Here is a 57,671-nt window from a genome sequence, read left to right as displayed (position 1 = left end):
GCCCAGGACGGAGACCCCGCCGAGCGGGCCAACTACCAGGTGCACTGCGGGCCCGCGGCCGGCGCCTTCAACCGCTGTGTCACCGGCACCGCCCTCGAGTCCTGGCGGGAACGGCACGTCGAACGCATCGCCGAGCTGCTGATGACCGGGGCGGCGCGGGTCCTCGACGAGCGCCTGGCCGCCTACGCCCAGCCCGGGCCACGTCCACCGACCCACCCATGACCCATACGAGGAGAGCAACATGACCCTGGACAGCGGCACGCCCGGTGTTCCGCCCGCCCGGCACCAGACCGCGCAGCCCGCGGACCGGATCCTGCACTCGGCGAACGCCGGCGTCGTCGTGGAGCGGGTCGCGCAGATCGCCGCCGGACAGGGCGACAGCGCGCGCCGGCTGGCCCGTGAGGCCGCGGAGTTCGTCAACACCAAGCACCCGGGCCTCGCGACCGTGTTCGTCTACGAGGAGACCTTCGGCGTCAAGGACCGTCTGCACTGGCTGATCCACTTCCGGTCCCTGGAGGACTACGAGGGGCTGCTGCACATGGGCGGCGCCCGCGACTTCCGGGACGGTGTGCTCGGCGGCCATGTCTCCCAGCACCAGGCGGACGAGTGGCAGGCCGCGTTCGTGCCCGGCAGTGTGCGGGAGACCATGATGCTCCCGCACCGTTGGGGGATGTTCGGCACCGCCACCCAGACCATGGCCCAGGACCCGTCGATGAGCCCGCTGGCCGCCGACCGGGAGGAGCCGTGGTTCGAGGTGCAGCCGGCGCACCACCAGACCGCCGTCCCCGCCGACCAGCTCCTCAACACGGCCACCGCCGGCGTGATCATGCACCGGGTGGTCGACTTCAGCTACAAGTACCGGGCCGAGGCACGCCTCTTCGCCCGCACGGTCGCCGAGAACACCAACCTCAACGCCGACGGGGACGCCACTGCGCTGGTCTTCGAGGAGCTGTTCGGGACCATGGAGCGGATGCACTTCCTCATCCACATGAAGTCGCTGGGCACGATGTACAAGCTGATGGGCATCGACGCCCGCACCGACCCCGCGGCGCCGCGTGCCACGTACATGCAGGACTGGGTGTCCAAGGAGCAGGGTGGTGGCCGCTGGGACAGCCTGATGCTGGAGGGCAGCGGGAACGACGGCTGCCTGACGCCGCAGTACTGGGCGGACTGAGGCCGACGCGAGGAGGCCGCGGCACTCGGGTGAGTGCCGCGGCCTCCTCGCGTCGTGTCCGGCGGGGCCGGTGTCAGGCCATGGTGGTCACGCAGAACGGGTGACCGGCCGGGTCGATCAGCACGACCCACTTCTCGCCGCCCGGCTGGTGGTCCGGCCTGGTGGCTCCCAGCGAGGTCAGCCGCTCCACCGACTCGTCCAGGTCGCTGACGCTGAAGTCGAGGTGCATCTGCTTGTCGTCACCGGGCCACGAGGGCTGCTTCAGGCCCGGGACCCGCTGGAAACCGATGCGGCTGGACCCGTCCTCGGTGCCGATGTAGGCGAAGTCCTCGCTCGCGAAGAGCGTCTGCCAGCCGGTGACGGCGCTGTAGAACTCGGCCAGGGCCTTCGGGTCCGGCGCGTCAAGGGTGACCGCTGCCAGCTGCCCAATCGGGGACATGAAAGGTTTCCTTCCTCAGGACGATGGTCGTCTCGGCGTGCAACCTCCGCGTGCACCTCCGGCGTTCGCGAGCCTAGGCCCTCACCGGGGCGGGCGCACGCGGATCGCCGGGACTACTCGAAGGAGTGGTCCAACGCGATCGACGCGTGACCGTCCGGGCCCGGGTTGTCGCAGAAGTAGGTGCCGGTGCCGCGCAAACCGGTCAACCCGCCCGTTCCTGAACCGTCCAGTACCTCCAGGGTGGCCTTGGCCGTGCCGCCTCCGGTGGTGCCGGTGACCTGGAGGACGAAGCTGCCGCTGCGGTCGCCGATCCGGCCCGTCACCCGTTCCAGCGCCGTGAACACACTCGCCCCGTCGGGGGACAGGGCGATGAGGACCTGCTGGACGCCCTCGCCCTCGATGTTCCCCCGGTAGTGGTTGGCCACCTCGCCGTGCAGCAGCAGCGGAGCGCCCTCCGTCTGCTCATAGGGCGCCGGCTGCCAGGGATCCCAGGTCATGGTGCTGGTCGACTGCATGTGCTGTCCTCTCGCTCGCGGTATTTCGGCGAACCGGTGGCCGGACTGCCGACGGGGATCAGCCGGATTCTCATGCCTCGGCGCCGCAGGCTCTGCTCACTTTTGAGCGAAGCAGACAAAAGCATTTCCGGGGTACCGGGACCGGAAAGCGCGCTGTTATCTTCGGGGCCATGACCGATGAATTCCAGGAAATGCCAGAGGACTGGACCCGCGCCCTCGCCGTGGTGGCGCACCCCGACGACATGGAATTCGGCGCCGCGGGCGCCGTGGCCCGCTGGACCGCGGCCGGGAAGTCGGTCACCTACCTGGTGGCCAGCCGGGGCGAGGCCGGCATCGACTCGATGGCGCCGGAGAAGGCCGCCGAGGTCCGCGAGGCGGAGCAGCGGGCCAGCGCGGCCGTGGTGGGAGCGGCCGGAGTGGAGTTCCTCGACCATCCCGACGGCCGCATCGAGTACTCCGCCGAGCTGCGCCGCGAGTTCGCCGCCGCGATCCGCCGCCACCGCCCCGAACTGGTCCTCGGCTTCTGCCACCACGACCACACGTCGACGGGACGCTGGAACTCGCCGGACCACCGCAACACCGGCCGCGCCCTGCTCGACGCGGTCGGCGACGCGGCCAACCGCTGGATCTTCCCCGAGGACGGCCCCGGCCCCTGGCAGGGCGTTCGCCACGTGGCGGTCTCCAACTCGCCCAGGCCGACCCACGCCGTGGACGTCACCGACCACATCGACCAGGCGGTGGCCTCGCTGGAGGCCCACGCCAGCTATCTGGCGGCCATGCAGCCGCCCGTCACCGACGTCCGCGGCCCGCTGCTTGGCCTGGCCCGGGCGATGGGCGCGCGCTTCGGCGGCCGTCCGGCGATCGCCTTCGAACTCATACCGCGCTGACCGCCGCCGCGGCCGGCACCACGGGCCGGGGACGACGGGCGGCCCGCCCCGTCGTCCCCGGCCCGCGTGCGAGGGAGGCGCCGGCTCAGCTCCTGACGTACACGCTGCGGTGCACGCGCCACTGCTGCATCCGGGGGCGGTCCGGGTCGGGCAGGGCGCGCAGGGAGGCCAGCGCCGGCTCGACGACCCGGGCCCAGGTCTCGTCGTCCACCTCCCACAGATACGGCGGCAGCCGGCGCTCCAGGCTCTCCAGGAGCTGCCGGGGCGTCGTGGCCCGCTCGTAGTCAGGGGCGAACTCGTGCCGCAGCCGCTCCAGCCCCGCCGCCCGCGCCGCCGCGTCGAGGCCCTCGGGGGTGTCGGGGCGTGGCGGCTGCAGCACGGCCAGCCGGTCCAGTACGGCGACCAGCTCGTCCGGATCGGCGGCGGGATCCCCGTGCACCGCGAGCAGCCGCCCCCCGGGGCGCAGCACCCGCGCCGTCTCGCGCAACGCCTGGGCCATGTCCCCGACGAGATGCAGGACGTGTGTGAACACCACGTTGTCGAAGCTGCCGTCGGTGAACGGCAGCGCCCGGGCGTCCCCGACGGAGACCCGCCCCGGGAGCCGTTCGGCGGCCCGCGCCAGCATCGGCAGCGACACGTCGACGCCGTGCACCTCGTGGCCCAGCTCGGCCAGCCCCGCCGCCACGACGCCCGTGCCGACGCCCACCTCCAGCACCGGGCCCGGAGTCAGGTCCCCGGCCAGCTGTGCCGCGGCCTGTCTGCCGCGTTCCATTCCGCCCCGCATCCGGTCGTAGTCGTCCGCGACCCGGTCGAAGGCCTTGGCCTCGGTCACCGCGCAGTTCCTTCCGTGTCGATGTGCCAGGTGATCTCCGCGTACCGCACGAGGTCGGCGACCTCCTGCGGCGCGCGGACGAACTCCGTGATCAGCTCCGCCACCAGGGCGGGACGGTCGTGCGGCGCGTAGTGACCGGCGACGGCCAGTTCCGCGTACCGCGCGTGCGGGAAGCACCGGGCGGCCTCGCGGGCCCGGGCGGGGGAGGAGATGCCGTCGAACTCCGAGCAGACGAACAGCGCCGGCACGGCCACCCGGGATGCCTGCGCCGCCGAGTCCAGCCGCCAGAGGTCCACGAGCTGACGGGCGTACCGCACGAGTACCTCGGCGTCCCGGAAGGGCCTGCGCACCTCGTCGACGAGCGCCCTGCTCAGCACCCCGAGCACGCCCGCGTCCCGGGCACCGGGGCTGCCCCTGCCGCCCGCCGCGCCCGGGGCCAGCAGGTCGAGCATCCGTGCGGCCTTCTCGGGCCTGCGGTCCAGCGCGCGGCACACCGCCGCGAGGTCGGACTCGTACTTGGTGTCCATGCCGTCCCAGCGGTCGTTCTGCCGGAACGTGGCGTTCAGGAACACCAGGGAGGCGACGGCCTCTGGGCGGTGCTGCTGGAAGGCCGTGGCGATCTTGGCACCGGTGCACCAGCCGAGCAGATGGGCGCGCTCGGCGCCGACGGCCCCCAGCACCGCGTCGACGTCGTCGAGCTGGTGCCGGTTTCCCCAGGCCGGATCCTCCCGCTCGGTGCCGCGTACCTGCCAGGTGACGACGCGGTGGTGCGGGGTCAGGTGCGCGCACAGCCGGGACAGGAACCCGGGGCCCTGCCCGAGCGCGTTCAGCACCAGGAGGGGCGGCCCGTCGCCGGTCCCGCCCTCGAACAGCACGAGCGGCCGCCCCGCCACCTCCACGACCTGTTGCCGCAGACCCGTGCCCCGCGCCGCGTCCGGCGACACCCGACGCGCCCGGACGGCGCCGAACAACTCCCACTGCCCGGCGGGGGAGAGGGGCGGGGCGTCCGCCGAGGGGGCGGGGGAGGCCCCGCCTGCGGGAGGCGGCGGGGGCGCTGCGGGCACCGGGGGGCCGGCGCGCGGGGCCGGTTCCGGGGGCACGGGAGGTTCCGGGGAAAGCGGCGGCACGGCGCTGGACGCCGCGAGGGCTTCAGGAGCCGCGCTCCCGGCCGCACCCGTACCGTCCGGCTCTGATCGTGCCGTGTCGTGCGCCGGTGCGCCGGACCGGGCCGGCCCGCGCCTCGCGGCGCCGGACGGTCCCGCGTCCGTGTCCGCCGTGTCGAGCGCCGTCCCGCTCGGCCGACGCTCGTCCCAAGCCGCCGGTGCCGTCTCGCGCAGCCGTACCGCCTGGTGGCGTACGTCGGTCAGGCGGAGGTCCAGGAGCCGGTCGGCGGCGTTGAAGGCCGCGCGGTCCGGTACCGGAAGGATGTCGATGCCGTGCACCGCGCCGGCCCGGGCGAGTACGTCGGCCAGCGGGACCGGGGCGGGCCGGGGCACCGAGGCGAAGCCGTCGGGCAGCTCCCCCGGCGCGCCGGCCCCCCAGAGTTCCCCGGCGGCCCGGTCCGCGGTCAGCAGGGTCAGGCCCAGGCCCGCCACGCCGGACACCCGCAGCGGGTGCCGCTCGAACCAGTCGGGCACCCGGTCCTCGACCTCCGTGCGCACCGAGTGCAGCGCCCACAGCAACCGGTGCGCGCCCGGCGGGCACTCGCCCAGCACCGGCGCCCGGGCATCCACCACCGGCGCCGTGCGCAGCACCCGCCAGGACACCCCGGCGTCCAGGCACGACTCCACGGCCAGCCGTTCCAGGTCCCGGTACGACCGGTGCGCCCGGCCGTCGTCCGGCCTCGTGTCCGGGCCCACGTGCACATGGCCGCGGGCCCCGAGGCCGGGCAGCGCGGAGAGCAGCGAGCCGGCCAGCGCGGCGTCCGCGCGTGCTCCGCGGGCGGGCGACCGGTCCCAGCCCGGCACCACGCACCACACCTGCTCCGCCGTCCAGGTCTTCAGCTCGGCCTCCACGGCGTCCGGCTCGACACACACCACGGTCAGCCGCCCCGCGTCGAGGGCGTGCCGCTCCCCGGCCCCGCCCGCGCACCGCGTCACGAACCCGGCCAGCTCCTCCCGGCCAGGCGCCGGCGCCCCGGGACGGGACCGGACGGCGGACAGCAGGACCACCTCGGGGTCGGCGGCGGAATCAGTGGCCGCCAGACAGCGGGCGGCGAGCCGGCCCGCGAGGAGTGGTGACGTACCGGCGATCAGCACACGCTGCGGCATGCGTAACGTCCTCCTGTGCCGACGGGTGCCGCCGAGCGCCTGATTCCCGGGGCCTGAAAACAAAATGAAGAACCCAGATGGTCCCCTCTTTACGGGCCGGAATTCTGCTCAATAGTGCGCACGCCGAAAAAGTACCCGGGCGCCCTTGCGGCGGCGTGAATTCCGTCGTTAGCATCCCCGCGCCGGATTTCTCTCGACCAAGCTCGCACGCCCTTTCCGCGACGTTCCCGGAACCGACCGCACGCGTGCACACCGATACCGCTCACCCGGCACACCGGCACCACCCCGGCGACGACGAGAAGGACGAGGCGCACCGTGGCGACGAACTGGGACGAGACCTTCGAGAAGCTGGTCAGGGCCGCACTCACCGACTACCCTCCGGCCGCTGCGCTGGGCGCCGACGTCCCCCTGCCCGCGCACGGCCTGGACTCCCTCGGCATGGTCGGCCTCTCCGCCCGGCTGGAGGACGCCTACGGCATCGAGTTCCCCGACGGAGCCCTCGTCCCGGCCAGCTTCGCCACCCCCGCCGACCTGTGGCGCGTGGTCAGCGGCTGTCTGGCGGACCGGTGACGCCCGGCAGGCCGGGCACCCGGCCGGGCGCCGCCAGAATGCTGCACGACTGGTTCGCCGACGGCCTCGCCCGCAATCCCGCAGGCCCCGCCCTGCGCATCCTCGACCGCCAGTGGACCTACACCGAGGTCGACGCGCTCGCCCGCACCTGGGCCGCCGCCGTCACCACGGCCGGTGGGGCCGGCGCACCCGTGGCCGTGCTCGCCTCCAAGACGCCCGAGGCGTACATCGGCCTGCTCGCCGCCCTCCACGCCGGCGCCCCCGCCGTGCCGCTGAACCCGGAGAACCCGGTGGCCCGCAACGCCGCCGTACTGCGGGCCGCAGGCTGCGGTGCCGTGATCGCCGCCCCGGACACGGCGGGACAGGTGGCCCGGCTCCTGGAGTCCGCGCCCGTCCATGTCGCCCTGGCCCCGGGCACCGACCGCGCCGCCCTGCCCGCGAAGCTGCCCAGTGCCGTCGGCGGCGCCCGCGTCCTGACGGCGGACGAACTGTCCGGGCCCGGTGCCTGGCGCGGGTGGCGGCCACCCGTGGGGACACCCGACGACATCGCCTACATCCTCTTCACCTCCGGCTCGACCGGCACCCCCAAGGGGGTGCCCGTCAGCCACGGCAACGTCTCGGCGTTCCTCGCCGCCTCGCTCTCCCGGTACGGGGTGCGCCCCGAGGACCGGTTCAGCCAGGTCCACGAGACCACCTTCGACCTGGCGATGTGCGACATGTTCCCGGCCTGGGCCGGCGGCGCGTGTGTGTGCGTCCTGTCCCGGCTGCAAGCCCTGGACCCGGCACGCTGGGTGCGCCGCTACGGCCTGACCGTCTGGCACAGCACCCCCAGCCTCGCGCGCGGCCTGCAACGCGCCGACCGGCTCGCCCCAGGGAGCCTCGCCGGCCTGCGCCAGTCCGTGTTCGCCGGCGAGCCCCTTCTCGTGGACACCGCGCGCTACTGGCAGCGCGCCGCCCCCGACGGCGTCCTCGACAACATCTACGGCCCCACCGAACTGACCATCGCCTGCACCGCGTACCGCTGGCACCCGGACCAGGACCTGTCCGTCCCGGAGTACGGCGCCACCGTGCCCATCGGCGACGCGAACACCGGGATGGAGTCGATGCTCCTCGCCCCGGACGGCTCGCCCGCCGACGGCACCGGCGAACTCGTCATGACCGGCCCCCAGATGTTCCGCGGCTACCTCGAACCGGCGCAGGACGCGGGCCGGTTCCTGGAGAGCGGCGGCCGGCGCTGGTACCGCACCGGGGACCAGGTGCGCGCCACCCCGCACGGCTTCGTCCACCTCGGCCGCAGGGACACCCAGGTGAAGGTCAACGGATACCGGGTGGAGGTCGGCGAGGTGGAGGCGGCCCTGCGCGACACGTCCGGTGCCGACGCCGTCGCCTTCGCGCTCGACGCGCCCGGCGGCACCCGGCTCGTCGCCTACCTGCTCGGCGACGCCGAACCCGACACCACGCACCTGGCCGAACGGCTCGCCGACCGTCTGCCGCCCTACATGCTGCCCCGCCACCTGTGGTGGCTGCCCGACGCACCACTGAACGCCCATGGGAAGACGGACCGGACCCGGCTGCGCGAGGACGCCGTCCGCCGGCTCGGACACGAGGGGGAAGCCACGCCGTGAACGACCCGATCGAGTGTCACCTCTCACTGCCGCACGACGACTTCATCATGCAGAACCACCGCATCCACCAGGTGTCGGTGATGCCGGGCGCGACCTTCCTCGACATCGTGTACCGGATCCTGCGCGCGCAGGGCCTGGACGCCGAGCGCGCGATGCTGCGGGACGTGCTCTTCGCCGAGCCCATCGCCACCGCTCCGGGACGCGACCTCGCGGTACGCGTCACCATCGGTGCCCCGGACGCCACCGGCGCCCGCCCCGTGGAGGCGGCAGGCGCGGTCATGGCACCGGGCACGGACCAGGCGGCAGCGTCCGACGACGCACCGTGGCGGCCGCACTTCTCGGCCCGCCTGGAGTTCACCGACGAACCTCCGCCCCCTCCGATCGATCCGCGCGCCCTGCTCACCCGCGCCGAGTGGAGCCGGGACATGGCCGAGCTGTACCGGCAGGCCCGGGCCGAGGGCATCGAGCACGGGCCGCCCATGACGGGCTTCGGCGAACTCCACCTCCTCGACACGGGCGGTCTGCTGGCCCACCTCGACCTGGACCCCGCCTCCCGTGACCAGGAGAGCGCCTTCCACCTGCACCCGGCGAAGCTCGACGCCGCCACCCTCGTCACCTTCGGCCACCGCCCGCCGCCCGGACCCGACCCGTTCATCCCGGTCCACATCGCGCGGTTCCGCGCTCCGCGCGCGGTGACCGGACCCTGCTGGGTCCACGTGCCGACGGCCGAGACCGTCGCCCCGTCCGGTGACGTGATGTACAACGACTGCCTCGTCTACGACGAACAGGGCCGCTTCGTCGCGGAGTTCACCAAGCTGAGCTGCAAGCGGGTACGGCACGCCGGACTCATCACCCGGCTGCTGGACGTCCCGGCCGCACCGCGGGAGCAGCCGTCCCGGCCCGCCGCCTCCGCCGCCGTGACCGGCGGCGATCCCGAGCAGCAGCTCGTCACCCATGTGCGCACGCTGATCGGCGGCCTGCTGGGCCGAGCCCCGGACGCCGTGGACCCTCACCGGGGCTTCTACGAACTCGGCCTGGACTCGGTGGCGTTGCTCGCGCTGAGTACCGAGTTGGAGAAGGCCGTGGACGGCCGCCTCTACCCGACCCTGCTCTTCGAACACCCGGACGTCGCCTCCGTCGCCCGCCACCTTGCCCAGCGGTACACCGTCACGCTGCCGGCCGAGGACCGGATCACCGTGGCACCCGGCGTGTCGGCTGACCCGGCCCCCGTGGAGCCGCCGCTGCCCTCGGCGCCGCCGTCGGCCTCCGCCCCCAGCCCCGGCCTCCACCGGCCCCGCTGGGTTCCCCTCGCCGCCACCCGCGCCCCGCGGCCCCCCGGCGATCTGCTCGTCGTCACCTCCGACCCCGCGCTGCCCGACGCGCTGCGCCACCGCGCCGCTCCCGGTCGGCGCACGGTGCACGTACTGCCCGCCCTCGCCTACGAGCGCACCGGGCGCGACACCTGGCGCATGCCCACCGGCAGCCGCGCCGACTTCGGCCGGCTGCTGGACGAACTCGCCGCCGAGGGTGCCACGCCGACCGTACTGGCGGTCTGCCCCGCCCCGGCCCCCGGTGCCGACGCCGACACCACCGACGCCTACGACGCCGTCTGGGCGCTCGCCGGCGCGCTGGCCGCCCGCCCCGCCGACGCCACCCGCGAACTCCGCTTCCTCTACAGCGCCGACCACGAGGACGCGGCCCCGCAGCACAGCGCCGTCGGTGCCCTGGCCCGGGGCATCACCGCGGAGAACCCGGCCCTGCGCTGCCGGAGCACGCTCGTCGTCGGCGCACGGGACGCGGCGGACCTCGCGGACATCCTGCTGGTGGAGGCGGCCGACGGCGGCGAGGACAGCGAGAGCCTGCACCGGCACGGCGAGCGCCACGTGCGACGTCTCACCCCGCACCTCCTCGAAGGACCGGACACGCCCGCCCTGCCCCGGGGGGCGGTCTGCCTGGTCACCGGTGGAGCGGGTGGTGTCGGCTCACTCCTCGCCGAACACCTGGCCGACACCCACGGGGCCCGCCTGGTGCTGTGCGGGACCCGGCCGCCCGACGCCACGATCACCGCCCTGCTCGACCGATGCGCCGCACGGGGCGGCGAGGCGCACTACGTACGGGCGGACGTCTCCCGACCCGAGGACGCCGAGACCGTCGCCGCCCGGTGCCAAGAGCTCTACGGCCGGATCGACGCGGTCCTGCACTGCGCCGGCCGCACCGACGACGCCCTGCACTTCCGCCGGGACCCGGCCGAGACCCGCGCCGTGCTCGCCCCCAAGCTGGCCGGCACCCTGCACCTCGACCGGGCCACCGCCGACAGCGACCCGGCCCTGTTCGTACTGTTCTCCTCGCTGTCCGCGGTCCTGCCCAACACCGGCCAGTGCGCCTACGGCTACGCCAACGCCTTCCTCGACGCCTTCGCCGGCCACCGGGCGGCCGACCCCGCCCGCACCGGACGCACCCTGTCCCTCGCCTGGCCCTACTGGGCCGAGGGCGGCATGCGCGTCGACGCCGCCGCACTCGCGCGCTCCGCCGAGTCCGGGATGCGGCCCCTGCCCACCGAGACCGCGCTCGACCTGCTGGACCGCTGCCTGGCCCGGCGGGACACCCCGGCCCGGCTGGTGGCCGTACATACCGACGCGCACGCGGCCGGACCGCTCACGACCGGACTGTTCGCCCCCGTGCCGGACCGGGCGGGCACGGGGCCCTCGGTCGCCGTGGCCGAGCACGCGCCCGCGGACGCCCCCGCCCGCGGGCGGAGCGCCCGTACGGTACCCGGACCCGTCGCGATCGTCGGTGTCGCCGGGCGCTACCCCCAGGCCGCCGACCTGGACGCCTTCTGGGCCAACCTGGCCGCCGGCCGGGACTGCGTCACCGAGGTACCGCCCGACCGCTGGGACCACGACGCCCTCTTCGACCCCGAGCCCGGCCGGCCCGGCCGCACCTACGGCCGCTGGGGCGGCTTCCTGACCGGCATGGACCGCTTCGACCCGCTGTTCTTCGGGATCTCCCGCCGCGAGGCCGAGCGCATGGACCCCCAGGAACGGCTGTTCCTGACCATCGCGTGGCAGACACTGGAGGACGCCGGCTACCCGCCGGAAGCCCTCACCGCAGAGCGGGTCGGCGTCTTCGCCGGCGTGATGTGGAACCACTTCCAGTTCGTGCCGGACCCCGACGACGACACGGCACCCGTCGCCCTCCACTCCTCCGTCGCCAACCGCGTCTCCTACGCCTTCGACTTCCGCGGCCCCAGCATCGCCGTCGACACCGCCTGCTCCTCGTCACTGACGGCGGTACAGCTCGCGGTGGAGAGCCTCCGCCGGGGCGAGAGCACCTTCGCGCTCGCCGGCGGTGTCAACCTCATGCCGCATCCGCAGAAGTACCTCCAACTCGCACGCGGACGCTGGCTGTCCCGGGACGGCCGGTGCCGCGCCTTCGGCGAGGGCGGCACCGGCTACGTGCCGGGGGAGGGGGTCGGCGCGGTACTGCTCAAGCCCCTGGACCGGGCCCTCGCCGACGGCGACCACGTCCACGCCGTCATCCGCTCCGTCCGCGTCAACCACAGCGGTCGCACCAGCGGGTTCACCGTGCCCAGCCCAGCCGCGCAAGCGGCGCTCGTGGCCGACGCCGTCCGCGAGTCCGGCGCCGACGTGCGCGCGCTCGGCTACGTCGAGGCCCACGGCACCGGCACCTCGCTCGGCGACCCGATCGAACTGGAAGGCCTGCGCACGGCGCTGGACACCTTCTCACCCGGGCCGGAGCACGTGGCCATCGGATCGGTGAAGACCAACATCGGCCATCTGGAGAGCGCGGCCGGGATCGCCGGACTCACCAAGGTGCTGCTCCAGTTCCGGCACGGCGCCCTGGCCCCCTCGCTGCACGCCGACACGCTCAACCCCCACCTCGACTTCGGGGACGGCCGGCTGGCGGTACAGCGCGCTGCCGCACCCTGGCCGCGCCCGTCCGGCGGCCGCAGGCTCGCCGGGATCAGCGCCTTCGGTGCCGGCGGCTCCAACGCCCACCTCGTGCTGGAGGAGGCGCCGGAGCTCCCGGCCCGGCCCGCACCGCGCGGCCCCCGGCTGTTCGTGCTGTCCGCCAAGGACGAGGAGGCCCTGAGGGAGCGGGCGTCCGCCCTGCTCGGCCTCCTCACCCCGGACCCGGAACGGACCGAGGGCGCCGCCACGGCGGAACCCGCGCCGGTACGGTCCCTCGTCGCCCGGCGCCTCGCGGTGCCCGAGGAGTCCCTCGGCGGTGGCGAGACCTTCGAGGACCTCGGCCTCGACCCCGCCGGCCGCCTGGCCCTGGCCCATGACCTGGCCGCGCACACCGGGAGCGAACAAGGGTCCCCGGCGGCAGAGTTCGCGGCGGCGGTGCACTCCGGGACCACGCTGGACGAGGCCGCCGGGGTCTGGGCCGACCTGGCCGCGGCGGCCCGCACGGGCGAGCACGGCCGGCCGAGGCTCGACGACCTCGCCCACACGCTCCGGGTGGGCCGCACCGCGATGCCGGTCCGGTTCGCGGTCGTCGCCGACGGCCTCCCGGACCTGTGCGCGGCCCTGGAGCGCCTGGTCAAGGGCGCCGAACCCGGTCCCCGCACCTACCGCGGGGCCGCGGCGGCCGACGTCCGCCCACCCGCACGCGTGGCGGCGGACACCGGACACACCCTGGAAGACCGTGCGCGCCGCTGGGTCACGGGCGACACCGACGACGCCGCCGGGTCCGATGCGGGTACGCGTTCCCGCCGGGTACCCCTGCCCGGCTACCCGTTCCGCGAGGAGAGCTGCTGGCCCGGCGGATGGACGGGACGGACGGCCACGGACCGGGAAGCCGCACCCGCCGTGGCGCCCGGCCCGGCGGAGGCGGAGTCCGCCCCCGCCTTTGGGGAACGCATCCCGGCCCCGGCGGAGTACACCCCGGCTTCGGCGGAGCGCAGCCCGGCCCTGGCGGAGTACACCCCGGCCCCGGCGGAGCGCACCCCGGCCCCGGCGGAGCGCACCCCGGCCGCCCCTCCTGCCCCCACCGCCTCCTCCCGCGACGACGGTGCCGAACTCGTCGTCCTGGACGGCGGGATCGGCCTGATCCGCATGAACTCACCGATGTTCACCGACCGGTTGCTGCGCGACCTGCGCGCGGCCCTCGACGCGGTCGCCGTACGCCCGGACGTCAAAGCCGTCGTCATCACCGGCTCCGACGGGGTGTTCAGCATGGGCGGCACCGCCGAGGCCCTGGAAACACTGGCCGACGGCGAGGGACGATTCACCGACCAGGCTTTCGTGTACGAGGGGTTGCTGCGCTGCGACCGGCCCGTGGTCGCCGCGATCGACGGGCACGCCTCCGGCGGCGGCCTGGCCTTCGGGCTGTACGCCGACGTGGTGCTGCTGGCCGAAGAGGGCGTCTACAGCGCCAACTTCGTCGCGTACGGTTTCACCCCCGGCATGGGGGCGACCTATGTCCTGGAACGCCGGTTCGGCTCGGCCCTCGCGGACGAGATGATGCTCACGGGCAGGTCGGTGACCGGCGCCGAACTGCACCGCCACGGTGCCATGGTGACGGTCCTGCCACGTGGTGAGGTGCTGCCGGCCGCGCTGGACCGCGCCCGCGTGCTCGCCGCCCGGCCACAGGGTGCGGTGCGCCGCCTCAAGCAGGAACTGGCCGGCCGGGTGCTGGCCCGGCTGGACGAGGTGGTCGGGCGCGAGGTCCGGATGCACGAGGAGGTGCTCGGCGCAGGGGCCCGCGACCGGGTCAGGGGCCACTTCGCCCGCGTAGAGGCGTTCCGGAGGACGCGGACCACCACGGCGAAGACGCCCGACCCCGCCCTCGCGTCCGGTGCGGTGGTGGCGCCGGTTGCGGAGTCTGCGGCCGCGTCCGGTGCGGTGGTGGCGCCGGTTGGGGATTCCGCGCCTGGGTCCGGTGCGGTGGTGGCGCCGGTTGGTGAGTCTGCCCCCGGGGCCGGTGCGGCACCGTTTCCGGAGCGTGTGTTTCCGCCCGAGCCGCCGCCGGTACCGGAGGCCGTCGCCGGGCCCACCGAGACGGAGGTGCGCGCGGACGTCGTCGCCTCCCTCGTCCAGGCCCTCTACCTGCGGCCGGAGGAGATCGACGACGAGCGGACCTTCGCCGAGATGGGGCTCGACTCGGTCGGCGCCGTCGAGGTGGTCCGCTACCTCAACGAACGGCACGGCGCCGGCCTGGAGGCCGTCGCGGTCTACGACCACCCGACCGTGCCGGCGATGACGGCGGCTCTCCTGAAAGCCTGCCACCGGACGGCGGCCCTGCACCGCGCGGCCCTCGAACCGACCGCACCGGCCGAGGCCGGCAGCCGCACCGCTGGCGTCCCGGTCGCCGCCTCCGGTGCCACAGGCGTTTCGGTCGTCGCCCCCGGTCTCACCGGCGCTCCGCACGCCGCCCCCGCTCCCACCCTCATGCCGGAACCCGCCCCGTCACCCGCTCCGGTGCCCAGGCCGGCACCCCTGTCCCCCGGTGCATCCGGACCCGCCACGTCCACCACCCCGGCCGGCATGGTCGCCCTGCGACCGGTGCCCCGCCGTGCCCCGGCCGCGACGAAGGCCGTACCCGGTGAGGAGGAGCAGAGTCCCGACCCCGACCCCGAACCGGCCGGTTCGCCGGACGGAGCGGGCATCGCCGCCGACGACATCGCGGTGATCGGCATGTCCGGCCGCTTCCCAGGCGCCGACGACCTCGACACCTTCTGGGAGAACCTGGAGGCCGGGCGCAGCGAGATCGCCGAAGTGCCCCCGGAGCGCTGGGGCGTGGACCGCTGGTACGACCCGGACCGGTCCGTCACCGACCGCACCGACAGCAAGTGGGCCGCGCTGGTCGGCGGAGCGGACGAGTTCGACCCCGGGTTCTTCCGGCTCTCGCCGCTGGAGGCGGAGGCCATGGACCCGCAGCAGCGTCTCTTCCTCCAGGAGGCCTGGAGGGCGTTGGAGGACGCCGGTCACGGCGCCGGCGGCACCGACCGGCCGACCGAACGCGGCAGCCGAGACTGCGGGGTGTTCGTGGGCTGCGGCGCCGGGGACTACGCGGACCTCCTCACGGCGGCCGGACAGGCCGACACCGGGCACGCCTTCCTCGGCTCCTCGCCGTCCGTGCTCGCCTCCCGCATCTCCTACTTCCTCGACCTGACCGGCCCCACTCTGGCCGTCGACACCGCCTGCTCCTCCTCCCTCACCGCCGTCCACCTGGCCTGCGAGAGCCTGCGCCGCGGCGAGTGCCGTACCGCCCTCGCGGGCGGCGTCGCCCTGATGTTCACCCCGCGTCTGCACATCCGCTGCAGCAATGCCGGGATGCTGTCCCCGACCGGCACCAGCGCCCCCTTCGACGCGCGGGCCGACGGCATCGTGCTGGGCGAGGGCGTCGGCGTGGTCGTACTGAAGCCGCTGGCGCAGGCGATGGCGGACGGCGACCACATCCACGGCGTCATCAAGGCCACCGGCGTGAACGGCGACGGCCGGACCAACGGCATGACCGCGCCCAGCGCCGCCGCCCAGACCGAGCTTCTGCGCCGCGTCCACCGCGCGGCCGGCGTCACCGGTGCGGACATCGGGTACGTCGAGGCCCACGGCACCGGCACCTCGCTCGGCGATCCGATCGAGGTGAAGGCACTCCAGGACGCGTTCCGCAACGACGGCAACGACGGCACCGCCCCCGCCGCACCGACCGTGCTCGGCTCGGTGAAGGCCAACATCGGGCACACCACCATGGCCGCCGGCATCGCGGGCCTGCTGAAGGTCCTGCTGGCGCTGCGGCACCGCCGGATCCCCCCGACCCCGCACTTCAGCGAGGCCAACCCCGAGATCGACCTCTCCAGGGGGCCTTTCCGCGTGCTCACCAGCGCCGACACCTGGCACCCCGGCCCCCGCGGCACCCGGGTCGCCACGCTCAGCAGCTTCGGATTCAGCGGTACCAACGCGCACGCCGTCATCGCCGAGGCGCCACCCCGTCAACCCGCCCACGCCGAGACCGGCCGGGCCCATCTGATCCCGGTCTCGGCACGTGACCACAACGCGCTGGCACGGGCCCTCACCCAACTCGCCGACGCCCTCGACACAGAGGACGCGCCCGCCCTCGCCGACGTCGCTCTCACCCTCGGCACCGGCCGCACCCACTTCCCGCTGCGTGCCGCGCTGGTCGTCCGGGACCGGGCCGAACTCGTCCGGGCGCTCCGCGCCGCCGCCGCACGCCGCGAGGCGCCTCACGTGCACGCACCGGTGACCGGTGAGCCCGGACTCCGGAGCCTCGCCGAGACGTACGCGCACGGCGGGACCGTCGACTGGGCGGCCCTGCACCCGGGCGGCGGCGCACGCCGGGTGCCGCTGCCCACCTACCCCTTCGCCCGGGACCGGCACTGGGTGTCCGCCGCCCGGCCGGACACCGGCACAGCCCGCCGATCCGAGGACGCGCCCGGCACACTGACCCAGGCTCTCGACCCGCGCGACCGGGTCGTGGCCGACCACCGGCTCGCCGGGCGCCCCGTGCTGCCCGGGGCCGCCGGCCTCTCGCTCGCGGTACGCGCCGCGGCCCGGCACGGAATCACCGGGGCCGTGCGCGTCTCCCAGGTGCAGTGGCTGCGCCCGGTGGAGGCGGGCGCAGCCGGGGGCGTCCGGGTCACCACGAAGGAGCACCCGGCGGGCGGACTGACCTTCGAGCTGACGGCCGGCGACGGCGGACAGGCCCCGTGCACCCGGGGCCGCGTGCGGCCGCTCACCGGCGATGACGGACCGGAGGGCCCGCTCCCGGTCGGGGAGGTGCGCGACCGCTGCCCTTCCTGGCATCCGGGGGAGGACCTGTACGCCGCCTTCGCTTCCGGGGGCCTCGTCTACGGGTCCGCCTACCAGGTGCTGGAGGGCGTCTGGGCGGGTACCGACGAGGCGCTCGGCGTGCTGCGCGCCCCGCACACACCGGTGGGCGAGGAGACGTCCTGGCCGCTCGATCCGGCTGTCCTGGACGCGGCCCTCCAGACGCTCACCGTGCTGGTCCGCGACACCGGCGGCGCCCCTCTCGTCCCCTTCGCCCTGCGGGCGCTGGAGGTGCGGGCCCCGCTGCCCGCCCGGGGTTACGCGCACGCGGTACGGGACGGCGCCACGTTCACGGTACGGGTGACGGACCCCGAGGGCCGCGTGTGCGCGTCCTTCGTGGGAGTGGCGCTGCGCCCGCTGCCGGTGGCGGACGACGAGCGTGATCCGGCGCCCGAACGACCCGAGACCGTGGTCCTCGTCCCGCGACTGAGGGAGGCCGGCGCCCTGAACCGGGCGACGTCCCCGGACGGGGGAAGGATTTGGGTGTTCCACACGCCCGCCGCCCGGCCCCTCGCCGAGGCCCTCGCGGGCGCGGGGCAGCCGGTGACCGCCGTCGCCCTCCCGGCCGCCGACGACACCGCCTCCTTCGAGGTGCCCGACGGTGTGCCCGACACGGTCTACTGGCTCGCCCTGCACGACCCAGCCGAACCGGTGCCCGTACAGGGCCCGGACCCGGCGACCCTCGGCCTGTTCCGGCTGCTGAGGACACTGCTCGCCCGCGGCGCCGGCAGCCGGCGCCTCGCCCTGAAGGTGGCACTGTGCGGTGCGGTCGCCGACGAGGAGCGGGGCCCCCTCCAGCCGCACAGCGCCGGTCTGATCGGCCTCACACGGTCGGCCGCCGCCGAGTACCCCAAGTGGCGCGCGGGCTGCGTCGACCTGCCCCCGGAACGGTCATCACCGGGCGAGTGGGCGGACCTCCTGCTGACCGAACCCTGCGCGGAACCCCTCGTCGTCCTGCGCGGCGCCCGCCGACTGGTGCGCGGTCTGGCCCCGGTGCCGGCACCGCACCCGGTCGGCGCGGGGGAGCCGTTCCGCGAAAACGGCGCGTACGTCGTGATCGGCGGCACGGGCGGTATCGGCACGGCGCTCGCCCGGCACCTGGCCGGGGCCCACCGTGCGCGGCTGGTGCTGGTCGGCCGCCGCCGGCAGGACGACTCCGTGCGGGCGCTGCTCGCCGAACTCGACGCGCTGGGCGGGCAAGCCGACTACGTGCGCGGCGACGTGGCCGATCCGGCCGACGCGCGGCGGATCGTCGCAGAGGCACGGGAGCGGGCGGGCCGTGTCGACGGTGTCTTCCACAGTGCGCTGGTGCTGCGCGACCGCACGCTCGCCGCCATGGACGAGGACGCCTTCCTGGACGCCCTGGCGGCGAAGACGAGCGGCCTCACGGCGCTGGCCGCCGCTCTCGAGGACGAGCCGCCCGGCTTCCTGGTCTGCTTCTCCTCGGCGATCTCCTTCACCGACGCACCGGGACAGGCCAACTACGCGGCGGCCAGCACCTTCGAGGACGCCTTCACCGGGTACCTGCGCGAGCGGTCCTTCCCCGCCTCCGTGGTCAACTGGGGCTTCTGGGGCAGCGTCGGCGTGGTCGCGCAGGAGCGACGCGTCGAGCGGTTCGCCGAGCTGGGCATCGGCTCGCTGGAGCCCGCCGAGGGAATCGACGCGCTCACGCGCGTCCTCGGCGCGGGTCTGGCCCAGGCGGTGGTCGTCAAGGGCGCCCGGCGGGGGCTCGCCCTCCTCGGCGCCGAACCGGACGACACCACCGACCCCCTGGCGCGGGCCCGTGCGGGGTTCGCCGATCTGGAGCGGGTCGCGGCGAGCGTCCTGCGTGCACGGCTGCCCGGAGCGGACGGCGCTCCCGACGCCGTCCTGGCGCGGTGGAACGGCCGGCACCCCGAGGGCAGCGCCGGTGAGCGGCTGCTCCGGGCCGTTGCGGACCTGCTGCGGCGATCCGGACCCGAGAGCCTTACCGCCCAGGAGTTCATCGCCCGCCATCCGGCCATGCGCCCCCACCTCACCCTGCTGCGACGCTGCGCCGAAGCCCTGCCCGACGTGCTCGACGGCTCCCGGCCGCCCACGGACGTGCTCTTCCCGGACGGATCCGTGGACCTGGTCGAGTCCGTCTACCGGGGCCAGCCGTTGTCCGACCACCACCACCGGCTCATGGCGGCGGAGACCGTGGCCGCCCTGGGGCGCCACCGGCGGGCCGACGGTGCCCGTCGTCCGTTGCAAATCCTGGAGATCGGCGCGGGCACGGGCGCCGGGACGACGTTCGTCCTCGACGCCCTCGAGGAGGCCCTGCGCGGCACGGGCGGCGCCCCGCCGATGTCGTACACCTACACGGACGTCTCGCCCGCCTTCCTCGCGCACGGCGAGCGGGAGTTCGGGCCCGGCCGGCCCTACCTGTCCTTCCGGACCCTCGACATCGAACGCCCGCCCACAGCGCAGGACTTCACCCCGCACGGCTACGACCTGGTCCTCGCCACCAACGTGCTGCACGCCACGGCCGACATCGGGCGGACTCTGGCACATGTACGCGAACTGGTGGCACCCGGTGGCACCCTGCTGGTCAACGAGGTCACACGGGCCTCCGACTTCCTCACCCTCACCTTCGGACTGACGCCCGGTTGGTGGGCGTTCCGGGACGCGGAACGCAGGCTCCCGCACACACCCCTGCTGGGGCCGGACCAGTGGCAGCGGTCGCTGGCCGCGAACGGATTCGGAAAGGTCCGGACACTGGGCGCGCCCGGCACCCCCGTCGAGCACCTGGGGCAGTGCGTGTTCGTGGCGAGGACGGCGCCCGAGCCCGTCGTACCCGCCGGCGCACCCGACGACGCCGAGGTCCGCGCCTATGTGCGCGACGTCTTCGCCGAGGTGCTGAAGTTCGACCCCGGCGCGCTCGCCGACGAGGTCACCTTCGAGAACTACGGGGTCGACTCACTGGTCAGCCTGCGCATCACCAGCCGCTTCGAGGAGGATTTCGGGGAACTCCCCGCGACGCTGCTCTTCGAGAGGCTGACGATCGCGCAGCTGGCCGACTACTTCACCGGCGAACACGGCGTGACCGCCGCCGAGTTGCTCACCCTCCGAACGGCACGCGCCGGGACGGTGACCGAGGCACCGGTGACCGAGGTGTCGGCGGCCGACACACCGGCGACTGTCGCACGGGCGGCCGTCGCACCGACGACCGGCACACCGGCGGCTGTCGCACGGGCGGCCGTCGCACCGGTCGCCGAGACACCACGACCGGCCCCCGCACCGCCGCCGGTCCCGGCCGCGCCCGCGGACATCGCCGTGATCGGGGTGAGCGGTCGATACCCGGGCGCGCCCGATCTGGACACGTTCTGGCGCAACATGGCCTCCGGTACCGCGTCCTTCACCGAGGTGCCGGCCGAACGCTGGGACTGGCGGCCGACGTTCGACGCCCGGCGTGGTACACCTCAGCACACGTACAGTCGTTGGGGCGCCTTCCTGGACGGCATCGACCGGTTCGAACCCGCCTTCTTCGGCATCCTGGGCCGCGACGCCGCACACATCGACCCGCAGGAACGGCTGTTCCTGGAGACCGCCTGGAACCTGCTGGAGGAGAACGGTCACCTCGGCCCGGACACCCACGAGCCGGACACCGGTGTCTTCGTCGGGGTCATGTACGGCACCTACGGACAGCTCGCGGCCACCGGCTGGCCCCGGGGCCGGCTGTCCGGCGCGCACTCGGCGCACTGGTCGGTCGCCAACCGGGTGTCGTACTTCTTCGACTTCCAGGGCCCCAGTCTCTCCGTGGACAGCGCCTGCTCGTCCTCGCTCACCGCCGTTCACCTGGCCTGCGAGAGCCTGCGGCGAGGTGAGTGCCGTACCGCCGTGGCGGGCGGGGTGAACCTGATCCTGCACCCGGCCCACCATGTGTCGCTGAGCGCTCTCAACATGCTGTCCGCCGACGGCAGGTGCAAGGTGTTCGACGCCGACGCCGACGGATTCGTGCCCGGCGAGGGCGTCGGCGCCGTCCTGCTCAAACCGCTCGACCGCGCCGTCGCCGACGGCGACCGGATCTGGGCGGTGATCAAGGGCGGGGCCATGAACGCCGGGGGCAGGACCGGCGGCTACACCGTGCCCAACCCCAACGCGCAGGCCGCCCTCGTCCGCCGCGTCCTGGAGGGCACCGGCGTGCCGCCCGAGACCGTGTCGTACGTCGAGTGCCACGGCACCGGCACCGCCCTCGGCGACCCGATCGAGATCGCGGCACTCGGCAAGGCGCTCGGCGGAACCCACCGCCCGGCTCCCTGCGCGGTGGGCTCGGTCAAGTCCAACATCGGGCACCTCGAAGGCGCGGCGGGCATCGCCGGACTGACCAAGCTGCTGCTCCAGCTGCGGCACCGCCGGCTCGCGCCCTGCGCCAACCTCACCGCGCTCAACTCCAGGATCGACTTCGACACCGCGGCACTGGAACCGGTCCGGACGCTCACCGACTGGCCCGCGGCGCCCGACGGAACTCCCCGCCGGGCCGGCGTCAGTTCCTTCGGCGCGGGCGGGGCCAACACCCATCTGATCCTGGAGGAGTGGGTCCAGCCGGACGGGCCCGCCCCGGGGAGCCCCGGTCCACAGGTCTTCCTGCTGTCCGCGCGCTCCACCGAGCGCCTCCGGGTCTACGCCCGCCGCGTGGCCGACCACCTCGCCGGTCCCGACGGCACCGGGACCTCCCTCGCCGCGCTCGCCCGGACCAGCCAGACCGGCCGCCGCCACTTCCCGGAACGGCTGGCGGTGGTCTGCGCCGACACCGACCGGCTCGCCGTCCTGCTGCGCTCCTACGCCGAGACCGGCCGCGCCGAGATCCCCGGCCTCGTCCTCGGCAGGGCCGCCCCCGGTCAGGGAGACCGGCGCTACGCACTCGACTCCGCCCTGCTGCGCGACGCCCGCGGCACCGATCCGGCGCCGACCCTCGCCCTGCTCGGCGGTCGCTGGGCCAGCGGCGACGACGTCGACTGGGCCGCGCTGTGGGAGGGGAGCACGGTACCGCGGGTGCCGTATCCGACGTATCCCTTCGACCGGACGCGGCACTGGCTGGACACGGGGGTGGAGGACCCGACCATGGGAGACCGCACGACGCCGCCTGAGGCTCACGAAGTGGCCGGTACGCCGCGCCCCCTGCCTCAGGAGGGCGGGTCCGGCGCTCTGTACCGCCTCGTTCCCACCCTGGAACCGTGCCCGCCGGCCGCGTCCGCGCCGGCCGACCCGCCTCGCCGGGTCCTGCTGCTCGGGCCGGACTCCCCGGTGCGCCGCGCCCTGGCCGAGGAGTTCGCCCGCAGGGGCACCGACTGCCTCCCGGTGCGCGCGGGCGAACCCGGCGCGGACGGCACCGTGCCGGCCACCCCCGACGACCTGCGCCGGTTCGTGCACGGGCTCGCCGAACGCGACCTGCTGCCCGACACGCTCGTACTGGCCTGCCCACCGGCGGCCGGACCACCCGGTCCTGACACCCTCGCCGACGACCTCGACGGCGGGCCCCACCTGCTCCTGTGGACGGCGGCGGCCCTGCTCGCCCGCGACCGGCGGGTGCGGCTGCGTACGGCCGTGGCACACGGGCCCGCCGGGCGGCAACCGCAGTACTCCGCCACCGGCGCCCTGCTCAAGTCGCTCGCGCTGGAGCACAGCGGCTGCACCGCGGTGACCCTCGGCTTCGATACGTACGAGAGCGCGGTGGCCGACGGCGCCACGGCGGCCCGGTTCGCGAAAGCCGTCGCCGACGAACTGGAGCAGTCGGGCAGCGGCGTCACCGAAGTCGTCCACGACCGCGACGGGCGGCGGCACCTCCGCAAGCTCACCGAGCGGCCCGTACCGCCGGGGCCCGCGGACGCGCCGCTGCCGGTCCGCGCCGGCGGCACCTACCTCGTCACCGGCGGCGCGGGCGCCCTCGGCCGGATCATCGGCGGGTTCCTCGCCGACGCCGAGCCCGTCAACCTGGTTCTCGCCGGGCGCTCACCGCTCGACGACGAGATCGAGCGGCGCACGGCGGAGCTGTGGCGCGGCGGCAGCACCGTCTGGTACCGGTGCACCGACCTCTCCTCGGTGACGGACGTCGCCGGCCTGATCGACGACATCCGCACCCGTTACGGCGCGCTGAACGGCATCGTGCACGCGGCCGGAGTGCACCGCGACGCCCGCGCCGTACTCAAGACCGCCGCCGAGACGGCCGAGGTGCTCGGTCCCAAGGTGGCCGGCACGGTACTGCTGGACCACGCCACCCGCGACGAGGAACTCGACTTCTACGTCCTGTGCGCCTCCCTGGTGGGGGAGACCGGCAACCTCGGGCAGACCGACTACGCCTACGCCAACGCCTTCCAGCTGGACTTCGCCGAGGGCCGGGAGCGGCTGCGCGCACGCGGCGAGCGCTCGGGGCGCACCGTGGCGATCGGGTGGCCCCTGTGGGAGGACGGCGGCATGGACGTCGACGATGCCACCCGCAGGCTCTTCGCCCAGCTCTGGTCGATGGCTCCGTTGCGCACGGACACCGGACTCGCGGTCTTCCGCGCCGCCCTGACCGGCACCGGGACGCGGTGGCTGCCCGTGGAACGGCTGCCCGTGGAACGGCTGCCCGTGGAGCGGACCCCGTCGCCGGCCACGCCCACGACGGCTCCGGCCGTGCCGTTCGCCGGGCGCGAGGAGGAGGCACGTACGGACACCACGAGCGGCGCCCGAACCCCGGACCCCGAGGCCCTGAGCGAGTCGGTGAGGTGTCGACTGCGCGCCTTCACGGCGGAGTTCCTGCTGGTCGACCCGGACGAGGTGGACACCGCCGCCGAACTGATGGACCTCGGCTTCGACTCGATCTCGCTGAGCGAGCTGATCGTCCGCGTCAACGACCACTACGGACTGGAACTGCTGCCGACCGTCCTGTTCGAACACCCCACGCTGGACGACGTGGCCGCCCATCTGAGCCGTGAGCACCCGGTGGAGGTGGGCGCGGCGGACCCGGCACCGGCGGCGGACCCGGCACCGGCGGCGGGGCAGGGGCCGGCACCGGCGGCGGGGCAGGGGCCGGCGGCGGGGCAGGCACCGGCGGCGCCCACGGCGCCTCGGGACGCGGCGACCGGCCGGGACCCGGAGCCCGTCGCCCCGGTGCCGTCCTCGCCGTCGGGTCCCACGCGCCCTCGCCGGGACGTGGCCGTGATCGGTATGGCGGGGCGGCTTCCGGGGTCGCCGGACCTGGACGCCTTCTGGCGGCATCTGAGTGACGGGGACGACCTGGTCGGGCCCGTGCCCGCGGACCGCGCCGACCTGCTGGCGGACCCCGCCACGGCAGGCCTGCGCGGCGGGTTCCTCACGGACGTGGCCGACTTCGACGCCGCGTACTTCCGGATATCCCCGGCCGAGGCCCGGCTGATGGACCCCCAGCACCGGCTGTTCCTGGAGACGGTCTGGCGCACCTTCGAGGACGCCGGATACCGGCCGGAGAGCCGCGCGGGCACCTCGACCGGCGTCTTCGTGGGCATGGCCACGTCGGACTACGGCGAGCTGATCGCCCGGTCCGGCGCGGACCCCGAGGCTCACATGGCCACCGGAGTCGCCCGCTCCCTGGTCGCCAACCGCGTCTCCCACCTGCTGGACCTGCGCGGCCCCAGCGAGACCGTCGACACGGCCTGCTCCAGCTCCCTGGTCGCCCTGCACCGCGCGGTCGGTGCCGTGGCCGGCGGCGAGTGCGACGAGGCGATCGCGGGCGGCGTCAGCCTGGCGCTGAGCCCGGGTCTGTTCCGGGTGTTCGACCAGTCCGGCATGCTCAGCCCCGCCGGACGGTGCCGCACCTTCGACAAGGACGCCGACGGGTACGTCCGCGGGGAGGGGGTCGGCGCGGTGCTGCTGAAGCCGCTGGAGCGGGCCGAGGCCGACGGCGACCGGATCCTCGCCGTCGTCCGGGGCAGCGCCGTCAACCACTGCGGCCGATCGCCCTCGCTGACCGCTCCCAACCCGCGTGCCCAGGCCGACGTCGTGGTCCGCGCCCACCGTGTCGCCGGCGTCTCCCCGGCCACCGTCTCCTACATCGAGACCCACGGCACCGGCACCCGGCTCGGCGACCCGATCGAGGCCGAGGGACTCAAGGACGCCTTCACCCGCCTGTACGGAGACGCGGGTGAACCCGTGCCCGCCGAGCCGCACATCACCCTCGGCTCGGTGAAGACCAACATCGGCCACCTGGAGGCGGCGGCCGGGGTCGCCGGGCTGCTCAAGGTACTGCTGGCCCTGCGGCACCGCACTCTCCCCGCCCATCTGCACCTGCGCGAGGCGAACCCCTACCTCCGGCTGGACGGCACCCCGTTCCGCGTCGGCACCACGACCACCCCGTGGGAGGGCACCAAGGACGAGCACGGGCGTCCCTCCTGGCGCGCGGGGATCAGCTCGTTCGGCTTCGGCGGCACCAACGCCCATGTCGTCCTGGAGGCCTGGGCCCCGCCCGACGACGCACCCCGGCCGGCCGCACGCGCCCACGCGTTGCCGAGGGCCGAGTTCCAGCCGCGCCGCCACTGGTTCACCGCCCCGACCACCCCCCGGCCAGCGAAGACGGAGTCCCCCGTGTCGCACCCCGACCAGGCAGCCCCGACCACACATCCGCGGCCGGACACGCCCCCCGCACCGACCACACGCCCCAGGGTCCGGCTGCAACCCCTCGGCGCGACCGCACCAGCCGTCCCCCAGAAAGCCGTCCCCGGGGAAGCCGTCCCGGGGGCAGCCGCCCCGGAGGGAGCCGTCCCCGGGGAAGCCGTCCCGGGGGCAGCCGCCCCGGAGGGAGCCGTCCCCGGGGAAGCCGTCCCGGGGGCAGCCGCCCCGGAGGGAGCCGTCCCCGGGGAAGCCGTCCCGGGGACAGCCGCCCCGGAGGAAGCCGCCCCCGCCCGGCCGACCACGCAGGCCCGCACCAAGACCGCGGCTGCCGCGGACACCGCGCCCCCGGCAGCGCACTCGGCCGGTGACACCGGACCCTCCGCGGCGGAGATCCGCGCCACCGTACGCGGCCTGGTCGCCGACGTCCTCGGCCTGTCCGCCTCCGACCTCGCGCACGACACGCCCTTCGCCGACCTCGGCCTGGACTCCATCTTCCGCATGGACGTGGCCCGTGCCCTGAACGACGAGCACGGTCTCGACCTCCAGGGCGCCGAGCTGTACGAGCACGACACCGTCGCCGCGCTCGCGGACCACGTGCTGACGGCCATCGGAACGGGCACGACCCGGCCGGCACCACGCGAGATCCCGCCGTCGCCCACCCCGGACGGCCGGGCGGACGAGGCGAGGGAGGAGACACCGGCCGGCCGCGACGACGCCCGCGACGCCCTGCGCCGTGTGCTGGAACAGGTCCTCGGCCGGCCCATCGAGCCGACGGTCACCTTCGAGGACAACGGCTTCACTTCCTTCGACATGCTCCGCTGTGTCAGCGCCCTGGAGAACGGCCTCGGCGCCCTGCCCAAGGCCCTGCTCTTCGAGAGGCCCACACTCGACCGGCTCACCGACTTCCTCTCCGAGACACACGGCGAGCCGACCGTCGCGCGCATCCGGCCGCCGGCCCAGCGGAACACCACGGCCCAGGCACACACGCCCGGCCCTGCCACCCGGGTCAGGATCCTCACCCGGACCGATGCCGCCGCGGACCCAGAACTCGGACCGGTCGTAGCCGAGTTGGAACGACGGCACGGCAGGGAGAGCGGGCTCGGCGGCCGTGACATCGCCCCGCACCTCTTCGTCGGCGCCGAACGCCGGGGATTCTTCGCGCTGTCGCAGCAGGACCGGGCCATGCTCGTGTGGAACTACACCGGCCCCGAGGACCACTTCGCCGAGCTGGCCGCCGAATACTTCGACCACGCACGGCGCACCGGCCTGCGCCCCAACCTGCTGTCCCTGGTCCGGCTGGCGGAGGTGGGCGGGAACCCTGTCACCGCGACCCCCTTCGGGGCGCTCCAGCGCATCGAGGACCTCGGCTCCTTCAAGCTGTCCGGCGGCCGGATGAGCCGGCTGCGGTACATGGTCAAGCGGTTCGAGAAGGCCGGTGTCTGCCGTACGGCCGAGTACCGCAGCGGCGACGACCCGGCCGTGGACGCGGAACTGGCCGCTCTCGCGGACGGCTGGGCGGCGACCAAGCAGATGGTCAACCCCTATGTGCGGCGGGTGCGGGAGGAACTGGCCGGCGGCACACTCGACGAGCGTCACCGGCTGTTCCTGACGTACCTGGACGACGCCCTGGTGAACGCCGTCGTGATCACGCGGATCCCGTCCGAGAACGGCTACCTCCTCGACGTCGAGTTCTACTCCGGCCGCATGCCGCTCGGCGGACTGGAGTTCGCTCTCGTGCGGATCCTGGAGCTGCTGCGCGAGGAGGGCCGCGAGGTCTTCAGCTTCGGCGCCAGTTTCGGCGGCGAGCCGGGCACCTCGCCCAACGCGTCCGAGACCGCCGTACGCGCCCTGGCCGAACTCCGCGACGCCGGCATCTTCGGCGGCGGCAACTACCAGTTCAAGAACAAGTTCCGTCCCGAGAACCGGACCCTGTACCTGGTGCAGCCCGAGGGCGACGGGGCCAGCGAGGTCAGCGACGTCATCCTGATGATCGCGGATCCGGCGACGCCCACGACCGGCGTCACCCCCGCACCGCGGGAGCCCGCCCCCGACCGGGCGCCGCGCCTGGCCCGGCTGGCCGCGCACGGCCACAACCCCGTCCGGCTTCCGCACCTGGCCGTCGACCTGGACCTGATCACGGACTCCTGGGCGGACCGCGCCGATCCCTGGCAGCGTGAGCGGACACGGGCCCTGAGCGAACTGGCCGACGCCGCCGGGGTCACGGGGGAGGAGCCGCCGGCCGTGCCCTGGCTGCCGTTCGCCCACCGGTTCTTCGCGGCGTCCGGCCGCACGGCTGAGGAGCGGCTGTGCCGGGCCTGGCCGGGGCCGCGCGGCCGGGTCCTGCACGCCTCCGCCTTCCCGACCTGGCTCGGCGCGCTGACGGAGCACGGCTTCGACCCCTCGGTCGCGCTGCCCGTCGTGGGTGAGGGCCCCTTCGCGGCGGACCTCCGACTCACGGCGCTGGAGGACGCGCTGGAACGGTACGCCGGGGAAGTGTCCTTCGTCCTCGTGGAGACGGCCACCAACGCCCACGGCGGCGCCCCGCTCTCCCTGGAGAACCTGCGCGGCGTCGCGGAGCGCACGCGGGCCCGCGGTGTGCCGCTGCTGGTGGACGCCACCCGGCTGCTGGACAACGCGCTGCTGGTCTCCGGCGCCGACCCGAGCCGGCCGGCCCGGGACCCGTGGGCCGTGGCCCGCGAGATGCTGGGCCTCGCCCAGACGGTGACGTTCAGTCTGTCCAAGGACTTCGGGGTCGACGGCGGAGGCCTGATCGCCACCGGCGACGAGCAGCTGGCCGAGCGGCTCACCGAGCGGATGCTGGAACGCGGCCGGGAACCGGGTCTGTCCGCGCGCCGACTGCTGTCCGCCGCCCTGCTGGGCCAGGAGGCCACGACGAGACTGGTGACCGAGCGGGTGGCGAACGTGGCCGCGTTCCGGCAGCGCCTGGAGCTGGGAGGGGTGCCGCTGGTACCCGGCCCCTCCGCGCACTGCGTACTGCTCGACATCGACAAGGCCGCCGCCGGCAGCACCCTCCGTCATCCTGTCGCCTCCTACCTCGCCGGCATCTACGCGGCCACCGGCGTACGCGGCGGCCCCCACCTCGCCACCGGCACCCGCCTCGCCGACGGCTCCGCACCCGTGAAACGGGACCTGATCCGGCTCGCCGTACCGCTGGGCATGGACCGCGAGACGCTGGAGCGGGCCGCCGACCGGCTCGCCGCGCTGGTCGCCGCCCCGACGCCGGTACCGGACCTCACGGAGGTCCCCGGTACCCCCGGGCCCGCCGCACTGCGCTCCTACCACCCCACGGACGCCCTGCCCGCCGACATCCGCGAGGCCTTCGAGGAGGACCCCGCGCCCTCCGCCCCGGCGTCCGGGAACTACGACGTGCTCAAGGAGCGGGCCCCCGACGCGCGGCGGCACCTGCTGCCGGTGACGGGCGGCACGGTGGAGGTGTTCGACTGCGGCAGCGGCCCGGCCGTACTCATGCTGCCGCCGTTCAACATCGGCGGCGGTGTCTTCGCCGACCAGGTCGCCGGCCTGTCGGACCGCCACCGGGTGCTCGTCGTCCACCACCCCGGCGTGGGCGCCACCACCAGCGCGGACGACATCTCGCTGCCCGGCATCGCCGACCTGTACGCCGACGTCCTGGACCGGCTCGGCGTGACCGGCCGGGTGCACGTGGTGGGCACCTCCTTCGGCGGTCTCCTCGCGCAGAGCTTCGTCCTCGCCCATCCCGGCCGCGCCGCGTCGCTGGCGCTGGTGTGCAGCTCGTACCGCTACGCCAACCGGGCGGGCGAGGTGAACCGCCTGGAGGACCTGGTCGCCGAGGACCTGGACCGGATCGTCGCCGCCGGAGCCGAGGACGTGGCGCTGCACCGGGCCGAGTACACGGCACGGCTGCTGCGCTGCGAGAGCATGGCCCCGCACATCGGGCTGCGCTACCTGGACGTCTTCGCCCAGCAGCCCGACCTGCTGGGGCGGCTCGCCGACATCGCCGTACCCACCCTCATCGTGGCCGGCGGTGTGGACGCCGTCGTACCGCGCAAGACCTCGCACCTGATGCACGGCGCCATCCCCGACGCCCGTTACCACGAACTGCCGCTGGCCGGGCACTTCCCGACCGTCACCGACCCCGACGGGGTGACCGCCGCCCTGGCCGCCTTCCTCGCCGAAGCCGGGGAGGCGCGATGACCGGCTACGGCATCGAGGCCCTCGACGTGTACGCGGGCAGCGCGGCCGTCAGCGCCCGCGCGGTGTTCGACGGGCGCGGCCTCGACCCGCGCCGCTTCGACAACGTCGCCTCCGACCGGCGCGCGGTGGCGCTGCCCTTCGAGGATCCCGTCACCCACGCCGTCAACGCAGCGCGTCCCCTGCTGGACCGGATGCCGCCGGCCGACCGCGACCGGATCGAACTCCTCGTCACCACCAGCGAATCCGGCATCGACTACAGCAAATCCATCGCCTCCTATGCGCACGAACACCTCGGTCTGCCGCCGACCTGCCGCATGCTGGAGATGAAGCAGGCCTGCTACGCGGCCACCGCCGCGCTGCAACTCGCCGTCGGCTACCTGGCTGCCGGACTCTCGCCCGGCGCGAAGGTGCTCATCGTCTCCACCGACATGTCCCTCGCCGACGAGCGAGCCCAGTACGCCGAGCCGGTCACCGGCACCGGAGCCGTGGCGCTGCTGGTCGGCGCCCGGCCCCGGGTCCTCCGCGCCGACCTGGGCGCGTTCGGCGTGCACGGCTTCGAGACCATGGACTCCGCCCGGCCCGGCCCCGACCTCGACATCGCGGACGCCGACCGGTCGCTCATGGCCTACCTGGAGTGCTTCTCGCGCAGCTTCGCCGACTACCGCTCCCGCGTGGAGGGCGCCGACTTCGCGACCACCTTCGACCTGCTCGCCCTGCACACCCCGTTCTCCGGTATGGTCCGGGCCGCGCACCGCAGGCTGATGCGCGAGCTGTACCGCAGCTCCGCCGACGCCGTGGCCGAGGACTTCGAACGCCGGGTCGCGCCCTCCCTGATCCACCCGGGCCAGACCGGCAACCTGTTCTCCGGCTCGCTCTACCTGGCACTGGCCAGCGCGCTCGACCACGCCCGGCTCGACGGGCCCGCCCGCATCGGGCTGTTCTCCTACGGTTCCGGCTGCTCCTCGGAGTTCTTCAGCGGCGTCGTCGGCCCCGAGTCGGCCGCCGCAGTCGCCGAGGCACGCATCGGCCCCCGGCTGCGGGCCCGAGCCGACCTCGACTTCGCCGAGTACACCGCGCTGCTCGCCGAGAACACCGCCTGCCTGCGCCCCGTTCCGCACCGCGACATCGATCCCGGCCGCTACGACGCCGTGCTGCGCCGGGCCGTGGACCGCCCCGAGCTGCTCGCCCTGACCGGCGTGCGTGACCACCACCGCCAGTACGCATGGATCTGACGAACCGGAGGTACCCCCAGTGAACGGACCGGCCGAGAGCGTCCCCGGCACGGACAGCGCGGAGGAGCGGGTCCTGTCGGTGTTGCGCCGCATCACCCAGGAGATCGTGCCGGAGGCCGAACCGGCCTCGTTCACGCCCGACCGCACCCTGTCCGAACTGGGCTGCAACAGCATCGACCGGGCCGAGATCGTCACCCTGGCCATGGAGGAGCTGGACATCGCGGTGCCCGTGCACGAGTTCCACCAGGGGATGGACATCGGCACCCTGGCCGCCCTCATGCGGAAGCAGCTGTGAGCGGACCCGCCACGGACGGGCGTGCGGTGGTGGTGACCGGGCTCGGCGTGCTCGGCGCCGTCGCGGCCGGCCCCGCGGACCTGACCGTCGCGCTGCGCTCGGGACGGTGCGCCCTCACCACACCGTCACCACCCGCCGACGCGGACCGGCCGGGCGTGTCCTGGCCCGCGTTCACGGCCGAGCTGGCGGCGGACGACGTACCCGACCGGGCCCTGGAGGCGCTGCCCGGCCTGCCGGACGCCCTGCTCGGCACAGCCCGGCGGACCGCGCTGCGGGCTCCGGTGCCGGTGCGGACGGGGGTCGTCGCCGCGCTCCAGGCATGGCTGGAGGCCGGGCTCGACCGTACGGCGCCGCCGCCCGAGCGCATCGGCGTCACGGTGGCCGGCAACAACCTGACGGAGCGGGTCACCGAGGACGGCCGGGCCCGTGCCGAGCGCAACCCGGCCTACCTGCCCGCCCGTTACGCCCTGCAGCACCAGGACACCGATCATGTCGCCACGCTCAGCCGCGTCCTGGGCGTGCGGGGGGAGGGCTGCACGGTCGGCGGTGCCTCGGCGAGCGGTAACCTCGCCCTCGTCCACGGCGCCCGGATGCTCGCCGCCGGGGCCGCCGACGTGTGCCTCGTCGTGGGCGCCATGACCCGGCTGTCGCAGCTCCAGACCCGCGGTTTCCTCACTCTCGGCGCGATGGCCCCGGCGGACGGCGCGTCCCCGCACCCCCCGGCGCCGTTCGACACCGGCCACCGGGGATTCCACCCCGGTCAGGCGGCGGCCTGCATGGTCCTGGAGACCGCCGCGTCCGCCCGGCTGCGCGGCGCGCCGCCCCTGGCCGGGCTCGTGGGCGGTGCCGTCGTCCTGGACGGCAATCACCTGGCCGACCCGTCGGTGGACGGAGAGGTGCGGGCCATGTCGGGAGCCCTCGCACAAGCGGGTGTGGGCGCGGCGGACATCGGTTGGGTCAGCGCCCACGGCACCGGGTCGCCGCTGGGCGACCGGACCGAGGCGGACGCCCTGCGCGAGGTCTTCGGCGCGGGCGGCCAGGGCCCCTGGATCAACGCGACCAAGGCCCTGTCCGGACACTGCCTCAGCGCCGCCGGCGTGGTCGAGGCAGTGGCCGCCGTACTGCAACTGCGGGCCGGGTTCGTGCACCCCGTCCCCGGCCTCCGCGAACCCGTCGACCCCGGCCTGCGCTTCGTGCGCGACCAGACGCGGCGGCCGTCCCGCGGATTCGTGCTGTCGAACGGATTCGGATTCGGCGGGATCAACACCGCGGTCGTCCTGGCCCACCCGGACGCCTGAGCCGGACCGTCCCGACCGCCGATGCTCAGAAGTGAACAGAACCGGGGCGGCGCCGGGACGTAGTGTCGCAACCCGCGCCGGGAGCGGCCCCATGGTGGCAGCGAGGGAAGGGTTTCGTATGACGGACACGACCGACACCACCGGACCGCTGCGCGACCCCGAGGACGAGCCGCCCGCGTTCCCGCAGGAGAAGGCACCGGGCTGCCCCTTCGACCCGCCCCCCGGATACCGCCGGTTCCAGGCCGAGGACCCGTTCGCCCGGGTCACCCTGCCCAGCGGACAGCGGGCGCGCCTGGTCACCCGGCACCGGGACGTACGGGCCGTGCTCGACGACCCCCGCTTCAGCGCCGACAGCTCCCACCCGGACTTCCCCCGGATGTTCCCCCGGCCCGTGCCCCAGGTCCTCAAGGGCACCTTCCCCCGGCTCGACGGCGCCGAGCACCTGCGCTACCGCCGCATGCTCGCCCGGGACTTCACCGGCCGCAGGGCCGAGGAGCTGCGGTCCCGGATCGAGCAGATCGTGGATCGCCGGCTGGATCTGATGGAGGAGCGGGGCGGCCCGCTCGACCTCATGGAGGCACTCGCCTACCCCGTGCCGTCCACCGTCGTGTGCGAACTGCTCGGTGTGCCGGCCGAGGACAGCCCGCTGTTCGAGTCCCGCACCCGGGTCCTCATCAACGGCCGCAGCACTCCCGAGGAGACGTTGCGGGCCAAGGACGACATCCTCCACCATCTCGAAGGTGTGGTGGCGGCCAAGGAGAAGCAGCCCGGCGACGACCTGATCAGCAGGCTGCTGGTCGAACAGGTCGCCCCCGGACTGCTGGACCGCGCCGAGGTCGCCGTCATCGCCTGGCTGCTGCTCGCCGCAGGCCACCACACCACCGCGACCATGATCGGCACCGGCACCATGCTGCTGCTGGAGAACCCCGGACAACTGGCCGCCCTGCGCGCCGACCCGGCGCTGCTGCCGGGCGCGGTGGACGAACTGCTGCGGCACCAGACGGCCATGCAGATCGGCATGAACCGGATCGCCACCGAGGACGTCACCCTCGGAGGGCGGACCGTGCGCGCCGGGGAGGGCGTCGTGTGCCAGCTGGCGACGGCCAACCGGGACGCCGAGGTCTTCCCCGACCCCGACCGCTTCGACGTCACCCGCGCCGCACGCGGCCAGCTGGCCTTCGGCCACGGCCCCCACCAGTGCCCCGGACAGTCCCTGGCCCGGGTCGAGCTTCAGGTCACCGTGAACCGGCTGTTCACCCGGCTGCCCGGACTGAGGCTCGCCGTCCCCGCGGCCGACGTGCCGTTCTGGCACCACCTGTTCGGTATCCACGGCGTCAGGGAACTGCCGGTCACCTGGTGAGACCCGCGTCGCCCCGCGGCACCGGGCGGCCCGGCGCGGCCGCGGCCCCGCCCAACCGACGGAGGAGGAGTCGTTGTCGGAGGCACAGCAGGAGCTCGTCCACCTGTTCGACGGGTTGCGCGCGGTCTCGCTGTCCACGCGGCGCAGCGAGAAGTGGCGGCGCTATCCGCCCGACATCCTCCCGGCGTTCATCGCCGAGATGGACTTCCCCGTCGCCGAGCCGGTGCTCGACGCCATCCGTGCGCACCTCACCGCGGGCGGGGACCTCGGCTACGCCTACGCCTACACCACCGAGGCGCCCGTGCAGCGGGCCTTCGCGGCCTGGGCACGGGCGAGTTACGACTGGTGGGTGGAGCCGCGGAAGGTGGTGCTCTTCCCGGACACCATGCGTGTGATGGAGGTGGCGCTGGAGCAGTTCACCGAGCCGGGCGACGGCATCGTCGTCGACGTACCCGCCTACCCGCCCTACTTCGAGGCCATCACCGTGGCCGGTCGCCAGGTCGTCCCCCAGCCGATGCGGCTGCGCGGGGGCCGCTGGCGGCTCGATCTGGAGGGGCTGGCGCGGGCCTTCCGAGCTGGTGCCGCCGCGTACTTCCTGTGCAACCCGCACAATCCCACCGGACGGGTCCTGACCGGCGACGAACTGCGCGAAGTACTGTCGCTGGCGGCGGAGTTCGGGGTCGCGGTGATCTCCGACGAGGTGCACGCCCCGCTCACGCATCCGGGGCACCGGCACGTGCCGCTCGGTTCACTGCCCGAGGCGGCACGGGTGGCGACGGTGACGGCGGCCTCGGCGAGCAAGGGCTGGAACCTGTCGGGTCTGAAGTGCGCGGTGGCGGTGGCCGGCCGGGACCGGGACCACGACCGGCTCATGGAGATGCGGCCGAGGGAACGGGACGGCGTGGGCATCCTCGGGGTGAGCGCGAGCGAAGCCGCCTTCACCCTGGGCACCCCCTGGCTGCGTGCCGTACGCCACTACCTGCACGGCAGCCGGCGGATGCTCGTCGAACTGTTCGACTCCTTCGGTCCCGACCTGGAACTGGTGCCGCCCGAGGCGAGCTATCTGGCGTGGCTCGACGGCCGGCGGCTGGCCGACCGGCTGGGCAGTGACGCTCTCGCGGAGTTCTTCCTCGCCCGCGGCAAGGTCGCCGTCAGTGACGGACGGGAGTACGGGAGCGAGGGCTTCATCAGGCTCAACTTCGGCACGTCCCAGCGCCTGCTGGAGGAAATGGTTCGCCGGATGGAGAAGGCGATACGGGAGGAGACCCCGGAATCGGGCGGCGCCTCCGGGGCGCCGCCGAGGAGTGTTCCGGGATATCCCGCTCCGGTGTGCGGGTCCTACAAGCCGGCCGACAGGGAGGAGTTCTCCAGATAGTCCGTCAGCTCGGCTATGTGAATACAGAGATGTGCTTCCTCGGTGCGATGCACCACGCCGGCCACCGAGAATCTCTTGAGGAAGTAGCCGACCCGGGAACGTGTTGTCCCGACCATTTCCGCCAGCTCTTCCTGTGTTATCCGATCGCGTATCTGAGCGATCTGGTCCCTGCGTCTTCCGACCTTTTCCCCGAGGTTCACCAGCAATGCCGCCAGCCGGTGTTCACTGTCCATCGTCACCAGATTGGCGATCACCTGCTGCTGCTCCAGCAACCGGTTCGCCATGTGGCCGATCAGCGCCTCGCGCAGCAGCGGATCGCAGTCGTTCATGATCTGAGCCACGCGCACCTGTACCAACGTCGTGACCTGCATGGCCTGTGCGGTCTCGGTACGGTTGGCGGCCAGTACGCTCGACTCTCCGAACACGTCACCGGGACCGTGTATGGACAGCAGGCACTGCTTGCCGTCGCGGGTGTGCGTCAGCGTTTTGATCTGGCCGCTCTCGATAAGATAGATGTGCGCGTCGGGCTGGCCAAGATTGTAGACGTGTTCTCTCCGGCCGACATGAAACCTTGTCCCCCTGATGGTGCCTCTTCTGGCTGCTTCCTGAAGCGCGGCTGCCAGGCTTCGCTCTGTGTTGCAGAAGGGTTCCATTCCGCTCCCGGTGACCGTATCTGATCGCCAAAGCTGCTGATGAAACTGTCACGCAGATCGAATAGCTGCGCCGAATCTAAAGCATCTCCCTCAGGTAACGGTAGTACTACGGGCCAGGTTGGCTGCAAATGACCGTAACCGGGTGAGACGCTTTGCTCTACATCGCTCCGCCAGGTCGGCGCCGAAAAATAACTTCAGGTTCTGGAAGGGCCGACGGGATCGTAGAGTGGTGTTGTGACCGAGGGGATCGAGGCGGTTCTGGCGGAGAAGTTCGCTCGTTTGTTGCCGCATCTGGACGAGCGGCAGCGGCGGCTGGCTCTGGGAGCGGACGCACGGGCACTGGGGTACGGAGGAATCCGGCTGGTGGCTCGCGCTGCCGGGGTGTCGCGGGAGACGGTCTCGCGCGGCATGGCGGAACTCGTCGGCGACCCGGGACCTTCGGGCCGGGTGAGGCGTGAGGGCGGGGGGCGCAAGCGGCTGCGGGACAAGCATCCCGGTCTGGTGCCGGCCCTGCTGGCACTGGTGGAACCCGAGTCGCGGAGTGATCCGGAGTCGCCGCTGCTGTGGACGACGAAGTCGACCCGGAAGCTGGCCGAGGCCCTGACCACTCAAGGGCTCCGGGTCGGTTCTGACACGGTTGCCGCGTTGTTGAAGGAGGAAGGTTTCTCCTTGCAGCGCACCGGCCGCACGACCGGGGGAGCCCGCCCCCCGGACAGGGACGCCCAGTTCCGCCACATCAACAGCCAGGTCCGGGAGTTCACCGGCGCCGGACAACCGGTCATCAGCGTGGACACCAGGAGGAAGGAAGAGGCGCCAGGCGGCTGCGCGGTCGCCGGACGGGAGTGGCACCGCGGCGGTGAGCAGCCGGTGAGGGTGCGGGCCCGCCCGTGCCCGGAGCGGAACGCACCGGGGGTGGTGGACCCGCACGGGGCCCACGACCTGTCCGAGGGCACCGGCCGGGTGCCGGTCGGCTGTGACGGTGACACGGTGGCGTTCGCGGTGGCCGCTCTCCGACGTTGGTGGGAGGCCGAGGGCCGACGCCGCTACCCGCACGCGGCGCGTCTGCTGATCGCCGCGGACGCCGGCGGCTCGAACGGCTGCAGGATGAGGGCATGGAAGAAGGGACTCGCGGATTTCGTCCTCTCCGCCGGCCTGGACGTGACGGTGTGCCACTTCCCGCCGGGTACCTCGAAATGGAGAAGGAGTGAGCGCCGGCTTCTCTCACGCATCAGCACGAACTGGCGGGGACGCCCGCTGACCAGCCACGAAGTCGTCGTCAACACGATCGGCGGGGCCGGCACCGGCACGGGCGCGACCGTCCACGCCGAGTTCGGCCCCGGCCAGTACGCCACCGGGGCCAACATCGCGGACGAGGCCGTCGCCACGCCGCCGTTCACCCCCCACGACTGGCACAGCGCCTGGAACTACAGCCTCGGGCCGAAGCCGCCGGCCCCCCTCTCGACCCCGGCCCAGGACGATCGTGCTCAACCCGCCGACCGGGCACCCGCCTGGCTGCGTCACCCCGCCCTCACCGGGATGCGGACCACCGAGTTCGGCGAACTGCTGGGAGCTGTCGAGCGGTACCTTCTCGACCACCCGTCCCCCGGCTGTCACCACGAGCGAGCCCAACGGCGCGTCCTCCACCAAGGCCCGCTCTCCCTCTCGGACCGCCTCCTGGTCACCATCCTCCGCAACCGCTGGAAGACCGGGCTCGGACACCTCGGCGCACTCCTCAAGTCCCCGCCGGAGGCGGTCGGCACCGCCGTCCGCGAGATCACCTGCGTCCTCGAGGCCCTGGACCGGCCCGCCCGCCCGGCACCCGTCACAGCCCTCACCGCCACCGACCTCGCCGACCTCGCCGCCCTCGGGGACAAGGCGTCCCCCCAGCCCTGAAGTTATTTTTCGGCGGCCTCCTGCGGTCTAGGCGGTCCGACGCAACCCCTCCGACGAAGGCGCGGGCTTCGTCCCCCGACCGCTGCGGTGGGTGGCTCAGCAGGTCAACGGCGCCCCCATGCCGCACCGGCTCCGCACCGGCGACGACGACTGCCGGCCGGTCCGAAGCCACTCCGCGGGGACAGGCCTGCGGGGCCCGGGGCGGCGCCGCCACGATCGGGCCGGCCGTCGGCCGACAGAGGGGTTGCCGTCGAGTCGCTGTGGGCCGAGGGAGTCAAGAGCTACTTCCAGCCGAACTCCACATGACTCCTCAGTAGGGCGTCCATGCCCACCTCGACCTCCAGGGGGGCCGGCCGGGCGGCGCCCCGCTGCCGATCCGGCCCTTCGACCGGGCGCCGCACACGTGGGACGAGCCGGGGGAGTGGGCGTCGGCCGCGGGCGGCACGGTCGGTCAGCCGTCGCCCTCCCCGTCCCCGGCCAGCCCTTCCCGCCCGCCGGAGAGCTGCCCCCGCCCGGCGGTGGCGGGCTCCGGGACAGGTGCCGGACCGCGCACGCCCGGCGCCCGGGATCGCCGTCCCGGCCGGCCGCGACAGGCAGGACCTTGGGCCGGTCTAGGGGGTCGGCCGGGGAAGGGCCACGATGCCGACTCGGAGTTCGATTACCGACGGTGATCGATTCTGATCGAGTCGGACCGGTCCCGGCCCTTCAGGCACGCTTCCGGGGCCATCCAGGGCGGGTGTTTCGCGTGCTTATCGGTCTGTCGTACGAGGCCTCATACCAGAGCGGGACGTTGTCCGAGGGACTTTGGCAACTGCCCACCGCACATGAGGAGCAGGCGACTACTGTCAGTGTCCGTCGGGCGACGTAGGGCCGACGGACCAGTACACGGACCAGCACGAGGACACCGATGTCTCACCTCCGCGCCCCGGCCGCGCGAGCAGACCGCCGCGAGGGCGGACGGCACGGCCGGCCGGCCCCGCGCACCCGCACCGCGCTGCCCGAGACCCACATACGGCCCCAACTCCTGCGGCTCGCCGTGCTGCCGCCGGTCGCCGTCGCCCTCAGCGCCTGCGCGGTCGTCCTGTGCACCGTCCGGTCCACCGGCGCCCGGCCCGGCGTCGTCCTGTGGGGTGTACTCGCCGGGGCGGTGTCGGTGACCGTGGCGGCCGTCGTCATCGCCGCCGTCGCCGCCGACCGCGCCGCGCGGTCCGTGCACGACCGCGTCGGCGCGCTGCGCCGCAGCACCGCGCGCGGGGAGGGCGATCTGCGTGCCGTGGTCGAGGCGCTGCGCCGCGGCGAGACCCCGCCCCGGCGCACACCGCGCGGCGGACCGCCGGACGACGCCGACGACTTCGAACTGCTCGCCGCCGACCTCTCCCGCGCGCACGACGGCGCCGTCACCGCCGTCGTCCACGCCGCCCAGCTCTCCAGCCAGGCGGGCAGCGAACAGAAGCTGGAGGTCTTCGTCAACCTCGCCCGGCGCCTCCAGTCGCTGGTGCACCGCGAGATCACCATCCTGGACGAGCTGGAGAACGAGATCGAGGACCCCGACCTCCTCAAGGGCCTCTTCCACGTCGACCACCTCGCCACCCGCATCCGCCGCCACGCCGAGAACCTCGCCGTGCTCGGCGGCGCGGTCTCCCGCCGCCAGTGGAGCAACCCGGTCGACATGACCGAGGTGCTGCGCTCGGCCATCGCCGAGGTCGAGCAGTACTCCCGGGTCCGGCTGGTCCCACCGATCGACGGCACCCTGCGCGGCCACGCCGTCGCCGACGTCATCCACCTGCTGGCCGAACTCGTCGAGAACGCCACCCTGTTCTCCGCCCCGCGGACCCAGGTGCTGATGCGCGCCAACCTCGTCACCTCGGGCCTCGCCGTCGAGGTCGAGGACCGCGGACTCGGCATGCCCGTCGGCGAGCAGAGCCGGATGAACGCCCTGCTCGCCGACCCCGACCAGGTCAACGTCGCCCGTCTGCTGGCCGACGGCCGCATCGGGCTGTTCGTCGTCTCCCAGCTCGCCAAGCGGCACGGGATCACCGTCCGGCTGCAGACCAACATCTACGGCGGTGTCCAGGCCGTACTGGTCGTACCGCAGGCCCTGTTGGGCTCGGAGCCCGGTGTCCTGCCCGGCGGCGCTGCCCGGCCGGCGGAGGTCACCGGGGCCGAGCCGGTGCCCGTACCGCCGTCCCGGCGGGGGCCGCGGCCCGTGGCTCCCGCGCCGTCGCCGGTCCCGGTCGCACCCGCCCGGGCCGCACCCGCCCCGGCCGGACCGGCTCCGGCCCCGGTGGCGCACACGTCGGCTCCGGCCCCGGTGGCGCACACGTCGGCACCGCCGGCGCCCGTTCCGGTCGCTCCCGTCCCGGACCGGGACCGGAGGAGCGACGGCGAACCCGTGCCGCTGCCCGTACGCGGCACGCACCGGAACCGGCCCACTCCGGCCGACGCCGTGCCGGGTGCGCGGCCCGACGACCGGGGCGACCTCGCCGAACACACGGCCGCCCCGCCCGTCCCGCGGCACAGCGCGGTCCGCGGCACCATGGGCAAACCCCAGCTGCCGCGCCGCCGTGCCCAGGAGCACATCGCACCCCAGCTGCGCGGTGGTCCCGCACCGCGCCAGGAACCCGAGCAGTACACCGGTCACGACCCCGGCCTGATGGCGGCCTTCCAGCGCGGTATCGGCCTCGCGGAGGCCCAGCAGCACACGGAACCGGCTCGCATGGAACCGGCCCACCGGGACCCGGCCGGATGACCACCCCCGCCTCCGCCCCCACGACCACCCCCACGACCAGCGCTCCCGCAGACCTTCGTACCCCAAGGAGTCGATCCACCATGGCGAGCGACGCGCCGACCGGCCAAGTTTCCGACCTCGACTGGCTGATGAGCGGCCTCGTGCAGCGCGTGCCGCACACGAGCAGCGCGGTACTCCTGTCCGCCGACGGACTGGTGAAGTCCGTTCACGGCCTCGACGCCGACAGCGCCGACCACATGGCTGCCCTCGCCTCCGGCCTGTACTCCCTCGGCCGCAGCGCCGGCGTCCGCTTCGGCGACGGCGGGAACGTGCGGCAGGTCGTCGTCGAACTCGACTCGACCCTGCTCTTCGTCACCACCGCCGGCTCAGGCACCTGCCTCGCCGTGCTGGCCGGCCGCGAGGCCGACGCCGCCGTACTCGGCTACGAGATGGCGATGCTGGTCAAGAGCGTCCGCCCCTATCTGGTCACCGCCCCCCGGCAGCACGCCGTCGAACCCCCGGCGATGAGGCCTTGACGGTGACCGCGGCCGGCGACGGGCCCTGGCTCGACGAAGCCGCCGGACGGCTGGTGCGCCCCTTCACCGTCAGCAACGGCCGTACCCGGCCCACCGTCGCGCTCGACCTGATGTCCCAGGTCATGGCCACCGGGGCGACCCCCCTCGGCTACCTCGGACCCGAACACGCGCAGGCACTCGACCTGTGCCGGGCGCCCCTCCCGGTCGCCGAGCTCGCCGCCCATCTGCGGCTTCCGGTTGCGGTCACCAAGGTGCTGCTCTCGGATCTCGTCGACTGCGGTGCGCTGACCACCAAACCCCCCGCCGCGTTCCACCACGACCCCACGGACCGGGCCCTTCTGGAGGCAGTGCTCGATGGACTACGACGACAGCTCTGACCACGCACACGGCGAAGGCGCCGACCCGTTCCCCACCGCCCTGAAGATCCTCGTGGCGGGCGGCTTCGGCGTCGGCAAGACGACCTTCGTCGGCGCCGTCAGCGAGATCGCGCCGCTGAGCACGGAGGAACTGCTCACCACCGTCAGTGCGGCGACCGACAACCTCGAAGGAATCGAGAACAAGCTCGAAACGACCGTGGCCATGGACTTCGGCCGTATCACCCTCGACCCCGAACACGTCCTGTACCTGTTCGGAACACCGGGCCAGGAACGCTTCTGGTTCATGTGGGACGAGCTGTGCGAGGGCGCGCTCGGGGCCGTGATCATCGCGGACACCCGCCGCCTGGAGGAGTCCTTCGCCGCCGTCGACTTCTTCGAGGAGCGCGGACTCGGCTTCATCGTCGCGATCAACGAGTTCGACGGCGCCCACCGCTACGACCCAGAGGAGGTGCGCGCGGCCATGGACCTCCACCCCGAGATCCCCATCGTGCGCTGCGACGCCCGGATCTCCAGTTCCGGCGTACAGACGCTGCTCACCCTCGTAAGGCACCTCATCGCCCACACACCGGCCCCCACGACGGGGTTCGGCGCCGGAGTCCGCCCATGAGCTACGACCCGCCGCGCCCGGCCGGACGTCTGCTGCTCACCCCGGAGGACCGGGAGGCCCCCGCCCGGGTACGACGGCTGCGCCGGCTCGGTCTGGCGGTACGTCCCGATCCCGCCCTGGACGCCTTCGCCGCGCGTCTCTCCGGCCTCGCCGAGGCGCCGTACGCGATGGTCAACTTCCTGGTCGAGGGCGGGCAGTTCTTCGCGGGCCTGCGGGTTCCCGAGGTCCCCCCGGTGACCCGGGGCGACGGGACCAGCCCCGAGTTCGGCCGGGTCCAGCCCCGGGACCACGGCTTCTGCCCCCATGTGGTGGTCCGGCGCAAGGCGCTGGTCCTGGAGGACGTGCGCGACTATCCGCGCTTCGCGGGCAACCCCGTCGTCGACGAGTTCGGCATCCGCTCCTATCTCGGCGCCCCGCTCATCGACAGCACGGGGACGGTCCTCGGCACCGTGTCCGCCGCCGACGTACGGCCCCGGACGTGGGGGACGGCGGGACTGGCGACGATCAAGTCGACCGCGGCCGACCTCGTCCGGCGCATCGAGCGCAGCGCTGAGGACGGGCTGCCCCTGTGAGCCGCCGGCCGGCCGCCGCGGCCGCCATCGCGGGCGGCGTGAAGGAAAGCTGCGACCGGGGTTAAGAAAGGCTCGATGGACCCGGGGCGGTGTCGTACGGCAGATTGCTGTGCGATTCCCCTCCCCTCCCCGGACGCGGGCCGCTTCGGCATGCCCACCGCCGGGACCTCACCCCGTCAGGAGCCGTTGCGTTGAAGGCGCTGGTCAAGGAGAAGGCGGAGCCCGGGCTGTGGCTCGCGGACGTGCCCGAGCCCGTCGTCGGGCCCGGAGACGTGCTCATCAAGGTGCTGCGTACCGGCATCTGCGGCACCGACCTGCACATCCGGGCCTGGGACGGCTGGGCCCAGCAGGCCATCCGCACTCCGCTCGTCGTCGGGCACGAGTTCGTCGGCGAGGTCGTCGACACCGGGCGGGACGTCACCGACGTCAAGGCCGGCGACCGGGTCAGCGGCGAAGGGCACCTGGTCTGCGGCAGGTGCCGCAACTGCCTGGCCGGGCGGCGCCACCTGTGCCGCGCCACCGTCGGGCTCGGCGTCGGCCGGGACGGGGCGTTCGCCGAGTACGTCGCCCTGCCCGCCACCAACGTGTGGGTGCACCGGGTCCCCGTCGACCTGGACATCGCCGCGATCTTCGACCCGTTCGGCAACGCCGTGCACACCGCCCTGTCCTTCCCGCTGGTCGGCGAGGACGTCCTCATCACCGGCGCCGGACCGATCGGCCTGATGGCCGCCGCCGTGGCCCGGCACGCGGGCGCCCGCAACGTCGTGATCACCGACGTGAGCGAGGAGCGGCTGGAACTCGCCCTCAAGGTCGGCGTCAGCCTCGCCCTGAACGTCTCGAACGCGACCATCGCCGACGGACAGCGCGAGCTGGGTCTGCGCGAGGGCTTCGACATCGGCCTGGAGATGTCCGGCCGCCCCGAGGCCATGCGCGACATGATCGCCAACATGACGCACGGCGGCCGGATCGCCATGCTCGGCCTGCCCGCCGAGGAGTTCCCGGTCGACTGGGCCCGGGTCGTCACCTCGATGATCACCGTCAAGGGCATCTACGGCCGCGAGATGTTCGAGACCTGGTACGCCATGTCGGTGCTGCTCGAAGGCGGCCTCGACCTCGCCCCGGTCATCACCGGCCGGTACTCCCACCGCGACTTCGAAGCCGCGTTCGCCGACGCGGCGAGCGGCGGGGGCGGCAAGGTCATCCTCGACTGGACCGCGTGAAGACGTACGTACTCCCTAGGAGCTTCTGAGATGTTCGACTCCGTGCGCGACGACCTGCGCGCCACCCTCGACGAGATCCGCGCCGCCGGACTGCACAAGCCCGAGCGCGTGATCGGCAGCCCGCAGTCCGCGACCGTCGACGTCACCGCGGGCGGCCGCCCCGGCGAGGTCCTCAACTTCTGCGCCAACAACTACCTCGGCCTCGCCGACCACCCCGACGTCGTCGCCGCCGCCCACGAGGCGCTGGACCGCTGGGGCTACGGCATGGCGTCCGTGCGCTTCATCTGCGGCACCCAGGAGGTGCACAAGGAACTGGAGGCCCGGCTCTCCGCGTTCCTCGGCCAGGAGGACACGATCCTCTACTCCTCCTGCTTCGACGCCAACGGCGGCGTCTTCGAGACCCTTCTCGGCCCCGAGGACGCGGTGATCTCCGACGCCCTGAACCACGCCTCGATCATCGACGGCATCCGCCTCAGCAAGGCCCGCCGCTTCCGCTACGCCAACCGCGACACGGCCGACCTGGAGGCGCAGCTCAAGGCCGCCGGTGACGCCCGCCGCAAGCTGATCGTCACCGACGGCGTCTTCTCCATGGACGGCTACGTCGCCCCGCTCGACGAGATCTGCGACCTCGCCGAGCGCTACGACGCCATGGTCATGGTCGACGACTCGCACGCCGTCGGCTTCGTCGGCCCCGGTGGTCGCGGCACCCCCGAACTGCACGGCGTCATGGACCGCGTCGACATCATCACCGGCACCCTCGGCAAGGCGCTGGGCGGCGCCTCCGGCGGCTACGTCGCCGCCCGCGCCGAGATCGTCGCCCTGCTGCGCCAGCGGTCGAGGCCGTACCTCTTCTCCAACACGCTGGCCCCGGTGATCGCCGCCGCCTCCCTCAAGGTGCTCGACCTGCTCGAGTCGGCCGACGGCCTGCGCGTACGGCTCGCGGAGAACACCGCCCTGTTCCGCCGCCGGATGACCGAGGAGGGCTTCGACATCCTCCCCGGCGACCACGCCATCGCGCCCGTCATGATCGGCGACGCGTCGAAGGCGGCCCGCATGGCGGAGCTGCTGCTGGAGCGCGGCGTGTACGTGATCGGGTTCTCCTACCCGGTCGTCCCGCAGGACAGGGCCCGCATCCGCGTCCAGCTGTCCGCCGCCCACTCCACGGACGACGTGAACCGCGCGGTGGACGCCTTCGTCTGGGCCCGGGAGCAGCTCGACGCCTGAACCGCCGGTGACCTGAGAGAATCGGTCCCATGATCGAGGCGCGGCGGCTGCACATCCTCCGAGCGGTGGCGGACCACCGCACCGTGACGGCGGCTGCCGCCGCGCTGTATCTCACCCCGTCGGCGGTCTCCCAGCAGCTGGCCGCCCTGGAGCAGGAGACCGGCCACCGCCTGGTGGAGCGCGGGGCCAAGGGCGTACGGCTGACCCCGGCCGGCGAGATCCTGCTCAGCCACACCAACGCCGTCCTCGCCCAGCTGGAGCGGGCGGAGGCCGAGCTGGCCGCATACGACTCGGGCGAGGCGGGCACGGTCACGGTCGCCTCCTTCGCGACCGGCATCGCCCTGGTCGTCGCGCCCGCCCTGGCCCGCCTCGCCGCCTCGGCGCCCGGTATCCGCCTCCGGGTCCAGGACGCCGAGGGCGACGCCAGCCTGCCGATGGTGCTGGACCGGCAGGTCGACGTGGCCGTCGCCGTGGAGTACCGCGGGGCGCCGTCCGCCGACGACCCGCGCCTGACGCACGTCTCCCTGTACGCCGAGCCCTTCGACGCGGTCGTCCCGGTCGCCCACCGCCTCGCCGACAGCGAGGAGGTGCCGCTCGCGGAGCTGGCCAAGGACCCCTGGATCGGTCCCTACCCGGGCAACCCGTGCCACGACGTGGTCGTGCTGGCCTGCGAGAGCGCCGGGTTCCAGCCCCGTCTCGAGCACTCCTCGGACGACTTCCGCGCGGTGGTGTCCCTCGCCGCGGCCGACGCGGGCGTGGCCCTCGTCCCGCGCTCGGCGCTGCACGGCACCGACCTCACCGGAGTGGTCGTCCGCCCGGTCGACGGGATCGCGCCCACCCGGCGCGTCTTCGCGGCCGTCCGCCGGGGCGCCGAGGAACACCCGCTGATCCGCCCGGTACTGGACGCGCTCGGCGAGGCGGCCCGCGCGTGAGGCTTCGGTAACAGGGGCGTCTCATCTCCGGGCCAACGTCCCGGACACGAGACAAGACGACGGAGCCACGGGTCCGGTGGACGCCCGGCTCGCCGCCCGGCCGGCCGAGCCTCGGGCCGGACGCGGCTGGTCGCTGGGGGAGCCGGCGGAACGCAGCGGGGTGAGCCGGTCCACGCCGTCGAGGGCCGAGCGGGCGGAGACCAGTCCCACCATCGCCGTGCTGAACCGCCTGTGCGCGGTATACGGACGGACCATGTCCCGGCTGCTCAGCGAGGTCGAGGCGGAACCCGTGCTGCTGGTGCGGGCCGCCGAGCAGCCCGTGTGGGAGGGCCGTCACCCGCCTCCATCCGGACACCGGGACCGGCAGCCCCGCGGAGCACCTCTACCGGTCCGCGGCATGGACCCGGGCCGGAACGATCCCCGACTACGCCGCCGACCCGGCCGGGGGACTGCGGCCGACGACGCCGTGCTTCAAGCGGGTCGGCACGCGGGTGGACGCGTCCGCCGGCACCGGGTGACTGTCAGTCAGTGGCAGAGCCACGACCACCGGAACCCGCTACGAGTATCAATGTCAGTGGCAGAGCCACGACCACCGGAACCCGCTACGAGTATCAATGTCAGTGGCGGCGGCTAGCGTGCCTGTCATGCCGGACGCAGAAGACGTACGCCGTATCGCCCTGTCCCTGCCGGACACGACGGAGAAGACCGCCTGGAGCATGCCCACCTTCCGGGTCGCGGGCAAGATGTTCGCGACGCTGCCCGAGGAGGAGACCTCCCTCGCGGTGCGCTGTCCGAAGGAGGAACGGGACGAACTGGTGCTGGCCGAGCCGGAGAAGTTCTGGATCGCCGGACACGAGGCCCAGTTCGCCTGGGTGCGGGCCCGGCTCGCCGCCCTGGAGGGGGAGGACGAGTTGCGCGACATCCTCGCCGACTCCTGGCGCCAGGCGGCCCCGCCCCGGCTGCTCGACGCGTATCCCCGGCTCGGGCTGCCTGCCGGAAGCTGACCGAAGACCGCTCGGGCACTGTCGGTGCCCCGTGGCATGATCCGAAGACGTGCCTGGCAGCCGGGGCCGGAGGGGGGCTCCGGCTGTCGGACGTGCGACGCGAGCGGCGCGAGAGCGGTGAGCGGGGACATACGGGCGGATCGCCGGCGGGACCGGCCGGGAGGGGAGAGCGGGATGGCCGGAATGCCGTCGCAGCCCACCGGCGAGGGGGCGCTCACCGGGGAGCGGCCGGCAGTCGCGCGAACCGTCTGGTCACATGACTTCGCGCTGTTCTTCGCCGCCCGGGCCGTGGCCAGGCTGGGCGACACCATGCTGCCCGTCGCGCTCGCCGCGGGCCTGCTCCAGCACGGGTACGGGGCGGGCGCGGTCGGCCTCGCCATGGCCTCGACGGCCGCCGCCTTCGCCGGGCTGGTCGTCTTCGGCGGAGTCCTCGCCGACCGCTTCAGCACCCGCAAACTGATGGTCGGCGCCGACCTGGTACGGCTCGGCACCCAGGCCGTGGCCGCCGCGCTCTTCTTCTCCGGTCACGTCGTGCTCTGGCAGATCTGCGCGATCGGCTTCGTCAACGGCGTCGCGGGCGCCGTCTTCCAGCCCGGCGTCGCCAGCACCGTGCCCCGGCTCGCCTCCGACGTCCAGGGCGCGAACGGCGCGATACGCGTCGCCGAGTCCGCCGCCCAGCTCGCCGGCCCCGCCGTGGCGGGCCTCCTGGTCGGCTTCGCCTCAACCGGTGGGGTCTTCGCCGCTCACGCCACCACGTACGCGGTCAGCGCCCTGTGCCTGCTGCTGCTCCGCCTGCCCCCGCTCACGCCGGGGAGCCGATCCGCGGCCGGCCGGGGGGCCAAGGCCTTCCGCGCCGACCTGGTCGAGGGCTGGCGGGAGTTCCGCTCGCGCCGGTGGCTGTGGGCCGTCATCGCCGTGTGGTGCGTCTACATGATCGCCGTGTGGGGTCCGACCGTCCCGCTGGTGGCCACCGAGGTGGTGCGGGAACACGGCCCACGCACCTACGGCCTGGTCAACTCCGCCCTGGGCGCCGGCACCGTCGTCGGGGGGCTGCTCGCGCTGCGGCTGCGTCCCCGCCGTATGCTCCGGGCCGGCGCGATCGCCCTCGTCGGCTTCGCCGCCTTCCCCGCGAGCGTCGGTGCCGGGCTCGGCGTGCCCGCCATGGCGGCCGGGGCCGCCGTCGCCGGGGCGGGCATGTCCTTCTGGGGCGTGATGTGGGCGACCAGCGTGCAGACCCAGGTCCCGCCGGACGTACTCAACCGCATCCACGCCTACGACGTCGCGGGCTCCCTCGCGATGATGCCCGTCGGCCAGGCCCTGGCCGGTCCTGCCGCCTCGGCCCTCGGCGCCGGCCAGGTGCTGCTCGTGGCCGGTGCGACGAGCCTCGCCGTGTGCGCGGCCCTGCTCCTGATACCGGCGGTGCGCGGACTGGTGCGGACCGACGCGACCGCGGCCGGACCGGCCCGGACGGCGGCCGCGACCGAGCCGTCCCGTGCGCGGAGGTGCTGACGCCCTCGGACCGCGCTCCGGAAAGCGATGCGCGACCACGGGCCCGAGTGCGGTATGGTTTTCTTGCGCGTTCGGCCGGGGGAAACCCCAGGTCAGGCGGGCAACGGGACGTGGCGCAGCTTGGTAGCGCACTTGACTGGGGGTCAAGGGGTCGCAGGTTCAAATCCTGTCGTCCCGACACGGCGAAGGGCCTTCGCGGACGAGAGTCCGCGAAGGCCCTTTCGTATGCGGGGACATGCGAGGAAGAGGGCGGCCGTCGGCCGCCGAGCCCTCAGACCACGCAGCCCACATGCGCCAGTGCCTGCTTCAGCAGCACTCCGTGCCCGCCCGGCATCTCGCTCCGCACCGCCTCGGACAGGGCCTCCCGCGGGGAGAACCAGACGAGGTCCAGCGCGTCCTGCCGGGGCCGGCAGTCACCGGTCACCGGCACGACGTAGGCGAGGGAGACAGCGTGCTGCCGGGGGTCGTGGTACGGCGTGACGCCGTGCGTGGGGAAGTACTCGGCCACCGTGAACGGCTGGAGCGAGGACGGCACCCGGGGCAGCGCCACCGGGCCGAGGTCCTTCTCCAGGTGCCGCAGCAGGGCGTCCCGGACCCGCTCGTGGTGCAGCACCCGGCCGGAGACCAGCGTCCGGCTGACCGTCCCGTCGGGTCCGATGCGCAGGAGCAGGCCGACGCTGGTGACTTCGCCGCTGTCGTCCACACGAACGGGCACGGCCTCGACGTACAGGATCGGCAGGCGGGCGCGTGCCATCTCCAGCTCGTCGCTCGTCAGCCAGCCCGGCGTGGTTTCGGTCATGTCAGACATCGCTTGATCATACTTTCAGCCGTTCCTGCTTCCGGGGCGCCGCTCCGGGACTGTGACCCGTTCCACGCCGCTCAGCCGTCGGGCCGCCGGCCGGCCGGCGGCCCGGCGGGCGTTGTCCCGCCCCGCCCGGCGCGCGATGCGCGGGGCGTCCGGCGGGGACAGTTCGTCGGCGTCCGGCCGCTCGTGGACGGGCCCGGCCGCCACGTCAGTACTTCCAGCGGCAGGACGCCGCCGCCCGTTCGCCGTCCAGTCCGTCGGCCGCCTCGTCCTCCCCGGGCCGTACGGCGGCCACCGCGTCGGCGGCACCGGCCCCATGCGCGGTCCTGAGCACGTCGTCCGCGCGGAAGGCCGCGACCGACTCCGTGCGCGGCGGCGACGGCGGAGACAGGACGGCTAGGGACGCGTGGCGGTGCGGAACGGGCGGGGCAGGACGGGCGGGGCGTGGTGCGGGGGCGGGCCAGGATCAGTCCACGTCGCCGGGCAGCGGCGACGGGGTCCCGCCGTCCAGAACCGTCTTCAGGCGCTCGGTGCCCTGCCGCACGCCGCGCTGCACGGAGTCGGTCTCGCCGCCGTCCAGACCGCCGCCCGTGACGGTGAGGGCGGTGGTGCCGACGCGTACGGCGGCGATGTCCAGGGTGAGCGTGACCGGGGTGGCATCGGCGCTGCCCCGCACGGTCACGTGCAGGCCCTCGCGGGCGTCGCCGACGTCGGGCACCGACGCCTCGGTCACCTGGACCGTGCGCTTCTCGCCCCCGGAGCCGGTCGCGGTGAACTCGTCGCACTTCTGCGGCAGGGAGTTCATCCACTTCAGCCGGTCGTCGAGGCCGGCGCGGTCGTAGCCGGCCACCTGCTCCAGCAGGCGGGAGTCGCCCTGCTCGAAGCCGGTGAGCGCCGACGGTCCCGACGGCTCGCCCAGCAGGTTGTCGCGGTAGAGCCCGTCGAGCAGTTCCTGGCAGTCCGCGGCATCCGCCTGCGCGGTGAGGAAGTCGGACACGTCGACCTCGCCGACGAGCAGCCGGTCGCGCCACTTGTCGGCGTCCGGGACCTGGTTCCAGCCGCCCTCCAGGTCGGCCTCGGTGAGCAGGGCGGCCTTGGCGCCCGACTCGGTGAGGGCGGCGGGGGAGGCGCTGGGCGAGCCGGTCGCAGTGCCCGTGGGCGAGCCGCTCGGAGTCTGCTTCGCCGCGTTCCGCTCGGCGATCCCGGCCTGCTCGGCGGCGGTGTCGGCGGCGCCCCCCGACCCGCCGCCGTCCGAGCAGGCCGCTGTGGTCAGCAGTGCGCCCGCCGCCAGGGCGGAGGCCAGGAGACGGACGGGGCGGGACGGACGACGGCTCATCGCGGGATGCCTCCTGGGACGGGGAACGATGCCCTCAGCGCATCACCGCACCCGTGGACCCACCAGCGCACGAGCCTGTTCGGGTGACCGGCCGCGGGACGTGGGCGACCCGGTCAGGTCCGCGGCCGATGCGCCTCGCCTCGCGTTCGGTCTGCGGCCCGTTCGGCCCGCCTCGCGTTCGGCCCGCTTCCCGTCCGGTCTGCGGCCCGTTCGGCCCGCCTCGCGTTCGGCCCGCTTCCCGTCCGGTCCGCGGCCCGTTCGGCCCGCTTCCCGTCCGGTCCGCTTCCCGTCCGGTCTGCGGCCCGTTCGGTCCGCGGCCGGTTCAGCGCGCGCGTTCGAGGGCGTCCTGGCCGACTTGCTTGTCCACCGCCGCGCGCACCAGCGCGGCCGCGAGAACGGCCGGCTCCGTCGTCCCGGCCAGGGCGAGCAGCCGGTCCGGTTCCCCGGGCAGACCGAGGCGTTCCGCGCCCTGGAGGGCCTTGCGATCCAGGTAGGGGGCCGCCTCCGGCCAGACGAGCTGGGCCTCGCGCAGGAAGATGTCCGCGCCGGCCGGACCCACTCCGGGGAACTCCTGGAGCAGCCGCCGCGCTTCGGAGACCTCGCCGTCGGCCTCCTCACGGAGCCGGCGCAGATCACCGCCCCACCGCTCGGTCAGCAGTTTGGCGGCCTCGCCGAGCTGGGTGGCGGTGCGCTCGTCGTAGCGCCGGTAACCGCCCCGGCCGAGCACGTCCACCCGCCGCTGCCAGGCGGCGTCGGCCATCCGGCGCGGGTCGCGCAGCCCCGCGTCGCTCAGGGCACGGGCGGTGGCCACGGCGACCGAGCCGCGGATGCGGGCGCTCAGCAGATGCGCGAGGACCAGCAGCCGGTACAGCGGCTGAGGGGTGTCCTTCAGCCGGATGCCCGCCTCCTCGGCGTACGTCTGCCCGTGCGCGTCGACGAGTTCGCGCACGATATCGCGTGGGTCGCGGCTCACCGCTACGGCTTCAGCGGGTCGTGACCGACCGTCATGAGCCGGTGCCTGAGCCCGGTGTCGTCGGACCGGGGCTCGTCCTCCAGGTCGGTCTGCGAGGTCACGGTGTCCACGACCTCGCGCATCGCCCGCAGGTCGTCGTCCGTCAGGTCCGTGCGCCGCTTCTGCAGGATCGCGAGGACCTGCTGTCCGAGGGGCGGGCCGGCGTCGTCCGGCAGCGGCTCGGTCAGCTCGCCGGAGTCGCGCACCCGGAGCCAGTCGGCGAGTTCCGCGGAGGTCATGTTCACGACGCGGTGGAAGTCCTCCCACAGTGCGTCGAGTTCGAGGGCGTCGGCCATGAGGTGTCCCTGATGTCGTCGTGCGTACGTGCGTGCTGGGTGTCCAGCCGGAGCAGGGCGACGCGCTCCGCCTCGTCGGTGCCTCCCCACACGCCGGACCCCTGCCCCGACTCCAGGGCGAAGGCCAGACACGGGGTGATCACCGGGCACCGGGCGCAGACACGCTTGGCGGCCGCGGTGTCCCGCCGGGCCGGCCCGGTGGTGCTCACCGGGAAGAACAGATCGGGGTCCTCATCCACGCAGGCGGCACGACGCAACCACTCCATGGGGGCGCGGGTGCCCAGGGGGTGCGGGGGCAAACGCGGGCCGGGTCAGGGGGCGAGCACTGCGTCCAGGAAGCGTGTGACGTCCTCGAACACCTCCGCACGGTTCGTCTCGTTGAACACCTCGTGCCGGGCGCCCGGGTAGATCCGCTCGGTCAGGTCGCCGCCGCTCAGTGACTCGACGCCGGCCCGGCTGCCGGGCAGCGGCACCAGCCGGTCGTCGCCCCCGTGCACCCACAGCAGGGGCAACCGGCCGACGTCGCCGCCCTTCGCCACGGTCTCCAGCGTCCGCGCGAACGCCTCCAGGGTCGGCCGCTTCATCGGGCCGTGCCACACCAGCGGGTCGGCCACGTACGCCGCTCCCACCGCCGGGTCGCGCGAAAGCGACGCCGGGCTGATCGGGGTGTCGGGGATGTCCTCCAGGGCGAGCAGCCGACGCGGCAGCTCCCAGTCGCCGATGACGGGACCGGACAGCACGAGTGCCGTCAGCCCGCCGGGGTGGCGCTGGGCGTAGCGGGAGGCGATGAGGCCGCCCATGGAGTGTCCGATCATGACGACCGGCAGGCCGGGGTGGGCGGCCCGGGCGAGCTCGGCCACGGCGTGCACGTCGGTGACCACGTCCTCGAAGTCCTCGATCACGACCCGCTCGCCCTCCGACCGCCCGTGCCCGGCATGATCGGGTGCGTAGACGGCCGCGCCGTGACCGGTGAGGACGCCGGCGACCTCTTCGTAGCGGCCGGCGTGCTCGCCGTATCCGTGGACCAGCAGCGCCACGCAGCGGGGACGCCCGGCGGGCCACTCGCGGACGGTGATCCGTCCGCGCGCTCCGGTCAGGGTGTGCTCGCGGGCCTCGGCCATGTCTCCTCCGGCTGCGTCGGTGACGTCGTCCGGAGGATCTTCCCAGGACGCCGCCCGGCGGTCTATAGTCCAAAACTAGCAGTGCTAATTAAGGTTCGCGGGGCCGGCGCGGTGCATGGCGCCGCCCGGCGACCGAGCGACGACGGTCAGGAGTCCCCTCGTGCGTCCCGTCCACTTCGCGGCCGCCCGCCGCACCCCGATCGGCAAGCTGCGCGGCGCACTGTCCACCGTGCGGCCCGACGACCTCGCCGCCGCCGTGATCAGGGGCCTGGTCGCCGGCGTGCCCGCGCTCGACCCCGCCCGCGTCGACGACGTGTACTGGGGCGCCGCCAACCAGGCCGGCGAGGACAACCGCAACGTCGCCCGCATGGCCGCCCTGCTCGCGGGCCTGCCCGAGACCGTGCCCGGCGCCACGGTGAACCGGCTGTGCGCGTCCGGCCTCGAAGCCGTCACCACCGCGGCCCGCACCATCGCCGCGGGCGAGGCGGACATCGTGCTCGCGGGCGGTTCCGAGTCCATGAGCCGCGCCCCCTTCGTCCTGCCCCGCCCCGACGAGGCACTGCCGCACCGCATCGAGACCGCCGACACCCGGCTCGGCTGGCGCCTGGTCAACCCGGCGATGAAGGACCTGCACGGCCTGCTCGCCATGGGGGAGACGGCGGAGGAGGTCGCCGAACGGTACGGCATCCCCCGCGAGCGACAGGACGAGTTCGCCCTGCGCAGCCACCGCCTGGCCGCCGAGGCCCGCAAGAACGGCCACTTCGACGACGAACTCCTCCCCGTCGAGCGCCCCGACGGCGTGGTCGTCGACACCGACGAGTGCGTCCGCGAGGACACGTCCCCGCAGAAGCTGGGCCGGCTCAAGCCGGTCTTCCGCCCCGGCGGCACGGTCACCGCGGGCAACGCCTCCCCGATGAACGACGGCGCCGCAGGCCTCCTGCTGGTCAGCGAGGAGGCGCTGAACGACCTGGGTCTCGAGTCGCTGGGCCGCTACGTCGCCGGCGGCTCGGCCGGTGTCCACCCGGACGTCATGGGCATCGGCCCGGTCCCCGCCACCCGCAAGGTCCTCGCCCGGGCCGGCTGGAGCATCGGCGACATCGCGGAGGCCGAGTTCAACGAGGCCTTCGCCGCCCAGGCCCTCGCCTGCGTCGACCAGCTCGGTATCGACCCCGGCCTGGTCAACCCCACCGGCGGTGCCATCGCGCTGGGCCACCCGCTCGGCTGCTCCGGCGCCCGCATCCTCACCACCCTCCTCCACCGCATGCGCCGCACCGGAGCCGCCCGCGGGCTGGCCACGATGTGCGTCGGTGTGGGGCAGGGCAGCGCGGTGCTGGTCGAACGGCACTAGGCCCTGTCGTCGAACTCCCGTCTGCCCGGCGGCGTCATGCACGCACTCTCGCCGTACCAGTCCCTGACCCGAGTACCTCCAGTACGAGGCCCGGGACCCGGCACGCCGAGAGTACGCACCCGACGCCGCGGGGCCGCCCTGCGGGCGACGACGCGAGTTCGACGACAGGACCTAGTACTACAGGGCTGTAGTAGTAGCCGTACGCACCCCGCCCACCCCCTCCGCAGAGCCGCAGCAAGGAAACGGAGCAACACCCCCATGGCAACCCTCTCCGTCGCCGCCGTACTCGCCGAGAACGCGCGGCGCCGTCCCGACAAGGAGGCGCTGGTCGAGGGCGACCTGCGGCTGACCTTCGCCGAAATGTGGCGGCGGTCCCGCGCCCAGGCCGGTGCTCTGGCCGGGCTGGGCGTCCGGCCGGGGGACCGGGTCGCGCTGATGGCGCCGAACACCGCCGACTTCCCGCAGGCGTACTACGCGATCGCCGCGGCGGGCGCCGTCGTCGTGCCCATTCACCTGCTGCTGTCGGCCGCCGAGGTCGAACACGTCCTGCGCGACAGCGACGCCACCCTGCTGCTGTGCCACCCGGCCCAGGCGGAGACGGGTGCGTCCGCCGCACGGGAGACCGGGATACGGATGATCACGCTCGGTGACGAGTTCGGCGAACTGGCGGCGCACGCCGAGCCGCTGCCCACGTACGTCACCCGCGACGCCGACGACCCGGCCGTCGTCTTCTACACCAGCGGCACCACCGGCGTACCCAAGGGTGCGGTGCTCAGCCACTTCAACCTGGTGATGAACGCCACCGTCAACGCCTTCGACGCCAACGACATCCGGCCCGACGACATCGCGCTCGGCGCGCTGCCCCTCTTCCACGCCTTCGGTCAGACCGTCTCGCTGAACTCCACCTGGCGGGCGGGGGCGACCCTCGTCCTGCTGCCACGTTTCGACGCGGCGCGGGCGATCGAGCTGATGGTGCGGGAGAAGATCAACACCTTCCACGGGGTGCCGACCATGTTCGTCGCGCTCGCCGCCGCGGCGGCCGGTGCCGAGGCCCTGCCGGAACTGCGGGTGTGCATCTCCGGCGGCGCCTCGCTGCCGGTGGCCGTCCTCGAGCGGTTCGAGGAGGCGTTCGGCGCGCAGATCTACGAGGGGTACGGGCTGTCCGAGACCTCACCCGCGGCGGCGGTCAACCAGCCGGCCTTCGGCGCGCGGCCCGGCACCATCGGCCATCCGCTGTGGGGCGTGGACGTGGAGATCGCCCGCGCGGAGGTCGAGGGCGCCGTGGAACTGCTGCCGCCCGGCGAGCTGGGCGAGGTCGTCGTGCGCGGCCACAACGTCTTCTCCGGCTACCTCGGCCGGCCCGAGGCCACCGCGGAGGCACTGGTCGACGGCTGGTTCCGCACCGGGGACCTGGGCACCAAGGACGACGAGGGGTTCCTCAGGATCGTCGACCGGAAGAAGGACATCATCATCAGGGGCGGCTACAACGTCTATCCGCGGGAGGTCGAGGAGGTCCTGATGCGCCACCCCGGCATCGCACAGGTCGCCGTCATCGGACTCCCTGACGAACTGCACGGCGAGGAGGTCTGCGCCGTGGTCGTGCGCGTCCCGGACGCGACGCCGGACGCCACCGAGGTCACCGAGTGGTCCAAGCAGCACCTCGGCCGGCACAAGTACCCGCGCCGGGTGGAGTTCGCGGACGACCTTCCGCTGGGGCCGAGCATGAAGGTGCTGAAGCGGGAACTGCGGGTGCGGTACGCCGAGCGCTGAGCGGCGGCAGCGGTAGCGGCGGCGGCCGGCCGCTAAGGGCCAACTGGCGAGACGGTGCTTACGGGCACCGGTCGAGTGCACCTAGCATCAGTGTTCGCAATGGACACCATGACGCTCTGGCACCTCACCGGCTGGCAGTTCGCCGCCCTCGCCTTCGCGGCCCTGCTCGTCGGCTTCTCCAAGACCGCGGTGAGCGGGGCCAACACGGTCAGTCTCGCGGTCTTCGCGGCGGTCCTGCCCGCCCGTGCCTCCACCGGCGTCCTGCTGCCCATCCTGATCGCCGGTGACATCCTGGCCGTCCTCGCCTACCGGCGCCACGCCCACTGGCCCACCCTGTGGCGGCTGTTCCCGGCGGTGGCGGTGGGCGTGGTCGCCGGCACCCTGTTCCTGGTGTGGGCCGACGACGCGGTGGTCCGCACGTCGATCGGCGCGATCCTGCTGTTCATGGCCGGGGTGACGGTGTGGCGAAGGCGGCAGGCCGACACCGCCGAGCAGCCGGAGGAGACCGGCTCGCGCACCGGCCGCGTGAAAGCCCGCTCGTACGGGGTCCTCGGCGGGTTCACCACGATGGTCGCCAACGCGGGCGGCCCGGTGATGTCGATGTACCTGCTCTCCGCGGGCTTCCGCAAACTCGGCTTCCTTGGCACGTCGGCCTTCTTCTTCCTGATCGTCAACGTCTCCAAGCTGCCCTTCAGCGCGGGCCTCGGCCTGATCGACGGCCACTCGCTGCTGCTCGACGCGGCGCTCGTCGTGTTCGTGGTGCCCGGCGCGTTCCTCGGCACGTGGGCAGTGAGCCGGATCAACCAGCGCCTGTTCGAGCGCTTGGTGATCGCGGCGACGATCGTGGGCGGTCTGCAGCTCCTGCCGGCCTGACGTGGCCGCGGGACACCGTTGCCGAGGCCCGCCGCGAGCAGACGCTGGGCGACGGAGCCGACGGCGGCGCGCGCACCCGCGTCCGCGGGACGGCCGGTGTCCTGCTCCGCCCCGCTCGCCAGCCAGGTCTCCCACGCCCGGCCGATGACCAACGCGTCGCGGGCGCCCGCCTCGGGCCGGGAGAGCAGGGACCCGTGGCGGGTCGGGAACCCCTCCCCGACCATCCGGGCGAAGACCGGCAGCAGCACCTCCGGCGGCACCCGGCGGCGGGCCGCGACCGGGGCGAGGCCGACGTGCCCGACCAGCCGCGTGAACAGCTCGACCCGCGTCACGGCCCAGGCACCGGCGACATCCGGCCGGGTGCCGCTGTCCGCGATGATCCGGCGCGCG

Annotated in this window: 39 protein-coding genes and 1 tRNA gene (1 of these 40 only partly in view); 27 read left to right on the top strand and 13 right to left on the bottom strand. The window is 73.9% G+C overall.

From position 1 onward, the window contains the following. Positions 1–222: the 3' portion of an ACP S-malonyltransferase gene (fabD, locus tag ACGFYH_RS16805; protein WP_393803868.1), read on the top strand. It extends 2,202 nt beyond the left edge of the window; the window shows 222 of its 2,424 coding nt (coding positions 2,203–2,424); the start codon falls outside the window, past its left edge; its stop codon occupies positions 220–222. Between the two features lie 19 nt (positions 223–241). Then, positions 242–1,174, top strand: coding sequence for a DUF6039 family protein (locus ACGFYH_RS16800; protein ID WP_393803867.1), 933 nt, complete (start codon positions 242–244; stop codon positions 1,172–1,174). 73 nt (positions 1,175–1,247) lie between these two features. Here the strand turns inward: ACGFYH_RS16800 and ACGFYH_RS16795 are convergent, their stop codons facing one another. Both ACGFYH_RS16795 and ACGFYH_RS16790 read right to left on the bottom strand, forming a co-directional pair. Then, on the bottom strand, positions 1,248–1,613 hold the full coding sequence (locus ACGFYH_RS16795) for a VOC family protein (RefSeq protein ID WP_393803866.1): 366 nt from the start codon (positions 1,611–1,613) through the stop codon (positions 1,248–1,250). 113 nt (positions 1,614–1,726) lie between these two features. Continuing rightward, on the bottom strand, positions 1,727–2,128 hold the full coding sequence (locus ACGFYH_RS16790) for a DUF3224 domain-containing protein (protein WP_393803865.1): 402 nt from the start codon (positions 2,126–2,128) through the stop codon (positions 1,727–1,729). 170 nt (positions 2,129–2,298) lie between these two features. On the opposite strand from ACGFYH_RS16790, the gene ACGFYH_RS16785 reads away from it, so the two are divergent. Continuing rightward, positions 2,299–3,015: a PIG-L deacetylase family protein gene (locus ACGFYH_RS16785; RefSeq protein ID WP_393803864.1), complete on the top strand. Its 717-nt coding sequence runs from the start codon at positions 2,299–2,301 to the stop codon at positions 3,013–3,015. An 85-nt stretch (positions 3,016–3,100) separates the two neighbouring features. On the opposite strand, the gene ACGFYH_RS16780 is transcribed toward ACGFYH_RS16785, so the two are convergent. Continuing rightward, a complete protein-coding gene (locus ACGFYH_RS16780) occupies positions 3,101–3,847 on the bottom strand; it encodes a class I SAM-dependent methyltransferase (protein ID WP_393803863.1) in 747 nt (248 codons plus the stop codon). After that, entirely contained in the window at positions 3,844–6,117 is a 2,274-nt protein-coding gene (locus tag ACGFYH_RS16775; RefSeq protein ID WP_393803862.1) for an alpha/beta fold hydrolase, read from the bottom strand. The genes ACGFYH_RS16780 and ACGFYH_RS16775 overlap by 4 nt, the downstream gene beginning before the upstream one ends. 315 nt (positions 6,118–6,432) lie before the next feature. Between ACGFYH_RS16775 and ACGFYH_RS16770 the strand changes: the two genes are divergently transcribed. From ACGFYH_RS16770 to ACGFYH_RS16735, 8 genes are all read left to right on the top strand, one after another. Next, positions 6,433–6,687: an acyl carrier protein gene (locus ACGFYH_RS16770; RefSeq protein ID WP_393803861.1), complete on the top strand. Its 255-nt coding sequence runs from the start codon at positions 6,433–6,435 to the stop codon at positions 6,685–6,687. 38 nt (positions 6,688–6,725) lie between these two features. Further along, entirely contained in the window at positions 6,726–8,312 is a 1,587-nt protein-coding gene (locus tag ACGFYH_RS16765; protein ID WP_393803860.1) for an AMP-binding protein, read from the top strand. Beyond that, positions 8,309–29,905, top strand: a complete 21,597-nt coding sequence (locus tag ACGFYH_RS16760) for an SDR family NAD(P)-dependent oxidoreductase (protein WP_393803859.1) — start codon at positions 8,309–8,311, stop codon at positions 29,903–29,905. Before ACGFYH_RS16765 ends, ACGFYH_RS16760 begins: the two co-directional genes overlap by 4 nt. Further along, on the top strand, positions 29,902–31,137 hold the full coding sequence (locus ACGFYH_RS16755; protein WP_393803858.1) for a hydroxymethylglutaryl-CoA synthase family protein: 1,236 nt from the start codon (positions 29,902–29,904) through the stop codon (positions 31,135–31,137). The genes ACGFYH_RS16760 and ACGFYH_RS16755 overlap by 4 nt, the downstream gene beginning before the upstream one ends. 19 nt (positions 31,138–31,156) lie before the next feature. Further along, complete coding sequence (locus ACGFYH_RS16750) at positions 31,157–31,432, top strand: phosphopantetheine-binding protein (RefSeq protein WP_393803857.1); 276 nt, start codon at positions 31,157–31,159, stop codon at positions 31,430–31,432. Beyond that, the gene (locus ACGFYH_RS16745; RefSeq protein ID WP_393803856.1) at positions 31,429–32,730 is read left to right on the top strand and encodes a beta-ketoacyl synthase N-terminal-like domain-containing protein; all 1,302 of its coding nucleotides are present in this window, start codon (positions 31,429–31,431) and stop codon (positions 32,728–32,730) included. Before ACGFYH_RS16750 ends, ACGFYH_RS16745 begins: the two co-directional genes overlap by 4 nt. 118 nt (positions 32,731–32,848) lie before the next feature. Then, positions 32,849–34,090, top strand: coding sequence for a cytochrome P450 (locus tag ACGFYH_RS16740; protein ID WP_393803855.1), 1,242 nt, complete (start codon positions 32,849–32,851; stop codon positions 34,088–34,090). 73 nt (positions 34,091–34,163) lie between these two features. Continuing rightward, a complete protein-coding gene (locus ACGFYH_RS16735) occupies positions 34,164–35,465 on the top strand; it encodes a MalY/PatB family protein (protein WP_393803854.1) in 1,302 nt (433 codons plus the stop codon). Here the strand turns inward: ACGFYH_RS16735 and ACGFYH_RS16730 are convergent. Then, a complete protein-coding gene (locus ACGFYH_RS16730; RefSeq protein WP_393803853.1) occupies positions 35,429–36,118 on the bottom strand; it encodes a Crp/Fnr family transcriptional regulator in 690 nt (229 codons plus the stop codon). The genes ACGFYH_RS16735 and ACGFYH_RS16730 overlap by 37 nt on opposite strands. 234 nt (positions 36,119–36,352) lie before the next feature. Between ACGFYH_RS16730 and ACGFYH_RS16725 the strand changes: the two genes are divergently transcribed. The 13 genes from ACGFYH_RS16725 to ACGFYH_RS16665 all read left to right on the top strand — a co-directional run bounded on the left by ACGFYH_RS16725 (position 36,353) and on the right by ACGFYH_RS16665 (position 48,898). After that, positions 36,353–38,011: an ISAzo13 family transposase gene (locus ACGFYH_RS16725; RefSeq protein ID WP_393803852.1), complete on the top strand. Its 1,659-nt coding sequence runs from the start codon at positions 36,353–36,355 to the stop codon at positions 38,009–38,011. A gap of 907 nt (positions 38,012–38,918) precedes the next feature. Next, on the top strand, positions 38,919–40,760 hold the full coding sequence (locus ACGFYH_RS16720) for a sensor histidine kinase (RefSeq protein ID WP_393803851.1): 1,842 nt from the start codon (positions 38,919–38,921) through the stop codon (positions 40,758–40,760). 80 nt (positions 40,761–40,840) lie between these two features. After that, complete coding sequence (locus tag ACGFYH_RS16715; RefSeq protein WP_393803850.1) at positions 40,841–41,275, top strand: roadblock/LC7 domain-containing protein; 435 nt, start codon at positions 40,841–40,843, stop codon at positions 41,273–41,275. A gap of 2 nt (positions 41,276–41,277) precedes the next feature. After that, positions 41,278–41,652: a DUF742 domain-containing protein gene (locus tag ACGFYH_RS16710; protein ID WP_393803909.1), complete on the top strand. Its 375-nt coding sequence runs from the start codon at positions 41,278–41,280 to the stop codon at positions 41,650–41,652. Beyond that, a complete protein-coding gene (locus tag ACGFYH_RS16705; RefSeq protein ID WP_393803849.1) occupies positions 41,630–42,259 on the top strand; it encodes an ATP/GTP-binding protein in 630 nt (209 codons plus the stop codon). Before ACGFYH_RS16710 ends, ACGFYH_RS16705 begins: the two co-directional genes overlap by 23 nt. Next, the gene (locus ACGFYH_RS16700; RefSeq protein ID WP_393803848.1) at positions 42,256–42,831 is read left to right on the top strand and encodes a GAF domain-containing protein; all 576 of its coding nucleotides are present in this window, start codon (positions 42,256–42,258) and stop codon (positions 42,829–42,831) included. Before ACGFYH_RS16705 ends, ACGFYH_RS16700 begins: the two co-directional genes overlap by 4 nt. Before the next feature lie 191 nt (positions 42,832–43,022). Beyond that, a complete protein-coding gene (gene tdh / locus ACGFYH_RS16695; protein WP_393803847.1) occupies positions 43,023–44,051 on the top strand; it encodes an L-threonine 3-dehydrogenase in 1,029 nt (342 codons plus the stop codon). A gap of 30 nt (positions 44,052–44,081) precedes the next feature. Beyond that, a complete protein-coding gene (locus ACGFYH_RS16690) occupies positions 44,082–45,275 on the top strand; it encodes a glycine C-acetyltransferase (RefSeq protein WP_393803846.1) in 1,194 nt (397 codons plus the stop codon). A gap of 29 nt (positions 45,276–45,304) precedes the next feature. Next, positions 45,305–46,207: a LysR family transcriptional regulator gene (locus tag ACGFYH_RS16685; protein ID WP_393803845.1), complete on the top strand. Its 903-nt coding sequence runs from the start codon at positions 45,305–45,307 to the stop codon at positions 46,205–46,207. 76 nt (positions 46,208–46,283) lie between these two features. After that, a complete protein-coding gene (locus ACGFYH_RS16680) occupies positions 46,284–46,841 on the top strand; it encodes a helix-turn-helix domain-containing protein (RefSeq protein ID WP_393803844.1) in 558 nt (185 codons plus the stop codon). Between the two features lie 10 nt (positions 46,842–46,851). After that, positions 46,852–47,211 carry an MmcQ/YjbR family DNA-binding protein gene (locus ACGFYH_RS16675; protein ID WP_393803843.1) on the top strand — a complete coding sequence of 120 codons (360 nt, stop codon included), beginning with the start codon at positions 46,852–46,854 and terminating at the stop codon, positions 47,209–47,211. Between the two features lie 183 nt (positions 47,212–47,394). Then, positions 47,395–48,720: an MFS transporter gene (locus tag ACGFYH_RS16670; protein WP_393803908.1), complete on the top strand. Its 1,326-nt coding sequence runs from the start codon at positions 47,395–47,397 to the stop codon at positions 48,718–48,720. A 104-nt stretch (positions 48,721–48,824) separates the two neighbouring features. Next, a tRNA-Pro gene (locus ACGFYH_RS16665) sits at positions 48,825–48,898 on the top strand. A 93-nt stretch (positions 48,899–48,991) separates the two neighbouring features. Here the strand turns inward: ACGFYH_RS16665 and ACGFYH_RS16660 are convergent. From ACGFYH_RS16660 to ACGFYH_RS16625, 8 genes are all read right to left on the bottom strand, one after another. Then, positions 48,992–49,519, bottom strand: a complete 528-nt coding sequence (locus ACGFYH_RS16660) for an NUDIX hydrolase family protein (RefSeq protein ID WP_393803907.1) — start codon at positions 49,517–49,519, stop codon at positions 48,992–48,994. A 24-nt stretch (positions 49,520–49,543) separates the two neighbouring features. Then, positions 49,544–49,732 carry a hypothetical protein gene (locus ACGFYH_RS16655; RefSeq protein ID WP_393803842.1) on the bottom strand — a complete coding sequence of 63 codons (189 nt, stop codon included), beginning with the start codon at positions 49,730–49,732 and terminating at the stop codon, positions 49,544–49,546. Between the two features lies 1 nt (position 49,733). Then, on the bottom strand, positions 49,734–49,859 hold the full coding sequence (locus ACGFYH_RS16650; protein ID WP_393803841.1) for a hypothetical protein: 126 nt from the start codon (positions 49,857–49,859) through the stop codon (positions 49,734–49,736). A gap of 132 nt (positions 49,860–49,991) precedes the next feature. Beyond that, complete coding sequence (locus ACGFYH_RS16645; RefSeq protein WP_393803840.1) at positions 49,992–50,861, bottom strand: hypothetical protein; 870 nt, start codon at positions 50,859–50,861, stop codon at positions 49,992–49,994. 322 nt (positions 50,862–51,183) lie between these two features. Next, positions 51,184–51,834 (bottom strand): endonuclease, encoded by a 651-nt coding sequence (locus ACGFYH_RS16640; RefSeq protein WP_393803839.1) that lies wholly within the window; start codon positions 51,832–51,834, stop codon positions 51,184–51,186. A gap of 2 nt (positions 51,835–51,836) precedes the next feature. Further along, positions 51,837–52,169, bottom strand: a complete 333-nt coding sequence (locus ACGFYH_RS16635) for a DUF3140 domain-containing protein (RefSeq protein WP_393803838.1) — start codon at positions 52,167–52,169, stop codon at positions 51,837–51,839. Continuing rightward, a complete protein-coding gene (locus ACGFYH_RS16630) occupies positions 52,115–52,435 on the bottom strand; it encodes a WhiB family transcriptional regulator (protein ID WP_393803837.1) in 321 nt (106 codons plus the stop codon). The genes ACGFYH_RS16635 and ACGFYH_RS16630 overlap by 55 nt, the downstream gene beginning before the upstream one ends. 45 nt (positions 52,436–52,480) lie before the next feature. Next, the gene (locus ACGFYH_RS16625) at positions 52,481–53,290 is read right to left on the bottom strand and encodes an alpha/beta hydrolase (RefSeq protein ID WP_393803836.1); all 810 of its coding nucleotides are present in this window, start codon (positions 53,288–53,290) and stop codon (positions 52,481–52,483) included. A 160-nt stretch (positions 53,291–53,450) separates the two neighbouring features. Between ACGFYH_RS16625 and ACGFYH_RS16620 the strand changes: the two genes are divergently transcribed. The 3 genes from ACGFYH_RS16620 to ACGFYH_RS16610 all read left to right on the top strand — a co-directional run bounded on the left by ACGFYH_RS16620 (position 53,451) and on the right by ACGFYH_RS16610 (position 57,281). Then, positions 53,451–54,638 (top strand): thiolase family protein, encoded by a 1,188-nt coding sequence (locus ACGFYH_RS16620; protein ID WP_393803835.1) that lies wholly within the window; start codon positions 53,451–53,453, stop codon positions 54,636–54,638. Between the two features lie 258 nt (positions 54,639–54,896). Then, positions 54,897–56,408 carry a long-chain fatty acid--CoA ligase gene (locus ACGFYH_RS16615; RefSeq protein ID WP_393803834.1) on the top strand — a complete coding sequence of 504 codons (1,512 nt, stop codon included), beginning with the start codon at positions 54,897–54,899 and terminating at the stop codon, positions 56,406–56,408. A 99-nt stretch (positions 56,409–56,507) separates the two neighbouring features. Beyond that, positions 56,508–57,281, top strand: a complete 774-nt coding sequence (locus tag ACGFYH_RS16610; protein ID WP_393803833.1) for a sulfite exporter TauE/SafE family protein — start codon at positions 56,508–56,510, stop codon at positions 57,279–57,281. Positions 57,282–57,671: the final 390 nt, after the last annotated feature.

Source organism: Streptomyces sp. NPDC048392, assembly GCF_043200575.1.
In the GTDB taxonomy this organism is placed as follows: Bacteria; Actinomycetota; Actinomycetes; order Streptomycetales; family Streptomycetaceae; genus Streptomyces.
This window is presented reverse-complemented; position numbering and strand designations above follow the sequence as displayed.

Coding starts and splice junctions, on each gene's coding strand:
- ACGFYH_RS16705 (WP_393803849.1), top strand. CDS start 41,630: ATGGACTACGACGACAGCTCTGACCACGCACACGGCGAAGGCGCCGAC.
- ACGFYH_RS16790 (WP_393803865.1), bottom strand. CDS start 2,128: ATGCAGTCGACCAGCACCATGACCTGGGATCCCTGGCAGCCGGCGCCC.
- ACGFYH_RS16795 (WP_393803866.1), bottom strand. CDS start 1,613: ATGTCCCCGATTGGGCAGCTGGCAGCGGTCACCCTTGACGCGCCGGAC.
- ACGFYH_RS16740 (WP_393803855.1), top strand. CDS start 32,849: ATGACGGACACGACCGACACCACCGGACCGCTGCGCGACCCCGAGGAC.
- ACGFYH_RS16675 (WP_393803843.1), top strand. CDS start 46,852: ATGCCGGACGCAGAAGACGTACGCCGTATCGCCCTGTCCCTGCCGGAC.
- ACGFYH_RS16720 (WP_393803851.1), top strand. CDS start 38,919: ATGTCTCACCTCCGCGCCCCGGCCGCGCGAGCAGACCGCCGCGAGGGC.
- ACGFYH_RS16635 (WP_393803838.1), bottom strand. CDS start 52,169: ATGGCCGACGCCCTCGAACTCGACGCACTGTGGGAGGACTTCCACCGC.
- ACGFYH_RS16645 (WP_393803840.1), bottom strand. CDS start 50,861: ATGAGCCGTCGTCCGTCCCGCCCCGTCCGTCTCCTGGCCTCCGCCCTG.
- ACGFYH_RS16615 (WP_393803834.1), top strand. CDS start 54,897: ATGGCAACCCTCTCCGTCGCCGCCGTACTCGCCGAGAACGCGCGGCGC.
- ACGFYH_RS16775 (WP_393803862.1), bottom strand. CDS start 6,117: ATGCCGCAGCGTGTGCTGATCGCCGGTACGTCACCACTCCTCGCGGGC.
- ACGFYH_RS16785 (WP_393803864.1), top strand. CDS start 2,299: ATGACCGATGAATTCCAGGAAATGCCAGAGGACTGGACCCGCGCCCTC.
- ACGFYH_RS16715 (WP_393803850.1), top strand. CDS start 40,841: ATGGCGAGCGACGCGCCGACCGGCCAAGTTTCCGACCTCGACTGGCTG.
- ACGFYH_RS16730 (WP_393803853.1), bottom strand. CDS start 36,118: ATGGAACCCTTCTGCAACACAGAGCGAAGCCTGGCAGCCGCGCTTCAG.
- ACGFYH_RS16800 (WP_393803867.1), top strand. CDS start 242: ATGACCCTGGACAGCGGCACGCCCGGTGTTCCGCCCGCCCGGCACCAG.
- ACGFYH_RS16670 (WP_393803908.1), top strand. CDS start 47,395: ATGCCGTCGCAGCCCACCGGCGAGGGGGCGCTCACCGGGGAGCGGCCG.
- ACGFYH_RS16610 (WP_393803833.1), top strand. CDS start 56,508: ATGGACACCATGACGCTCTGGCACCTCACCGGCTGGCAGTTCGCCGCC.
- ACGFYH_RS16660 (WP_393803907.1), bottom strand. CDS start 49,519: ATGACCGAAACCACGCCGGGCTGGCTGACGAGCGACGAGCTGGAGATG.
- ACGFYH_RS16765 (WP_393803860.1), top strand. CDS start 6,726: ATGCTGCACGACTGGTTCGCCGACGGCCTCGCCCGCAATCCCGCAGGC.
- ACGFYH_RS16755 (WP_393803858.1), top strand. CDS start 29,902: ATGACCGGCTACGGCATCGAGGCCCTCGACGTGTACGCGGGCAGCGCG.
- ACGFYH_RS16690 (WP_393803846.1), top strand. CDS start 44,082: ATGTTCGACTCCGTGCGCGACGACCTGCGCGCCACCCTCGACGAGATC.
- ACGFYH_RS16625 (WP_393803836.1), bottom strand. CDS start 53,290: ATGGCCGAGGCCCGCGAGCACACCCTGACCGGAGCGCGCGGACGGATC.
- ACGFYH_RS16630 (WP_393803837.1), bottom strand. CDS start 52,435: ATGGAGTGGTTGCGTCGTGCCGCCTGCGTGGATGAGGACCCCGATCTG.
- ACGFYH_RS16700 (WP_393803848.1), top strand. CDS start 42,256: ATGAGCTACGACCCGCCGCGCCCGGCCGGACGTCTGCTGCTCACCCCG.
- ACGFYH_RS16685 (WP_393803845.1), top strand. CDS start 45,305: ATGATCGAGGCGCGGCGGCTGCACATCCTCCGAGCGGTGGCGGACCAC.